Origin of the sequence: Actinomyces sp. HMSC065F11, from assembly GCF_001813085.1 — a bacterium.
Taxonomy (GTDB): domain Bacteria; phylum Actinomycetota; class Actinomycetes; order Actinomycetales; family Actinomycetaceae; genus Gleimia; species Gleimia europaea.
Window position 1 is genome coordinate 115,343 of sequence record NZ_KV811465.1, and the last position, 57,671, is coordinate 173,013.

Genomic DNA, 57,671 nt, shown 5'->3' on the forward strand with positions numbered 1-57,671 from the left:
ACTGCGGGAGGGCGCAACATGGTGAAAACCACGGTTTACCGGTTGCGAAAGAAGCTGGAAGCGGCGGGATTACCCGAAAGCACTATCCAATCAGTACGCGGACGCGGCTACACACTGTCTATGTAACAAAGCTGTTACCAAGTGTGACCGTCGCACGCGAAGGTGTTACTCCCCCGCAGTCAAACTGGGAACGTAGGCCAAATGGCTAAGTCCAATTCTCGACTGCACATTGGAGTGCCAAATGAACAACTCTTCGATTCCAAAGTGGCTGCGCGCCCCCGCACCGGCAAAGCGCCTACCCCAGGACGTCGTTGACCACATGTACCCCCGCCTTCGACTCCAAGTATTTCTTGGCATTTTCATCGGCTACGCGGGCTTCTACCTAATTCGCAACAACATTTCTGCGGTCGCTCCGCTCCTCATGAAAGATACGGGCATCGACACCGTAGGCATCGGTATCATCGCTAACGCTGTGCTGTTCTCCTACGGCCTGTCCAAGTTCTTCTCGGCGATGCTGTCCGACCGTTCGAACGCGCGCTACTTCCTTCCCCTTGGCCTTGCACTTTCGGCTGTAATGAACCTCCTCGTTGCATTTGCACCGTGGACTACCGCCTCTGTTGGCATCTTCGCAACCGTTATGTTCATCAACGGCTGGTTCCAAGGAATGGGCTGGCCCCCGTGCGGGCGTGTACTCGTTCACTGGTTCTCCACCTCAGAACGTGGCTGGAAAACTTCCCTTTGGAACACCGCCCACAACGTTGGTGGCGCAGCTCTTCCCGCCCTGATCGGTGTTGGTCTTGCCTGGACTTCCAACAGCTGGCAGGCAGCCTTCTGGGTACCGGCCGTCGTTGCCCTTATCGTTGCGGTAATCGCATTCTTCTTGATCCGCGACACCCCTGAATCAATCGGCCTGCCCCCAATCGAGGAATACCGCGACGACCCGGCTAAGGTCAGCGTAGACGATGGCGTGCGTATGTCCGCGAAGGAACTCATCTTCAAGCACGTTCTCACCAATCACACCATCGTCATGCTTGCGGTTGCGAACGTATTCGTATATTCACTACGCTACGGCGTGCTCTCCTGGATCACTGTGTTCCTCGCCGACAAGCATCACGCCGAGATTGGTTCTGGCCTGGTTGGCTACGCCGTGTTCGAACTCGCTGGCATCCTTGGCACCATCCTTTGTGGCTGGCTATCCGACTCCGTATTTAAGGGCTACCGCTCCGGCACCGGCATTCTGTTCACCATTGCAACTGCAGTCGCCATTGCTGCCTACTGGCTCATGCCGGTTGGTACCCCGATGTGGGTCCTTATCACCCTCGTTGGCCTTATCGGCGGCCTCATCTACGGCCCGGTCATGCTGATCGGCCTCCAGGCAATCGACTTGTCGCCCCGCAACGTTGCAGGCACCGCAGCGGGCTTCACGGGTCTGTTCGGCTATCTGCTGGGCGCTACCCTCGCTTCTACGGGCGTTGGCATCATCGTCCATAAGTTTGGCTGGGACGCCACCTTCATTTGCTTCATTGTTTTCGCCATCATCACTGTAATCTTGTTCGCGATCGTTGGTCGCGACGAGAAGAGACTAATGGCGCAGCGAACTGCAGGCCATCAGGCCCAGTAGACATCCACCTGGATGAATGGGAATCAAAGTGGGGCGCGGTTTTACCGCGCCCCACTTGGCTACACTTACACCATGCGTATCCGACTCCGCTTGGTGATGGGCGCCCTCATGTGTGCCCTCCTCACTGCGGCGTGCGCGCCGACAAGCGAGCTCATATTCCTGTGTTCTAACGACGAATCTGTATGCGAACAGTGGCGTGCAGATTTTGAACACGACTCGGGTATCTCCACCCGATTTTTGCGCCTACCCACTTCCGAAGCCCTCGCACGTCTAACTTCCACGCGCGGCGAACCTGAGTTCGACATCTGGGTGGGCGGACCCTCAGACGGCTACGTCCTCGCTAAAGAACGAAACCTCCTACAGCAATACAGGCCAACGGGTTTTGATACCATCCCTGAGCGGTTTAAAGACGCAGACGCAGCTTGGTTTGGCGTTTACGGATCCGTACTGGCTATTTGCACAAACCCAGAAGTCATCGAAGCAAACGATCTCCCCCGCCCAACGAGTTGGAAAGACCTGGAAGATCCGCGCCTCAAAACATGGATTTCGGCGTCCTCTCCCCTCACTTCAGGTACCGCGTTCACCGCGCTATGGACGCAGGCGAAAATTTTTGGATCCGAGGCGGATGACCACCTCGAAAAGGTTTACGCAAATGTCGCGCGGTTTACCCACTCGGGGACTGCGCCCGCGAGCGTGATTGCGGCGGGGGACGCAGCAGTCGCAATTTCCTTCGCACCCTACTGTGAGCAGCGGTTTGGGTCCGGGGCGCGGCTTGATGTGACGTATCCGAGCGAGGGCACGTTTTACGAAGTTGGTGGCGCTGGACTTCTTGCGGGCACACGCTCCCAAGCTGAGGGTGAGGCAATGTTGGACTGGCTATCGAGCAGGTCTGGCCAGGAAGCCATGGCGAAGGCCGGTATTTCCCAAAGTCCGATTAGTAGGCAGTTGCCGGACAATCTGGAGAGTCTCTTGGCAACGTCGAATGTGAACATCATGGATGCGACTTCAGATGAGGTGGCGCAAGATCGGGCGCGGTGGATGGAATGGGCAGCGAATCATCTGGAGTTTTCGAAATGAGTTGGAGGCGCCTACAAGCTCGCATGCCCGCGATCTTCGACACGATCGCTACCATTATTCTGGTTTCTAGCATGTTGGTTGGTTTTGGCTATCCGGCATTCGTTTTGATTCTTAGTGCTGTGGTAAGCAAGACAAATGTGGCGGGCAACGAAGTGCTGGAACCCGTGTTTTGGTCAGTGCTTGACAGCTCTATAGTTGCTTGTATTGCCACTGTTCTCGCAACTATTTTGACCGCCCTTAACCGATCTTTACCCCGCTCCCTCTCCCGCATTTTTGACGTGATCATTCTTATTCCCGCAACATTTTCCCCATTTGTAATCGGGGCCGCTGTCTGGCGCGGGGTGGGGCGCGGAGGCATTTTGGCTCCGGGGTTCTTCCCTCCCTTCTTCGGCCGTCTCGCCGTAATATTTACATTCACTTTGGCTTTGTCGCCCTATGCTTATGCGCTACTGCGCCTATCGACTTTAAAGGTTCCGCTAGCGCTAATTGATATTTGTCGCGTGAACGGAGCTGGCGAATGGAAGATTTTTAGGCACACCGTGTGGCCCAGAATGCGGCGCGGATTACCCCTTGCCTGGCTGGTGGTCTTCATTCTGTCCGTCTCTGATCCGGTGGTTCCCTCCCTTCTGTCATATCCGCATCCAAACGCCTCGCGGGCGGTGTGGACACTGACAACAGCGCTCGGTGACACCGGCGGGGCGGCGCGCATATCCTTGGTTCTGCTGATGACGACTCTCGGGCTTGGAGCTATAGCTTTTCGCGCTTTGGAATCGCGCGACCTGCTGGGCGCGTTTCGCGGTTTCGAACCAGATAGTAACCGCACTTCGTTCTCTCAGCCGGTGGGCTTGGCGCTCTGGCCACGGGTGGCTACGGTAAGTGCCTTGGCCATAGTAACCACTGCTCCAGTGATATTCATGGTTGCTCGGGCGGGAACGAACCAGACTTCCTCATCCCCCATGGTGATCACCACTGCGCTTGTCATCTCACTATTCACGGTTGTCGGTTCTATTGTGATTGCCGGTAGTGGACTTTGGTTGAAAGCTCGCCGGCCCGGCCGCCACGTGGTTGATATGCTCTTCGGCCTGGCCCTGATGGTTCCCGGTGCCACCACAGGAAGCGCGCTCGGCCTCGCTTACGGGCCCTCCTCGCATCTTGCGGTAAACCTCTCCTCAACAGCGCAACCGGTCATGGCGTCACTACTAACCGTCGCAGCCTACCTGACTTTGAGTGCGCCTCTTACCTACGTGAGCGTACGTGCCTATGGCAGTGTGCTCCCCCGACAGGATTTTGAAACCGCACTCATGCTTGGTGCAAGCGTTGTACGGGCTACCCAGGTCAGCGCACAAACGTGGTTGCGCCAATCTGTGGCTATGTCCGTCACCATCGTGCTCGCTGTTAGCGCAGTGAGCGTCGCGCCCATCATGTGGGTGACGTCCCCTTCCACGCCGCTACTCGTGCCCTACCTATACCGGCTTATCGATCACGCGGAATTTGGCCCTGCTGCTATCCTCGCCCTCGCAATCTCCGCCATCATTTTGTTACTACTGCCTATTACGTCCCTGCTACTCAGGATTCGCACCAGCCGCCAGGGAGGCCGATCATGAAACCCAACTTGAGCCTTCAAAACCTCAATCTCACGCGCCATGGCCGTCTTGTGTTACATAACATTGATCTTGAAGTCTATCCTGGCGAACTTGTTGTTCTTCTCGGTCCTTCCGGCGCTGGCAAATCCACACTTTTGCGAGTTATTAGCGGCCTCACACGCCCCAGCTCCGGCACGCTGCGCATGGCCGACAAGGATGTTAGCTCCCTTCCGCCCCAACAGCGTCCCAGCGCCATGGTCATGGATTCTCCCGCACTCTTTGGCCACATGACCGTGCAACAAAACATTGCCTTCGCCGTAAACCGTAACTTGTTTGATTCGACTCCTGACGAGCAAGTTGTTGTTGCAATGACCGTGTTGAACATTCGGGACTTGGCAAATCGTTACCCTGCAGAACTCTCCACCGGACAACGTCAAAAAGTGTCGCTGGCTAGAACCCTGGTGCGCCGGCCGCAAGTGCTTCTCTTCGACGAACCACTGGCACACGTTGACGCATTCTCCGCCAAAACCCTGCGCAGCGAAATCCTGCGCGTGCACCAGCGAATGAACTGCGCGTCCATTTACATCACACACGATGTGAAAGAAGCCTTCTCCATAGCAGACCGCATTATCTACCTCGAAGACGGACACATCGTGCAGGATGACCTTCCACAAGAAATTCACGACGGGCCCGCAACAGTTTCAATTGCCAAACACCTTGGCGCAACCACGATCATTTCCACCCCTGCGAATACGAAGAGACTATTGTCCGGTGAGGTAATGGCTCGTGCATATGTTCTTGGCAACGACCTCACGATCGCCGCATCGCCTAGCATCGACGAGGGTAAGGATTTGCCGATCGTTATTATCGGATACCCCGACTCGGTAAGCATTCAGCCCGTAAAATCTGCCTCACGCTTTCCCATCCGCGGCAACATCGGGCAGATAGTTCAAAGCACTTACACAGGCGAAACCTACCAGCTCCGCATAGAAACTGAACGCGGCGCGATTAGTACGGAAGTTCCGGCCAGCGAGTTTGCTGGTAGCGAAGGAGATCACGTCACAATAACGCTACGCGACGACTTGCTCTGGGCACTACCTTCCCAAAACTAGCCGCCAATGCTACGCCTCATTAAACACGATTTACGCGACAAAATTAACAAAGCTTCGCCATCGCATGGTTTAGCGCCCTAGAGTATGACACGCTAGAAGCATGCAAATTTGGCCTGGAGAACCCTACCCGCTCGGCGCAACATTCGACGGAACGGGAACGAACTTCGCAGTATTTTCTTCTGTGGCGGACTCGGTAGAGCTCTGCTTGCTAGACGAAGACCGCAACGAACAACGCATCGCGCTTACCGAAGTAGACGCACACGTGTGGCACGCCTACCTGCCCGGCATACTGCCCGGACAGCGCTACGGCTACCGCGTATACGGACCCTACGAGCCCGAGAACGGGCACCGGTGCGACCCCACCAAACTTTTACTTGACCCATATGCCAAAGCAATCGACGGGCAGGTAACCACCTCGGAATCCCTGTACTCATACAAGTTTGAGGATCCGAATGAGCGAAACGAAACAGACTCGATTGCAGACACCATGGTCTCAATCGTTATTAACCCGTTTTTTGATTGGGGCCACGACCGTCCGCCAAACCACGAGTACCACAACACGGTCATCTACGAAGCTCATGTAAAAGGCATGACGGCAAGGCACCCTGAGATTCCAAACGAAATTAAAGGCACGTACGCGGGCATGGCTCATCCCGCAGTCATCGAACACCTCACGCAACTTGGCATTACCGCGGTGGAGCTCATGCCGGTCCACCAGTTTGTAAACGACCCTCATCTACAAGAAAAAGGGCTATCGAACTACTGGGGATACAACACGATCGGCTTCTTCGCACCCCACAGCTCCTACGCCACTCAAGGGGGTGGCCAGCAGGTGCAAGAGTTCAAACAAATGGTCAAGGCCTACCACGAGGCCGGTATCGAAGTGATCCTCGACGTCGTGTATAACCACACCGCTGAGGGCAACCACATGGGCCCCACCCTGTCGTTCCGCGGCCTGGACAATGCCGCTTACTACCGCCTCGTTGATGAGGACAAGCGTCACTACTTCGACACGACGGGCACGGGTAACTCACTGCTAATGAACTCTCCCCACGTGCTACAGCTAATCATGGATTCGCTACGGTACTGGGTTACCGAAATGCACGTGGACGGCTTCCGCTTTGACCTCGCTTCGACTCTCGCAAGGCAATTCCACGAGGTAGACCGACTCTCTGCATTCTTCGACCTCATTCACCAAGATCCCATCGTCTCGCAGGTAAAACTCATCGCAGAACCGTGGGACGTGGGCGTTGGTGGCTACCAAGTAGGTGGATTCCCTCCCCTGTGGTCCGAATGGAATGGTCAGTACCGCGACACTGTTCGCGACTTCTGGCGCGGTGAGTTTTCTTCCCTTCCCGCATTCGCCTCCCGCCTCTCCGGTTCGGCGGACCTCTACGAACATTCTGGCCGCCTGCCCATGGCATCAATCAACTTCGTAACCGCCCACGATGGCTTCACCATGCGTGACCTCGTCACATACAACGACAAGCACAACGAAGCCAATGGTGAGGACGGGCACGACGGCGAATCAAACAACCGCTCCTGGAACCACGGAGTCGAAGGCCCTACCGACGATCCCGAGATAATCAGCCTGCGGCTTCGTCAGCAGCGCAACTTCCTGACCACTCTCGCAGTCTCCCAGGGCGTGCCCATGATCTCGCATGGCGACGAGATGGGGCGCACCCAAGGTGGCAACAACAACACGTATTGTCAAGACAACGAGATCTCGTGGGTGGACTGGGAACTCGACGCCGAGCAAAAAGAGCTACTAGCTTTTGCGAACCGCGTGATTGCACTGCGCCACGACCATCCCGTGTTCAGGCGCAGGCGCTTCTACAAAGGGCTAGCCAAGCGCGGCGGCGAATCTGACCTCGGCGAAATCGAGTGGTTCAACTCTGGCGGTGAGCACATGACCGAAGAGGAATGGGACCAGGCGTGGGCGCGCTCCACAATGATCTTCCTCAACGGCCTCGCAATCAATGAACCCGACGAGCGCGGTAGGGAAATCATCGACGATGATTTCATTCTCTGTTTTAACGCCTCCCCCGACGACATTGACTTCACCCTCCCTAAGCAAACCTACGGGAAAACTTGGAGCACAGTCATTAACACGGCTGATGACTTGGACGAGTCTATACACGATGCCAACGCTAAGGTGAATGTGACGGCCAGGTCGATACTCATACTTAGGAGCCCGCGAGGTAACGAAGATGAATAATCCACACCCCCACCTTCCAGCGGAAGGAAAACGCACCCCCATATCCACTTACCGCCTTCAGGTGAACGAAAAGTTTCCCTTTAGCGCAGCTGAGGAGGTGCTTCCCTACCTGGTTGATCTAGGGGTAACGGACGTCTACCTTTCGCCCATCCTTCAGGCGGCGCCCGGCAGCCTGCACGGTTATGACGTGGTGGACCACGCCCACATTTCAGTGCAGCTCGGCGGATTGGAAGCTTTTAAAGCGTTTTCTGATCGCGCTCACGAACTGGGGCTACACGTCATCGTTGACATTGTTCCAAACCACATGGCTGTGCCCACACCCGTATGGCACAACAAAGCCATGTGGTCCGTGCTTAAACACGGCGCCGAGTCAGGCTACGCGAACTGGTTCGACGTTGACCTCGACTCCCCCATACTGATGCCTGTCCTTGGTAAACGCATTGGCCAGGTACTGGCAGACCAAGAGATCCAACTCGAAAAAATGGTGGTCCCCACGGAGCCTCAATACGGCGAGCAGTGGGTTCTCACATACTACGAGCACGTGTTCCCCGTAGCCAAAGGCACCGAATCACTTCCCCTCTCAGTGCTCATCGAACGCCAGCACTACCGCCTGGCGCATTGGAAGGTAGCCGACGAAGAGCTGAACTACCGCAGATTCTTTGACGTGGGCACACTAGCTGGCCTGCGCATTGAGCAAGAGGAAGTATTCCAAGCCACCCACGCGCTAATCCTCGACCTGGTCCAAACCGGGTACATCGATGGCCTGCGGGTAGATCACCCAGATGGCCTCGCAAACCCAACCGAATATTTCAAACGGCTGTACGAGGCCACGGACGGCCAGTGGATTGTTGCCGAAAAGATTCTTGAAGGCGACGAAGATCTGCCCTCCAACTGGCCCGTGGCTGGCACCACCGGCTATGACACGGCGTGGCGACTACACGCGCTTCTCACCGAGCCGGCGGGCGCAATGCCGCTTGGAGCGATCATGCAGAACATTGCCGGCGACTCCCCTTCATCACTTCCATCGATCATTCGCGCGGCTAAAGCGCAGATCATTGACACCTCGCTAGCGACAGAAGTTCGCCGGGTTGGCACTCTAGTCTGGCAAATTTGTCAGGAAGACATTCGCCTGCGCGACTACACGTTCCGCTCCCTCATAGATTGTCTGCGTGAACTCGTAATCGAGTTTGACCGCTACCGCGCTTACGTGGCCGCGCTCGAACCCGTTTCCGATGCGACGCGCGCGGTTGTTGAAGACGCTGCTGCGCGTGCCCGCACCCGGCTCGATGATGATGTTGATGACGCAATGGATGTTATCGTTGCCCTCGTTCTTGGTGACGAGGTTGGCTCCGCTGGCCTAGACGTAAGCGATGAGCGTCGCCGCGAAGTGATGGTACGTTTCCAACAAATTTGCGGAGCCGTACAAGCTAAGGGCGTTGAAGACACGGCCTTCTACCGCTGGACCCACATGACTTCCCTTAATGAGGTGGGGTCTACGCCCGAGGTATTTAGCCTTGACATTGACCGTTTCCACGCTTTTGAGTCCAAACTCCAAAGCAACTGGACGGCAACCATGACGTGCGGCACAACGCACGACACTAAGAGGGGCGAGGATGTGCGCGCACGCATTTCACTGCTTTCGCAGCGCTCCAAAGACTGGGCTAGCCTGCTGAACGAAATGCGCGCCCTTTCACGCGAGTACCGCCCTGCCCATGTTGATGGGCGCGCAGAGAATCTCATGTGGCAAACGATTGTGGGCACGTGGGGAGCAACCGATCGCATCACCACGGATAGGCTGACCGGATACCTCACCAAAGCGATTCGGGAACAAAAAGAGTGGACCTCGTGGACCAGCTCCGATAAGCGCCGCGAACAGGAGTTCTTGGAATATGCCTGCGCAATCATTTCTGATCCGCAGATCATTGAGCTTTTAGACGAGTGGTGTGAGTCCAACACGGACCTACTGCGCTCGGTCATCCTCCCGATGAAAGCGTTACAACTAACTTTGCCAGGTGTTGCCGACGTTTACCAAGGCACTGAAATCACCGCGACTTCCCTTGTAGATCCTGACAATCGTCGACCGGTAGACTTCCCGGGGCTCGCACAAATGCTGGACAAGGTATTCGCCTCTTCCCCGCAGAGCCTAGATGAAGAAAAAATGCTGATCACCGCATCGCTACTGCGACTGCGCCGGGACTTGCCTAGCGTTTTCGTCTCCAAGGACTCGGGATACCAGGCGCTTCCCACATCGTCAGGCCACTGCGTGGCGTTTGCCCGGACGCTCGCTGGCGAGCCGCGCGTAGTCACGGTTGCAACCAGGCGGAAAGCCGCCCTCGATGAGATCGGCGGTTGGGACGAGGTCTCGGTTGTTCTTCCAGATGGATCGTGGCAAGACGTATTCACCGGCGAGGTTTTCCAGGGCGGAGCGACACCGGCTACGGATCTGCTCGACGCTTTCCCGGTATCCGTACTCAAGAAGATTGAGGAAAGCTGAACCGTGAGCATATCGAAGAGTATTGAGGACACTCCTGGCCGCGGCCTTGTTCCGGTATGGTCCTCAACCGCTAAGTCAATAACGTTGGAGTACGAGTACCAGGGCACCCACTCACTGGAAATGGAAAATCACGCGGGATGGTGGACCAGCCCTTCCCCGCTTCCTCTTGGGGCTAAGTATCGCTACAGCGTGGACGGTGGCGCGCCCGTTGCTGATCCCCGCGCTCTGCGTCGCCCGAGTGGCGTGCACGGACCGGCACAAACGTGGGAGCCACCCAAACTTAAACCCTTTGATGCCGGCGATCTGCTCGGAAAAGTGTTCATGGAGATCCATGTCGGCACGTTTACATCCGAGGGAACGCTCCAAGCAGCGACGCAAAAACTACCGCACCTGGCCGACCTAGGTGTGCAGGTAGTGGAGGTTATGCCCGTTGCGCCTTTCCCCGGCACGTTCGGATGGGGATACGACGGGGTGAGTTTGTACGGAGTACATGAGGCGTATGGTGGCCCGGATGGCTTTGTGCACTTTGTTGAGGTAGCGCATGACCTTGGCATCGCGGTGTGTTTAGACCTGGTTTTGAACCACTTTGGGCCGGTTGGAAACTACATTGCTTCGCTCGACAACTACTATTCGAGCAAGCATGAGACACCGTGGGGCGCCGCGCTTGACCTTGACGGCGAGAATGCTGCTCACACCCGCGAGTTCTTGAAAGGTGCAGCTTTGCACTGGCTACGAGACATGGGTGTGGATGCCCTGCGTCTGGATGCCGTGCACGCTCTGGATGACGATTCCGACTACCACTTCCTAGCTGAACTTTCCGATGACGTAGCCAAGTTGGAGCGCCAAACTGGCCGCACGTTCACGCTGATCGCTGAGTCTGATCTGAATGACGCAATCATGGTCACCCCCACCGACATGGGCGGCCGAGGCATGAACGCGCAGTGGGATGACGACGTGCACCACGCCCTCCACGCCGCGTTCACAGGGGAGACGCACGGCTACTACGCCGACTTCGAGCCACGCGAGGCTCTCATAGCGGCATTCGAGGACGTCTTCTTTCACGCTGGCACGTACTCCTCGTTCCGCGGAAAAGTCTGGGGAGCTACCGTCCCTAAAGACATGGACCGGCGCCGGTTTGTCATTTCCTCGCAAAACCACGACCAGGTGGGTAATCGAGCGATAGGTGACCGCCCTTCAGAGACGCTCTCAGATGCGCAACTAGGTTCGGTTGCTGCGCTGGTTTTGCTCTCCTCGTTCACACCAATGCTTTTCCAGGGTGAAGAGTGGGCTTCACGCGGACCGTTCCTGTTCTTCTCAGATCAAGAGGGCGATGAAGACATGGCTCGCGCTATGCGCGAGGGACGCCGCGCCGAGTTCGCATCGCACGGCTTTGACTCGATATACGGCCGCAAAGTTACGGTCCCTGATCCCACTGCCCGCTCCACGTTTGAAACATCGAAACTGGACTGGGAAACCGCGCAATCCGAGTCTGGTGCGCGGATGCTGGCGTGGTACAAGAAGCTCATTAAGATTCGCAAAGAAGAAGCAACCGGTGGCAAACCCATGCGAGTGAGCTTCGAAAAAGACCTGTTGCGGATGAGTAGCGGGAGCCTCGAAGTACTAGTAAACATGGGTACTAGCCCGGCTCGTCCTGCTGTGAGCCAGGAGCAACGCTTCGTCTTGAGCTGGTCCGGCAACGCGGGCGATCTACAACCCGGGGAAGCCGCGATATACAAGCGCTAGATACTTGCTTGAGCTGCACTCGCCGGCTCGCGATAGCTCAAATCTAAAGATGCCCCGCGGACAAGCTACGCGGGGCATCTTTACAGGCAATAACGCCGCCTATTTAGAGCTCGGTTGGCGGGAACATTTCAAACACCTGCGCCAGGTGCAGATCCCTAGCAATTAGGTATGCCGCGCGCTTTAGCGAACGATCCTTCGGATTCTTCAGCGGGTTAAATAGGTGTTCACGCGCCAGTTTCTTCATCCGCTGGGAAAGCTCTGGGTCGTCACACCACTTGGTGGCAACGCGAACTGGGACGAGAGCGTACAGGGCCGCACGCGCACCAACTTTCAACTCGCTGTCTTTGCCATGTACGAGGTCTTCAATCAAGACGCTCATGGGGTTCACTCCCCCGGCAAAAACATAGCCTGAGTTGCGGCCAATTCGCGGGTTTACCTCGAGGAAGTAGGCAACCCCATCGCGCGGATCGATCTTAATGTCAAAGTTTGCGAACCCCTGATAATCAACCTTTTCGAAGAAAGTCTTCACCTGATTGAACAGGGCTTCGTTTGGGCCGGTTACCATCGCCACGGGGTTGCCTACCAGGCTGGGACGGTGGTCTTGCAGGCCCACGTGTGCGTGTACGAGCATAACCAGCTTGCCCTTGGTGTTCACGTACGCGGTGATGGAGCGGATCTGACTGTCACCGCCAGGAATGTACTCTTCGATTACAAAATCGCCGGCATACCCATAGCTCTCCAGCTGGGACAAGAAATCATCCAGCTCGGCAGGCGTGTCGAAATAGTAGACCTTGTGTTTATTCGGCATATCCAGCAGGTCAAACTCAGCGGAAAGAGCAGGCTTAGCTACAACCGGATAGTTCAGATCAACGCCGCGCGCGGACGCTTTAACCGTTGCAAAACGCGCGGTAGATATGCCAGCTGCCTCGCAAATCTTCTTAAACGAGGCCTTGTCGGACACGGCCGCGAGCGTTTGGCTTGAGGGCAGCGCAACCTTGTATCCGTCGGGAAGGCGGTCCCGCACCTCCACGAGGTTTGCGATCTGCGCATCCGAGTTCGTCATGAGGATCAGGGGACGCTGCGAGTACTTATTGGCAACCTGTTCCAAAACATCTAGCACGCCACTATTTGTAGTGGCATCTTCCACGGGCACCCAGTCGATGAAGTTTGAGTAGGTTACGGCCTTAGAGGGGGCGGCAGAAATGCATACGACGTGCGTGTCATAGGCGTCGTTAAACTGGCGGGCAAGCGCGTAGGCTTCGATACCTCCGCCAAGAATCACCGGCAGACCTTCAAATCGGTCCATACCTGCATTGGTCGCGTCCACTGCGCACTCCTTCAAACAGCTGGCTTTAACTCCATCAAGTTTAATGCAACATAAGCTTCGCCTGCGTTTGTACGCCGGTAGGCCCGAGATTGACGCGCGAAGTAACATTTTGCACCTGCCCGCCATGCTCTTTCACCTACCTGGGCGCGCCGTAGCGGAAAAGCCCCGTAGTGCTCGGTAGCCTGAATATGTGTTAGCCGAAGTAAGCGCATCTGGGCGAGTGCCGCCTCCGCAAGAGTTCGTTGAGGCCCTTCTCAGCTTGCGTTCCGTCCCGCCCGAACCCGGCATTGAGTTACAAGAGGTACCCGCTCCTCGTAAAATCGCCCCGTATGCGGCTGCACTTAGAGCCTTCACAGAGGCTGAGGAAGACGAGCTTCCCGTAGCAACAGGCCGTTTTGTGGTGCTGTTTGACCCTGATGGGCAGCCGGGCTGGAACTCCCGGTTTCGCATAATCATGCATGCGCGCTCGCAGGTGGAGCCCGAGATGGGCACAGATCCTCTCCTTGGTGAAGTGGTGTGGAGTTGGGCGCATGACGCCCTCGACGACGCGGGAGCGAACGCACACAACATGAACGGCACGGTTACGCGCGAATTATCTGACACATTTGGTGGCCTGAAACTATCCGGTTCCGAGGTAGAGATAGAAATGCGCGCCTCGTGGTCGCCCGCAACAAACGACCTTGGCCCGCACATGGCGGCCTGGCTAAAACTGATTGCCCGCACGGCCGGAACCTACATAGATGACGATCACGCTTTTGCGATAGAACCGATACCGCATGCCTGACCATCCGCAACCGATCGAGAACATGACCGATTCTGAACCCACCCTGATAGTGCACCCGCGCGAAGGCACGCCCGACCCAACCGATACGCCTAGAGACCTTAACCGCGCGATCAAGAAACTCGCAGGCTCGACTATGCCCGTGGCAATTGACGTGGAGAGAGCCTCCGGTTTCCGCTACTCAGACCGCGCCTACTTAATCCAGATTCGACGTGAGGATGCGGGCACCTTCCTCATCGATGCAGATGCCCTCCCCCACTTGCACTCTTTGGGCGAGGCGCTGCAAAACGCGGTCTGGATCCTACACGCGGCAGACCAGGATTTGCCAAGCCTACGCGGCGCAAACCTGCACGCTCCAGAGCTTTTTGATACCGAGGTGGCAGCGCAACTATTGGGGTTTGAGCGCATTGGGCTCGCGGCTGTGCTGGAACAAACCCTGGGCGTAACACTCGATAAGGAGCATCAAGCTTCTGATTGGTCTAACCGTCCACTGCCCCGAAGCTGGCTGCGTTACGCCGCGCTGGATGTGGAATTTTTAACCCAGCTATACAGGGCGCTTAGCCGCGAACTGTATGATGCCGGCCGCTGGGACTGGGCAGAGCAGGAATTCGCGCACATTTTGAGTAGGGAGCCTAAACCGGCGGACCCGAACAAGTGGCGTTCGATTCCTGGCGCAGGCAAAATCCGCACGCGCCGCCAGTTGGCGATTTTGGAGCAGCTTTGGAGAGCACGCGAAGCTATTGCGAAAGAGCAAGATATTGCCCCAACTCGCTTGATCAACAACCGCACGCTCGTGTCTTTAGCATTCAAACCTCCGCGAAATAAGCGGGCTCTGCTAAGCATTCAAGAAATGCGCCGCCCGCGCACCCGCAACCACACCGATGAGTGGATCCGCGCAATCAGACACGCAAAATGCATGTCGGAAACCGATTTGCCACCATTACGTAAGCCCGTTGCGCCGGGAACGCTACCGAAAGTGTCTGGATGGCGATCTGCACACCCCGATGAGCTTGCACGCCTTAAAACGATCCGTCGGGCCATTGAGCCGCTCGCTAAAGAGCTAGGCATAGATCCCGCTGTTTTGTTAGAACCTCGGGTGCAAAAGCGTTTAGCCTGGGACGGCCCGGTCCTTCGCTCGGACGAAATGCGAGAGTACCTACGCCGCCGCGGCGCACGCGAGTGGCAGATTGAACGCGTTGCAGGTGCGCTGGTGAAAGCTACCAACTAGGTTCTGTACCACGGACTCGTATACAAGGTGTCTAAGAAGACGGCGAATGCAGTTAAGCCGAGTAGCAACTAATCGGTATCTGCTCCCGCTATGAAAGCTTGTTCAGCTCCTGCAGGATCTCGCTTGCCGAATGCTTCGGATCCAGGTGAATATCCTCGATTATCTGATCTCGTTTGGCATGGTCCAGGAACTGTTTTGGTACGCCACGGGCCATGACTGGCGTGTACCTGCCCGCCCGTGCGAGCGCTTCGCGCACCGCGGAGCCAAAACCGCCTTCCTGCAGACCATCCTCGAACGTAACAACCAGTTGCGCATTCTCGATCTGTTCCACCAGGTCAGCGCTGACTGGTAGTAGCCAGCGTGGGTCAATGACGGTTGTTGCTACGCCCGCGTCATCAAGCATTCGCGCAACTTCTAACCCATTCTTCACGAGCGCACCCGTAGCGAGGATCACGACCTGAGCCTGATCGCCTTCACGCAGAACATCACCCCACGGATGGCGCGAAATAGCTGGAATCGGGTCGGGCAGAGCACCCTTTGCGTAGCGAACTACCGTGGGCGCATCATCTACCTCAACGGCTTCGCGAAGAGCGAGGCGCAAAGTCTCCTCATCGCGCGGCGCATTCAGACGCAGGCCGGGAACAATAGAGAGCATTGCGATGTCCCACATGCCGTTGTGAGAAGCGCCGTCATCACCTGTGATTCCTGCACGATCAAGCACAAAAGTGACGCCTGCCTTATGCAGAGCTACGTCCATAAGCACCTGGTCAAACGCACGGTTCAAGAACGTGGCATAAACCGCGAATACAGGGTGCGCGCCAGCAAAAGCCATACCGGCAGCGGAAGTAACCGCGTGCTGTTCCGCAATGCCTACGTCAATGACGCGATCGGGGAACTCCTCATGCATTGGCAGCAGACCAACCGGGGCCATCATCGCCGCAGTGATCGCTACGACCTTCGGATTTTCCCGCGCGATCTTCACGATCTCATCCGCAAACACTGCCGTCCATCCAAATCGCGAGGGAGCTACCGGCAACCCCGTCTCAGGGTGGATCTTCCCTACCGCATGGAACCGGTCAGCAACGTCCTCCTCTGCGGGAACATAGCCGCGGCCCTTATTGGTGATTACGTGCACCAAAATGGGTTGTTTTGCCGCTTTGGCGCGAGTGAGGGCAAACTCGAGCGCCACCTCGTCGTGCCCGTCGAACGGGCCGATGTATTTAATGCCGAGGTCCGCGAACATTATGCCCGCGCTAATCGCGTCACGCATGCCCTCCTTCATGCCGTGAAGAGCATCGAACGCCATCTCCCCGGGACGTCCGTGCGACAGGAGCTTCTTCTTGCCCCACGCCAATGCCTTCTCATATCCCTCTGACACGCGTAGCGCATCCAGGTGGTGTGCGAGGCCTCCAATGGTGGGCGCGTAGGAACGCCCGTTGTCGTTCACAATAATTACGAGGTTGCCATCCGCATGGTCACCGATATTGTTAATCGCTTCCCACGCCAGGCCGCCCGTCAAAGCGCCGTCACCAATAACTGCAACCACGTGGTCTTCACGGCCGGTGCGCTGGTATTCGCGTAGCACACCTTCCGCCCACGACAGCGCGGTTGAAGCGTGCGAGTTTTCTACCACGTCGTGAGGCGACTCCGTCCTCGACGGATATCCAGATAGGCCCCCTTCTTGGCGCAACTTTGAAAAATCCGTGCGCCCCGTCAAGAGCTTATGAACGTACGCCTGGTGGCCCGTGTCAAAAATAATCGTGTCGCGTGGTGAATCAAACACGCGGTGAATCGCCAGCGTCAGTTCGACCACACCTAGGTTTGGGCCCAGGTGGCCACCCGTGCGGGAAACGGACTGCACCAAATACTCGCGAATTTCGCCAGCCAGCACTTCTAAATCGGCAGAAGTGAGGTCCTTCAAATCCGAAGGCTGCTTAATGGAAGCTAAAAGTCTTCCGGGTTTAGGGGCTGGCTTTTCACTCATGAGCACCATCTTAATGGGCAAAGTTCATTCACGATAACTAAAGGCGAAATCAGCTTGCCTGCCCACACAAAAATTAAACGCGCTAAATTAGTAGTTAGGCCTAGAGTGAAGATTGGAACTGAAAATGACGCAAAAACGCCCCTACGGCACTTGGGATTCCCCAATCGGTGTTGACGACCTAACCGCACGAACGGTCACGCTTTCCCAACTTCGCGTGGATCGTGACGCAACCATGTGGGTTGAAGGCAGGGCTAACCAGGGAGGTCGTAACGTTCTGCTTCGCAAAGGCCGCGTAGGCATTACCGAAGAGGTTTTGCCCATGATTGAGGGCACTATCTTGCCTGACGTTCGCACTCGCGTGCACGAGTACGGCGGCCGCGCTTACGCCGTTCACGAGGGCGTTATCGTGTTCTCGCACGCCGGTGATGACCGCGTTTACAAGTTTGATCTTAACGATCAGACTCCCGGTATTATTCCTCTGACCGAGCTATCTAAGCGCCGCTACGGCGACTTCCACATTGCTGATGTGCGCGACGTGGTTTACGCGGTCTGTGAAGACCACACGGGCGAGGGCGAGCCAAAGAACTACCTGGTTTCTATCCCACTCGATGGGTCGGGAGCGCGCGAACCAGAGCGGGTGAAGACGCTTTACGACAAGACTGATTTCGTTGCTGCCCCCACGCTCTCACCCGATGGCACCAAGCTTGCGTGGCTTACCTGGAATCATCCGCACATGCCGTGGACCAGCGCTAAACTCCACGTCGCATCAATTTCTTTCGAGGGCGACATTGACCAAATGGTTACGGTTGTCGGGCAGAAGGACGTAGCCGTTTATGAGCCAAGGTGGACCGCCGCTGGCGACCTCATCCACGTTGATGATTCAAGCGGCTGGGCAAACCTGTACCGCACCGAGGGGTTTGAGTGGCACGAAGGCGAGGACTTGAACGCGTGGACCACGCGCCTACGCACCCGCCGCCTACACCCCTCCCAAAAAGCTTTCTCTCATCCGCACTGGCAACTGGGTCTGCACTCGTTTGACAACCTGGATGAAGATCATCTGATTTGTTCGTGGGCTGAAGGTCCGTACTGGCACCTGGGAACAGTGCGCCTAGATAACGGACAGCTGGAGACCTGGCACACGGATTGGCGTCCCGTTGGCAACGTCGCGGCCTACAACGGCCGGGTTGTCATGCTTGCAGACTCCGATACGCGCACGCCCGCAATCGTTCAGATCAAGAACGGTGAGGTGACCGAGTTGCGCTCGTCTACCTGGACGGATCTGCCCGAACGTGTGATTTCTAAGCCCGAGCCCATCGAGTGGCCCACCGAGGACGGCGAAATCTCCCACGGGTACTACTACCCGCCTGCCTCACCTTCATTCACGGCGCCCGAGGGCGAACTGCCCCCGCTTATCGTCATGATTCATGGCGGCCCCACCTCGGCGGCCCGCCCAGGCCTCACCTTGTCACAACAGTTCTGGACCTCACGTGGTTTTGCGATTCTGGATGTTAATCACCGCGGTTCCACAGGTTGGGGCAGGCCTTATCGCGAGCGCCTGAACGGTAACTGGGGCGAGATGGTTGTAAGCGATGCCGAAACCGGTGTCCAATACCTGGTTGATAAAGGCCTGGCTGACCCAAAGCGCGTTGCGATTCGCGGCGGCTCCGCAGGCGGTTTCGCCACCCTGCTAGCCCTCGCAACGTCCAAAACATTCACCGCAGGCACATCGCTGTACGGTATCGCAGACCTTGCCGCGCTAGTTAAGGAGACGCACAAGTTTGAGTCGCGCTACATTGGCCGTCTCGTAGGTTCAAGCGATCTTTCCGACCCGGTTTGGGCCGAAAAGTCTCCGATCAACCATATTGAGAACGTTGAAGCGCCCCTCCTCTTGCTACAAGGTAGTGAAGACCGCGTGGTCCCACCTTCTCAGGCGCAGATGATGAAGGATGCCCTCGAAAAACTGGGGCGCACTGTCCAACTAAAAATTTACGAGGGAGAGGGCCACGGATTTGTCCGTTCCGACACGATCCAAGATGCTCTACTAACTGAACTGGACTTCTACAAGCACGCTTGGGGAATCGCCAGTGCCAAGTGAGGCGGGCGGCTTACCTCACCCGCGTGAGCTTACTGGAAGGATCCGCCATCTCCTCGTATATAGGCGCACCGGTCAAGCTACGGTTGCGGTGACGGCCGGTGCCCTTACCGGTCTGATGGTCGTATTCATGCATTACCTGATCATCGGGTGGGAATACCTCATGACCGGCTATACGGACTACGCTCCAACGGGCGGCGCTACGCATGGCTGGCTTGGGATCGGCTCGTGGTTTGTGATTTTCACGCCCGTAATCTCCGCGCTGATCTACGGCCCGCTGATGCAAAAGTGGGCGCCTACTACGCGCGGTCTGGGCATTCCAGAAGTAATGCTGGCAGTTCGTCGAAATGGCGGTGACATGCCACGCAACGTTTGGTTTATCAAGGTCATTGCTGCCGCACTAACCATTGGGGGCGGCGGCTCGGTGGGTAAGGTGGGCCCTGTTGTGCAGACGGGCGCTGCGATCTCCTCAATGATCGCACGCCGCCTGCGTATGCCGGTAAAACGCGTGATGGTACTCGTCGCTTGCGGCGCTGCCGCAGGTGTATCCGCCACCTTCAACGCGCCCCTGGCTGCAGCCGTGTTCGCGATGGAAGTAATCCTCGTGCAGTTTTCCGCAGAGATCTTCGGCCTAGCCGTACTGTCATCCGTATCCTCCGTATTAGTTTCGCGAGCGATCCTCGGCGACAAATTCATCATTAGCCTCCCGGGCACCTATAACCTGGAATCACAACTGGATCTGTGGGCCGTTCCCCTAGTGGGGCTACTGTGCGGACTCACCGGCCTATTGCTGTCAAAAACGCTCTATTTGCTAGCAGATTTTCTAGACCGAATCGACCGTGGCCCAGAATGGCGCCGGCCCGTGGTTGGCAGCATTTTTCTTGGACTCGGTCTGTGGATGTTCCCCGAACTCTTCGGCACTTCGACAACCATCCAAACAGAAGCTCTCTTGGGCGCCTACACCGCTTCAGCTCTGTTGCTACACGCAGGCTTGAAAATACTGTTCTCCACCTACACCGTTGCAATCGGAGGCGCAGGTGGCCTGTTTGCCCCCTCGATGTACATTGGCGCGATTGTGGGGACCGCCATCGGCATGTACCTGGAGCCACTAACCTCCACCAGTCCCGCCGTCTTTGGCGTTATCGGTATGGGGGCGTGCTTTGCCGGAGCTATTCGCGCGCCTATGGCCGCCGTCCTGTTAATCATCGAGATGACCGGTCAGTACGGCCTCGTTCTTCCCCTTATGCTTGCCATTGTCATTGCTACCGGAACCTCGCGATTCCTTAGCCGCAAAACGATCTACACCGAAAAGCTTATTCGCCGCGGCGACATCCTCGATGATCCCGTCGATGCCACCTTGATGGGCAATAACGCTGCGAAGACCCTAATGGGCCCCGTTCCGGGCCTGATCATTACAACCAATACGATCCCGGAAGCCTCTCAAATCATGCGCTCCTCGGAATCTTCACTTCTTCCCGTCGTAGATGAGGAGGGGAAGTTTGTGGGCACCGTATCTTCAATGGAGCTTGCCAGCGCGCGCCTGTCTGACGATACTCCCCCGACGGTAGCTGACCTGCATCTGAGCACAGCATCCGTTCCAGCAAGCGCCACGCCCTCGGTGTTCATGCAACGAATGCTTGCCGCGCACGTAGCCGGTATGCCGGTGGTTGAAAGCGGGGAGGTTATTGGCTGGATTTCTTCTGAGGAACTGGTTCGTCGTATGTATCGCGAGCAGCGCCGCGCCTTGGAACGACGCGAAGCCGAGTCCTCCTGGGGCTCTCGCTGGCAGCAACGTCACGCCAATCGTGACATCGACGAGGCTACTTCTTAACTCTCCCGGGAAGTCCTCCCATCACTCCGATGCCCTCATTTTCACGAGGAGTTAGCTCGCGTAGCCGGAAGCGGATTCCTTGCCTCCCCGCCTCTCGCCCCCATACACACAAAAGCGGGCGAGGCCAGTTCCCTTCGGCCCCGCCCGCTGAGTGTGCGTTTACTTCACGAGTTCGCGAAGAACGTACTGCAAGATGCCACCGTTGCGGTAGTAGTCCGCTTCACCCGGTGTGTCGATGCGTACAACCGCGTCGAACTCAATCGTGTCACCGTTTTCCTTGGTAGCGCATACCTTAACAGTCTTCGGTGTTACGCCCTCATTCAGCGCCTCAATGCCTGCAATGTCAAAGACTTCGGTGCCGTCAAGACCAAGCGAATCAGCGTTTTCACCGGCCGGGAACTGCAGCGGCATGACGCCCATACCGATCAGGTTAGAGCGGTGAATCCGCTCGAAGGATTCGGTAATTACTGCCTTCACGCCCAGCAGGCTGGTGCCCTTAGCAGCCCAGTCACGAGAGGATCCGGAGCCGTATTCCTTACCACCGAGCACCACAAGCGGAACACCGGCTTCGCGGTAATTCTGCGCAGCCTCGTACACGGTTGCCTGCGGCCCACCGGGAGCCGTGAAGTCGCGGGTGTAGCCACCCTCAACATCGTCAAGTAGCTGATTCTTGATGCGGATGTTTGCAAAAGTACCGCGAATCATGACTTCGTGGTTACCACGGCGAGAACCGTAGGAGTTGAAGTCGCGACGCTCCACACCGTTGTCAACCAGGTACTTACCGGCGGGCGTGTCTGCGCGGAATGAGCCGGCTGGCGAAATATGGTCGGTGGTTACCGAGTCGCCGAGCTTCAACAGTACGCGCGCGCCCTTCACGTCCTTGACCGGATCCGGTTCCATCGTCATGCCCTCGAAGAACGGGGCCTTGCGAATGTAGGTGGAGTCTTCCGCCCAGTCAAACGTTGCGCCGTCCGGCGTTTCAAGGGCGCGCCACTTCTCGTCACCCTTGAACACATCAGCATAGTCGTGCAGGAACATTTCGCGGTCAATCGTCGCGTCGATCGTTTCCTGTACCAGCTTCGGATCGGGCCAGATGTCACGCAGGAACACGTCGTTGCCGGCCTGATCTTGGCCAAGCGGCTCTGTTTCAAAGTCGAAATCCATGGTTCCGGCCAGCGCGTAGGCGATCACGAGTGGCGGCGAAGCCAGGTAGTTCATCTTGACGTCAGGGTTAATGCGACCTTCAAAGTTGCGGTTACCGGAGAGTACCGAAACAACCGTTAGGTCCTCTTCGTTCACAACTGCAGAGACTTCGTCCGGTAGCGGTCCGGAGTTACCGATACACGTGGTGCAGCCGTAACCAACCAGGTTGAAGCCCAGTTCGTTCAAGTACGGCCACATTCCGGCCTTCTCGTAGTAGTTGGTAACAACCTGTGAGCCAGGCGCCATTGAAGTCTTAACCCACGGCTTGCTCTTTAGGCCCTTTTCTACCGCATTCTTAGCGAGCAATGCGGCTGCCATCATGACCGACGGGTTTGACGTGTTGGTGCAGGACGTAATCGAGGCGATTACAACATCACCGTGGTCAAGCACTGTCTCGTTGCCGTCAGCAAGCGTGATGCCCACCCGGTGATGAGGACGCTCATCAGCAAGCTTTGGCTCGCTCGGCGGAACGGCATCTTCTTGGCTGCCGAACTTGACCGGGTCAGAAGTACCCATGGAATCTGCAAGCGACTTGTCGAGGCCCGTTGGCTCCAGGCCCTTGCCTGAAATGTAGTCCGGGAGAGTGCCCGCGAAGGATTCCTTGGCTTCAGATAGTTCGATGCGGTCCTGCGGGCGCTTTGGGCCGGCAATGGATGGAACAACTGTGGAAAGATCTAGCTCGAGGTATTCGGAGTACTGCGCTTCGCGCGCCGGATCATGCCATAGGCCCTGTTCCTTCGCGTATACCTCAACGAGGCTAATAAGGGACTCATCGCGGCCGGTAAGGCGCAGGTAGTCGAGGGTGACGTCGTCGATCGGGAAGATCGCGGCAGTGGAGCCGAACTCTGGCGACATGTTGCCGATCGTTGCACGGTTGGCCAGTGGCACTGCTGCAACGCCTTCGCCGTAAAACTCAACAAACTTGCCTACTACACCGTGTTCGCGCAACATTTGCGTGATGGTGAGGACAACGTCAGTTGCGGTTGCGCCGGAGGGGATCTCGCCGGACAGCTTGAAGCCCACAACCTTCGGGATCAGCATCGAAACGGGCTGGCCGAGCATGGCTGCCTCAGCTTCAATACCGCCAACGCCCCAGCCGAGGACGCCCAGGCCGTTCACCATCGTGGTGTGCGAGTCGGTTCCCACGCAGGTGTCCGGGTAGGCAACGGTCTTACCGTCTTCTTCCTTGGTGAACACGGTCCGCGCTAGGTATTCGATATTCACCTGGTGGACGATACCCGTGCCCGGCGGAACAACGCGGAAGTTCTCAAACGCGTCCTGGCCCCAACGCAAGAACTGGTAGCGCTCGCCGTTGCGCCGGTATTCCAGCTCGACGTTACGAGCAAATGCACTTTGCGTACCGAACGAGTCGATTTGTACCGAGTGATCAATCACGAGCTCAGCCGGATTAAGCGGATTGATCTTGTTCGGGTCACCGCCCAGGTCAGCTACGGCTTCACGCATGGTTGCAAGGTCTACCACGCAGGGCACGCCCGTGAAGTCTTGAAGTACTACACGTGCGGGGGTGAACTGGATTTCCGTGTCCGGCTCCGCCGAAGGATCCCAGTTAACCAGGGCCTCAATGTGTTCTTTGGTGGTGTTCGCACCATCTTCGGTACGAAGAAGGTTTTCTGCCAAAACCTTCAGAGCGTATGGTAGTTTCGATGCTCCCGGCACAGCGTCGAGCCGGTAAATTTCGTAAGACTTACCATCTACATCAAGATCCGCGCGGGACTTGAAACTGTCTAGGCTGGTCACGTCATCTCCTCGTGAAATATGAGACTGCTCTCCAACATCAATATCTCGATGTCAAGATACTTAATGCTAACACTTTCACTCAACATTTTCGTTGGTTGGCACGCTTTTCGCTGTGTTTCAGATAACAGGCCCGAGAACATGCGGTTTTTACGCATAAAGAACCGCCCTTGGGCGCATACTTTTCGCTACGAGAGTTTTAGTTAAATAGCGCGGCAAGGACGGTTCACTACTGATTAGTATTTGAGGTCGTAGTTGATCTGGTTGATGAGAGGCTCGCCGCGGCGATAACGGCGAAGGTTTTGGGCGAATATCGCGAACGCGCGCTTGAAGTAGTGCTGGCTCGGACCGGAGTTGTGAGGAGTCATCAATAGGTTATCCAGGTCCCACAGCGGCGAATCTTTCGGAACCGGCTCCGTGGCGAACACATCTAGGTAAGCGCCCTTTAGCGTTTGCGCCCTCAGCGCGGCAACGAGGTCTTCTTCAACGGTAAGATCACCGCGCCCAACATTTATGAAAACAGCCTCGCCGTTCATTAGCGCAAATTTGGAGGCATCGAAGAGTCCTCGGGTGGCGTCTGTGGAAGGAAGTACGCATACAACGTAGTTTGCCTGAGGCAGGAGGGATTCCAGCGAATCCATGGTAAACATGGCGTCGAAGTACTGAGGGAGCTCATCGGTAAGGCGATTTCGGATACCGGTAACGTGCATGTCGAAGGCTTTTGCCTTGCGAGCAATTTCGCGCCCGATCGCCCCAGCTCCGACGATCAAGAGTTTCTGATCGGCTAGTTCACTAACCGCAATGGTCTGATCCCAGACCCTATCCGCTTGGTTTTGGAACGCGGTTATCAGGTTGCGTGAGAACATGATCATTGCGCCGAAAACCTGTTCTGCGATGGGCTTTGCCTGCACGCCAGAGGTGTTGGTCAAAACCACGCCCATCTTAGAAAGTTCGCGCAGCGGATAGCGATCTATACCCGCAGAGTAGGAAAACACCCAACGCAGGTTCTGGAACTGATCTAGCTTTGCCGCGTTCAAGGGCGCGTTATTCAAGATGATTTCGATGTTCTCCTTATCGGGAAGCATCGAATCAAAATCGGAGTAAACCTTCCACTCTTCCGCATTCCCAAACTCCTGACGCATAGCCTGGTCAATTTGGTCAGCATCGATCTTCACAAAGCCGCCGCTATCAGTTATTGCAATCATCGCGGTTCCTCCTACTGGTAGAAGCTTTATTCCACACTACAGCCATGCCAATACACGCGGCTCGGCTAGTTTGGCACGAGGTTACTTTCGAGTCAGAACGGAAACTATCTCCACGTGGTGGGTTTGCGGGAACAGGTCGAGGGCAGTGAACGCCTCCAGCTCATATCCGGCATCAAAAAGGCCGGCGAGGTCACGTGCACCCGCGGCCGGATCACAGGACACCAGCACAACCCGGCTGGCCCCCACCGCCGCGAGCGCACCTATGACATCTTTACCGGCACCACTGCGAGGAGGATCCAAAACGATAGTTCGCGGCCTCTCCCCCAGGTCAGACCATGCGCGCATGATGGACTTTGAGTTCACCCGTCCGGCACGCAGATCACGATCAACCTCAACTCCACGCAGGTTCTCCCTAGCGTAGCCAACTGCCTCTTTTGATCCCTCAATCGACACGATAGCGCCGCGCGGGCCGAGCTCGCGGCCCAAGAACTTTGTGAACAGTCCCGCCCCGGCGTAGAGCTCAATCACGACGTCGCCCTCTTCTACGCGCGCACCGTCAAGCACGAGCTCTACCAGGTCAGCAGGAGCGCTAACGTGAGCCTGCCAAAAGCCCGAGGCAGCCACCGAGAACTTCTCAACCGTTCCGCGAGCGCGCACCTGCCAATCGGCCCGGTCACTTACGCGCCGGTTTGCGCCGTTGAATACCTGGTTGCCAATTACAACTCGGCGTCCGCCATCGCCCGGGGCAACTATGCGAACTTTCTTGCCGGGACGCAGGTACTGCTTCCAGGGAGTATCGCCTAACATGCCAAGTTCGAGGATCGGTTCCACAGCGAGGGGCATGGTTTCAATTTCGACCAGCTCGTTTGAGTTTTCTTTCTTCATTGCGAGGCGCCTTGCCGGTGATACCTCAAAATCAACTCGAGTGCGCCAGTTTAAGCCGCGGGGGTCACTTGCCGAGTGAACCTGCAGGGCGCTTTCTCCCACGGCGCCTACGACTCGTTCGAGGGTGTTTGCTCCCCCGACTCGCGCCAACTGGTCTTTAATAACTTCCGTTTTCCATTCGCGCTGGTATTCGAGGGCAACGTGTCCGAGGTCCGCACCGCCTACACCACTCGCTGCGGCCTCGGGCCAAATATGCGCCACGCGGCGATCGGAAGGCTCCAAAATGTTTATGGCACTTCCGTAGGAAACTTTGGAGCGGCGGCTATCTACGCGCACGTCTACGAGCTCTTCCGGGATTGCTCCGGAGATGAACAGGGGCCGGCCATCCACGAGTGAGAAGCATGTTCCCCCATGGGCTGGACGTAGCGCCCTGACCTGTTTGATGATGTCCGGGCTTTCACCGTTGGTGTGCATAATCTTTCCTTAATCTGCCCAGGGCACGAGTGTTACCAACACGCCGGGTTCGTCTAGGAGTGTCTTTTCAAGGTGTTTCATTTCCGTGTTGTGCAAGCGCCCAAGTAAGGCGGTTTTGAACACTACATGAGGGAGCACCACGTTTACGAGTCGGTTCGGGTGTGCTGCCCGGGTTCGACGCACGTGCTCGATGATTGCTTCGGTTGGCCTAGAAGGGCCGGCATCGAGGATGGTGAGGTTCGCTCCGAGGTTTTCCTCGCGCCATTTCTTGAGCGCTTCTTCACTATCACTGCCGCCGGTATCTACATGGATCAGTTCGATCGAGTACGGCCTGGTCGATTTGATCCATTTGGTTGCGCGCGTGAGCGCTGGCCCCATACTTTGCGCGATGATCATGTAGTGCACGCGCCCGGGCGTGATTGGATCTTCAGTGGTGGTTTCACCGGCGCCAACTCCGTAGTTTAGGTAGTGGCGGCGTACGGTGTACAGCACGAAGTAGAGTAGCAGAATGAGCCCGGCCACTACCCAAGCGCCCTCGAAGATGCCAGAGGCTACGACTAACACGAGCACTACCACACTGATCACGAGGCCACCTAGTGCCATCAGACGCGCACGTCTCATTTTGTTCCTCTCTGGGAAGTGCCCTTCATTTTTCAGTTTCGCGTTCCAGAATTTCACGGTTGACCAGCGGGTTAGGGTGAGCGATAAGAACCCTGACACTGCAAGCATTGGAACGAGGATACGGAACTGGGCCGATCCCACCAGTATCAGACCAATCGCTCCAAGGGTGAAGATGAAAGGGGTGAACGCCATCCGTGTTGGATCGTTCATGAGGTGGACGGGAAGCAGATGGAAGTTGGCTAGTTCACCGCTAAGCTTGTCCGCGCTGTGCAGTACCGTCCTCGCTGATGCTATCGCTGCAATAATCAAAACGATCGTCGTTACCAGCAAGAACCATTCTTCCACGCCTACCGTTCGCAGGGCCGCGTAGAAGGTGTTGCGCCGTCCAATGAACCGCGCAGAATCAACGTCGCGGATGTTGAGCATGGCGAGCATGGCCGTCATCGAGGCAGTTAGGCTCATTGAAATCTTTGCAATACCAGCGTGCTTAACATGCGGGTAAGAAAAGTAAGAAAGGTCTGCGGTTAGGTGTCTAAGGAGCAGCGCGGGGGCGAGGACAACGCCAAGCCCAAGGCCAAGGGCAGGCACGATTCCGCGCGCAAACGGCGAGCGGCTTCCAACCTCGGTTGTGACTATCGCAAGGTCTGCCGAGGAGGTTTGCGAGAAGTACGGCGATGACCCGATCATGCCGGCGGTCAAAAACAGCAGCAGGAGGAAGCTAAGCACAACTATGGTTGCACCGACCCTGGTTGAGCGCGGCGCCACTTGGAATGTCTGTAGCATTGCAATGGCAACAACGGCGCATATTGCAATCGGCGTGCGCGCGGGAATAAGCACGGGCCACATGGATCCGAGCAAGAAACTAATCGAGGCCCCTGCGATAGCGAACGTCACGATGTATTCAGAAAGTTGCGCCGCCGCCGTGAGAGTGGACATTCGGGTGCCAAGCGAATCATCGACGCCCGCGAAGTCCCCTACGTACCGGCGTCTGGCTAGTAGAACCGGAATGTCAGAAATCGTGATCAGTGCAATAAGCGGAACCGCAAACACTGTGAGCCACGCCGCGATTGAGGCATCTAAGTAGCCCAGTGGTGACAGCACGTGCAGTAGCGCATCCGGCTGCCAAATTGGGATCAAAACCAGTAGCGAAGCCGAAGCGAGGAACGCGGATGTTCGCGCCAGCGGATATGCTCCGCCCTTCGCTTGCCTAATACCCGCGCTCGTTGATGTCATGTCCCCAACTCTACAGGCACACGAAGCGAGCGCGTTCTTGATAGTTTTATTAAATGCACTTTGTTGTCATGGGAGCCGGGCGCGTTGGAACAACGCTTGCCACGCTTTTAGATCAAAGAGGCCACTCGGTGGCTGTAATCGACCAAAATCCCGAGGCCTTTCGGCGTCTGCCCGCAAACTTTACTGGCCGACGCGTGACTGGCGTTGGATTTGACCGCGACACGCTACGGCAAGCCGGCATTGAAGATGCCTACGCTTTTGCGGCAGTGTCTAACGGAGATAACTCGAACATCATTTCTGCAAGAGTGGTGCGTGAAACCTTCAAAGTTGAACGCGTTGTGGCCAGGATCTATGACCCAACTCGTGCGGAAGTATACGAAAAGCTTGGTATCCCCACCATTGCCACGGTGCGGCGAACAACCGAAGCGGTGCTGTCTTGGATGATGCCACCGGACGTGAGCCGCGTGTGGACGCACCCCACCGGAGATGTTGCCCTGGTTTGCGCCCGGCCTGCATCTAGCTGGTACGGATTGTCCTTCGCTATGGTTCGCCAGCTAACCGAATACCCCGTTGTGTTCGTGTCCCGCCAAGGCCACATGGACGTGGCTAACGATGACCTAATCGTTCAAGAAAATGACGAACTTTACTTCGCGATCTCACTGGCTGAGGAAACCAGGATCCGCGAAATCCTTGCCAACGATCCAGCAGTGGGAGCATAAATGCTTATCGTAATCGCCGGAGCAGGTTCGGTTGGGCGCTCTATCGCACGCGAACTTCTACTAAAGAAACACGAAGTTACCCTCATTGATCGTCTGCCCGACCAGATGCGTGTTGCCACTGTGGCTGAAGCTGATTGGATCCTGGCAGACGCATGCTCGCCCGAAACTCTTGACGCCGCAAACGTGGGCAACTGTGACGTCATGGTTGCCGCAACCGGAGACGATAAAGCAAACCTCGTCATCTCTTTGCTAGCCAAAACAGAGTTTGGCGTGCCGCGCGTTGTTGCCCGCGTGAACAACCCAAAAAACGAGTGGATGTTCAACTCAACTTGGGGCGTTGACGTGCCCGTGTCCACTCCGCGCGTCATGACCGCCCTCGTTGAAGAAGCCGTGAGTGTTGGCGCTTTAGTTCGCCTCTTCCAGTTCCACGAGGCCGGCACCGCAATCTATGCCATAACGCTTCCCGCAGATTCACGCGCAAGCGGAAAGAAGATCGCCCAGTTGGGTCTGCCTTCCGACGCGCGCGTGCTCACCGTACTGCGCGACGACGCGCCCGTTGATAACGAGGACGAGTTCGAACTTGCCGCCGGAGACGAAGTGGTTCTAATGCTGTCTTCATTTGAAAAGTCTCTTGGCCAAGACGTCGAGCAGGTGTTCGGCTCCAAATAGGCCGGGCGCGTACGGCTTCGCCCCGACGCAAATTTAGAAACCGCGCACCGATCTAGTCGGTAGCTGTCGCGTTGCCCTTGGACTCCGTCTGCACGACTTCCCGGTACGGCCGTAGCTGCACCCATGTAACCCAAGCGACGAGGAGGAATGGGGGTAGTCCCAGAAGTAATTTGGCCGTTCCGAGCATCGCAACCTGGCCGCCCAGCCACAGAGGGATCTGCACCAAGAACCGCAAGGCGAACAGGGCGAACCACAACCATGACAGATTTCGCGATACCCTTGCCAAACGATCAAACGAGCCCGGGTTTTTCCACCACTTCCACCGCAATTGCCAAACCGGTGTCAGCGCCATCGACACCACCGGGTAGCGGACCAAATTAGCCACCATAATTGCCAGCCCATACGCGGCTGAAGTAATGATGCCAAAAGCGAAAAAGTTCTCGCCCCTACCCGACCACAGGGCCCAAATAACTCCGATGGCTACACCCACGAAGCCGGAAACTGAATATGTGACTGGCTGCCGACTTACCAGCCGAACCAAAATCAGCACTACCGAAATGCCGCCTGCCAAAATGAGCGGCCATTTCAGGCCCATCGTGATCACGTAAGCAACCACAAACACCAAGACAGGAAGCACAGATTCGATCGCGCCGCGCACTCCCCCAACCGCCTGCCACGCGGAAAACTGATCGGCGTTAAGTTGACTGGCTAAAGATTTGCTCTTACCACCTAGATTGCCTGCCGCCTCGTCGATCGAATCACTCATCAATGTCCCCCAGGATTTGAAAATGAGGATTCCACAGAAGCTGCTCAGAAAACTGTTGCATCACGTTGCCTTGGACAACCATGTGGGCGCCAACATGAACGCCCGGAATCTCACGCCTGCCCGGCCAGGCAACAATTACGGTACCCGTATCATCCTTCAAGTGTGCCCGCAGCGTCATCGACGCGCCTTCAATCGGGTACGTTATAGCAACCACCCGCCCCGAAACCACCGCGCGCATCCGCGGTTTCAATGCCGCGATAGCGGTGCGCGGCTGGTCTACTAATCGCGTTGGAAGAGTCAACCTACTACTTATCGTCCTGCGGCTCAGAAGCCGCCGTAAGCTCTGATGGAAGCGTGAACGGGATTACCGAAAGCGGTGCTCGCGGAGCGTCACCACGTTCGATAACGAGGCCAGAAATGACCGCCGCAACGGGCTCCCAAGCTTTCTCATCGGACAGAGCAGCACCCGCAAGGTCAATACGCAACGCCCAACGGTTACCCTCAATAGTGAAGATCCTGCTCGGAGCTATTGCATCGCGCCCGTCTTGGGTCTTCACCACCGTGTGCGCAACCAATTCTTCGCCCCATGGACCTTCGCGTACCTCAACCTTGGCACCCTGCTGTTCCAGCGCTTCTTTCGTGGCGCGTAGCACCTCCTGGGCTGCACCACCGGACTTCGGATTCGCAATCACCATCATCTGCATGACGGAATTACCAATCACCACGTTCATTCGCAAAATGGTTTTGTCCGGCGAGAACACGGGCTGGATTTGAATTCCTGCAATAGCGGGAAGTTTTAGTGGCCCAAGGTCAATGTATCCCTTAGAAACGTCACGCTGGCTGATGTCGAAAGGCCCGTGCTCCGGGGCTTGCGCTCCGCCGGCTTCAGCAGACGCGTCATCTGCCAGCGGTTCTTCGTCGCGGGCCTGCGCCACGTCCTCGGTCTTCTTCTTGCGCTTGAATAACGCCACTAAATTTCACCTACTACAATCAAAACCTACCGAACGGCCAGTCTACTCCGCACACTCGGTGCATACAGGCAGCCCATCCTGCTCGTAGGCAAGCTGCGAAATGTGGTGTACCAAGAAGCACTCCGAACAGGTGAACTCGTCATCTTGACGCGGAACAACCCGAACTGTGAGCTCCTCATTAGATAGATCTGCGCCCGGTAGTTCGAAATCTTCTGCAATCTCGTTCTCATCCTCATCGACCACATTCGAGCCCTGGTCATTGCGACGGCTCTTCAGTTCTTCGAGAGAGTCTTCCGAAACATCATCATCGTTCTTACGAGGCGCATCGTAATCTGTAGCCATGGTTACCTCTTCATACTCATCTGGGTGGACACAACAGCTGTTACTGCATATTAATGCCGCGCGGGGATATTAGCATTGATTTCAGCAATGAACGCAACCGACAAGCGACACGCGCATAATGTAGCACGATGAGAGCCACTTAGGTGCCATGCTTCATACTAGGGACGGAGGATTAATGATCGAGCTTGAACTTTTAGGCCCGCACGGGGATGGTTCGCAGTTGGTTTTTACCGATAAAGACGGCGAACGCTACATGATTGTTGTGGATGATGCTCTCAAGGCAGCGATCAGGCGAGGTGAGCTGAAGCTCGAGTCATTTCCTAAATCCGGGTCCGTCCTGCGTCCTCGCGAAATCCAGCAACTTCTGCGTGCGGGCATGCCAGCCGCCGAAATCGCGGCGAACTATGACATCGACATTGACCGCATTAATCGCTTTCTTGCGCCGGTTGTCACCGAACGCAACTACATCGTGTCCGCCGCATTGGCCGAGCCCGTCGGTGGCGAGGCGGGAGCACCCCAGCTGGGCGACCTGGTAATCGATAGACTCGCAACCCGAGGCGTCGATGCCCACTCCCTTTCCTGGACCGCGCTACGCGAGGGCGACCGCCCGTGGGAGCTGCACCTAACATTTGTTCAGGCAGCCACCGAGCGCCGCGCCTCCTGGCAGGTATCCAACCGCGGTGTACTTATTTGCGCACTGGATGAAGAAGCGCGCTGGCTTACCGAAACCACCACTCCTGCCGCCACCAATGTGACTAGCCTGCCTGAAGGCGAAGCTCCTACCAACACGCCGGGAGAAGCGGCCTCACCTGACGACGTTGAGAAGATCCTTGGCGATTTGGCTTCGAAACGAGGCCGACGCAGGGAATCGAAATCGCAAAGTAAAACTGAGACCGTTGAGAAGCCATCGCTGTTGCGCTTCCCTAAACCAGCCCAGCCTGAGCCGAAGGTGGAGGCCGAGGAGCCCATCGCCGAACCCGAACCGGCCCAGCCGCAACCGGTTGTAAGCGAAGACAGTGATGCGTTGCCCGGCTTTGAAAAACTCGAAGTTCAAGAGCCTGAACCAAAGACGAACAATCGTAGTGGTAAGCGCCGCTCGGTCCCCTCGTGGGACGAGATCGTTTTTGGCACGCGCAGTAACTAATCGAACCTGAGGATCGGAATGGCAAGCTCAGCAGAGCTGAACGAGCCGTGCACACCCACTAGGTCTATCGACTTTTTAGGCTGAGTGCGTGAATCCACCACCACCCAGTCATCGTGCATGAATGCCACGGCATCACCCGTAAGTGTTGCTCCGCTTTCACCGCCCAGTATTTCTACTACTTCGCGACCCTGCACGATGGTGGCGCGCTCCCCCAGTTCGTCTCTCCAACGGCCGATCACTTCGTTGGGGTTGGTGGCCGCGTGGATATGCACGGCTCTACCCTCGCCCGCGATCAGTTCTAAGTCCTGCTGCAACTGCGGGTTTTGCGCCACGTCGATGCGTCTTTCCGGCCGCGTGTTAACCATTCCGTGATCACCCGTCACAAGCGCGCACACGCCTTTTGGCAGTTCCCTATTTATGCGCGCCAGCGCCGCATCCACGAGCTCAAGTTCGGCAACCCACTTGTCGCAGTCTGTACCAAAACCGTGCCCCACGTGGTCAAGGTCAGACCAATACAGGTAGACCACGGCCGTGCCCTCCCTTAGCTGTTGCATTGCCGCGTCTATTCGCTCGTCAAGGGTCTGCGCACCAACTGGGCGTGCTCCACGCAGGGCCGCCATAGTTAACCCCGATCCGGCAAACCGTTGCGGCATGATCGCCGCAGAATTTACACCCGCTCGGCTCGCCACCTCAAACATGGTGGGATTCGACTGCCATTCTTCAGGGGGTACACTCGCGTTTTCAAAGGTAAGAAGCGTAGTTACTTGGCTACCGTCCTTAACGGACCAGCCCACCATGTTTGTTTTTCCGGGCATAAGGCCGGTTGCAAAAGACGAAATAGCCGCGGCGGTGGTTGAGGGCAGAATGGTACACGCCCTCAACATGTCGGCTTTTCTCGAGCGCAAAAACGGCGTGTAAGGAAAATGGTTTGCTACAAGCTCAAAACCAAAACCGTCAATCAAAACCACGAGGGTTTGCTGGCTCTCTTTCAACTGTAGATAGTTTGCAAGGCGATCGCGCTGCTCCTCAGCCCGAGGTGCCGGTCCGCTCACTCCCCACGCCCTAAAAATCACGGGCAAAATATCGCAGATAGACGGGTGAGCGGCGCGCATAACCTGCGCTTTATGTAAACTCATAGCCCCTTCCAACAGACATGCCCTCGCTTAAATTTCAGTTGCGCAAACTTTTTGACACAATGAGAGTTATGCCAAAAACGGTTGATACCAGCGTAGACGAACACATTGTCGAGATCGATGTTTCCAGCGAAATGCGAGGATCCTTCCTCGAATACGCCTACTCTGTAATCTACGCTCGCGCACTTCCGGATGCACGTGATGGCGCGAAGCCCGTGCAACGCCGTATCCTCTATCAAATGTCCGAAATGGGGCTTCGCCCCGAACGTGGCCACGTGAAGTCGCAAAGCGTTGTCGGCGAGGTGATGGGTAAACTCCATCCGCACGGTGACGCGGCAATCTACGACGCTCTTGTGCGTCTGGCACAAGATTTCAACCTACGCGTTCCCCTGGTTGATGGACATGGCAACTTCGGCTCGCTAGATGACGGCCCGGCAGCCGCGAGGTACACGGAGGCTCGCCTTGCCCCGGCCGCCCTCGACATGGTGAAAGACCTGCATGAAGACACCGTTGACTTCGTACCGAACTACGACAACCGTCTGACCCAACCAGATGTTTTGCCAGCGGGGTTTCCAAACCTTTTGGTCAATGGCGCATCCGGCATTGCGGTGGGCATGGCTACAAACATTGCTCCGCACAACCTTGGTGAAGTCATCGCCGCAACCACGCATCTGATTGATAACCCAGATGCCACCGTTCTTGACCTCATGCGATTTGTACCCGGCCCGGACTTCCCCGAGGGCGGCATCATTATCGGACAGGAAGGCATCGAAGACGCCTACACCACCGGTCGCGGGTCATTCAAAGTTCGTGCCAAGATGAACGTGGAGCGAGTGACTCCCCGCAAGCGCGGTCTGGTTGTCACCGAACTGCCCTATATGGTTGGCCCAGAGCGCGTTATCGAACGCATCAAAGATCAGGTCAACGCCAAACGCCTCCAGGGCATCTCAAACGTCACAAACCTAACGGATCGTCACCACGGCGTGCGCCTAGTAATTGAAATCAAGAATGGTTTCAATCCCGAGGCTGTGATGGAGCAACTGTACCGGCTCACACCGCTTGAAGATTCGTTCTCTGTAAACGCCGTAGCCCTCGTTGATGGACGCCCGCAAACTCTTGGTCTAAAAGAGATGCTTGAGGTTTACCTCGACCACCGTTACCAAGTAGTGCGGCGCAGGTCGCAGTTCCGCCGCCAAAAGGCGATGGACCGCCTCCACCTGGTGGAAGGCCTCCTGGTTGCGATTCTCGACATCGACGACGTGATTGCGATCATTCGCTCCTCCGACGATGTAGATGAAGCGCGTTCGCGCCTCATGCTTGCCTTCGAACTGGATGAGATCCAGGCCGACCACATTCTGTCGCTACGTCTGCGCCGGCTCACCAAGTTCTCCCGGATCGAACTGGAAACCGAAAAGGCCGAGTTGGAAGCCGAGATCCGCGCACTCGATGAGATCTTGGGCTCCGAACAAGTACTGCGCAATGTCGTTAAGGACGAGCTTTTAGAAGTGTCCAAGCGTCTGTCCACTCCGCGGCGGACCATGCTGCTATCGGCCGACACTGCGAAAATCACCACTACTGCCAAGAGCGCCGTGCCTCTGGAAATTCCTGACGGACCCGCAACGGTAGTGCTTACTCCAGATGGCGGTCTCATTCGCGTTGAGGGCAATGAGCCCCTTGAGAAAACCGATGCTCGAGCCGTAGCCGACACCTATCGGGTAGCGATCCCCACTACCACGCGCGGCGAGATTGCTGTAGTGGATAGCGAGGGACTAGCCCACCGCCTCCACGTGGTTGATCTACCCGCTGTGCCCCGGACAGCCTCAAACGCTTCGTTTGCTGCCGCGGTGTCTGCCAGCCACCTGCTTGGCCGCGACATTGAGCCGCGTGGCCTCATTGATCTTGAAGGCGACGCCATTACCGGCATTGTCACAAAGGCGGGCGTCATCAAACGTATGCGACCCGAGTTCGCTAAATCCGACGAGTTTGAGGTCATGCACCTCGCTGATGGCGACGAAGTGCTATTTGTAGCGCCCTGCCCCGACGAAGTAGACGTTGTGTTTATCGCTTCTAATGCGCAGCTCCTGCGCACGCCAGCAGGCAAGATCCGCCCGCAAGGACGCGTAGCAGGAGGTGTGGCCGGCATGAAACTTCTTGACGGGGCCAGCGTTATAGAGGCGGCGTTCACGGCATTGGACGCAGCCGAGGTCGTAACCGTTGCGGCCGCCGACGACGGCATGCTCTACCCCACCCAAACCTCTTTGAAGGTCACGAAGGGCGAAGTATTCCCCGAGAAGGGGCGCGCGACGCAGGGCGTACGCTGTCACCGTTTCTTGAAAGGTGAGGATGCGCTTGCACTCGCTCGAGTATGCCCCGGCATTGCACTTGCAACTTCTTCTACCGGGTCTCCCATCGAGCTACCCGAGGCGGACGAACGCCGTGACGGCTCTGGAACGCCGATCACGAAGACGATTGCCTCGCTGGCATAGCGCTACTTACAACTGGGGCGTAGTACACGAAAGCGCGGAAGCTGTATTCAGCTTCCGCGCTTTAATAGGTCCTATGAGGTTACCGGATGCGGCATTATTGCCCGCGGCACGCCTATTGTTCAGTTACTGCCAGGGTGTATACCCGCGACGTCGCCACCGTGGCGAACCCCAGAGAATCGTAAACCGACATCATTGACGGCGAGGAGAGAGACGAGAGTCCCGCGAGGACAGCATCCATCCCCGCCTTCTTCTGCGCACGCATCGATGCAGACACGAGGGCCGGCGCGATGGTTTGATCTTTAAACTCTGGAAGTACGGCAAGCATATCGATGCTTCCCTCGCGCCAACCCAGAACGGACCAGTCCTGAGAGTACTTTGATGCCATGACCAAGCCCGCGATGGCTTCGCGATCCGCAGCACGTGAGAGCGCTACAAAAGACCATTCGGGAATGAAACCCGCGCGATCCTCACCACTCCACTTGTAGGTCTCGCCGCGGCCACCCTCGCCGCGCGTGATGAGATCCAATGCGTGATCGATCTTATGCTGGCCAACGCTGTCCCAAGGAACGATAGTTATGAATGGATCTACTTCTACGAACTCTGGTTCCTTATCCAGCGCAGCTCGCATGTCAAAGTATGAACGATTCCACTCATACCCGTACTCCAGCAGATACTCCTCGAGAACGCGGTGGCCCTCTTCAACGTTAAAGAGGATCTGTTTGGACTCCCCGCCCATGGCTAGTAGCGCGGCCGTTGCGGTTTGTGTATGCCACTCAACCAGCACTCGCCCAAAGCCGATACCGCGGAACTTCGGGTCCACCCCGCCTCGACACGAAGCTACTACAGGCTCGTCATCAAACAGCCGGATGTAGCCGTACACGCGCAATTTGCCATCAATGAACCCGCCGATTGCAAAAAACTCATCAGAATAGCTAAACAGCTCGGCTATCTCTTCTTCAGAAGTACGGTACGGGAGGTCATCAGACTTTTCAATGCGATGCTGCAAGTCTGCAAGCATGCGAGAATCGCGCACATCAAGGAACCGCCACGAACATTCAAGACCGGGCGCAAGCAACTCTGGAGTCGCGGGCAGGGACGTTAGAATGACGAATCCTCTCTATCTCAGACCACGTGACTAAAAATCAAGACTATAAACAAAGTAGTTGCCTACAGCCTTAAATCCAAGCCGTTCGTAAAAACTGTGAGCGCCGTGCGGATTATCCGTATCCACATCCAGTCCCATGCGTTGCATACCCGAATCATACGAGGCCTTCGTCGCCTTCGTAATCAGAGCACGGGCGAGACCGGAGCCACGCGTATTTGGCTCAACGCCAAGAAGTTCAGCGTAGGCCTCGCTCATTCCGGTGTGGAGCCACCGGGCGGGGTGGCGCACCACGAGGATGTAGCCAGAAACCTCACCGGTGGGCGAAATTGCTACAAACGACCACCGCTTCTCGATGGAGGCGATAGCATCCTCCCACCATTTAGCAGCGTCTGCGGTACTTCCCCAGTGGTCTGAAAAAGCGCGCAGGTGCAAGGCTTTTATCTGCGCTTCAAGCTCAGCGATCCACGGAACCACCGTGTAGCCGCCGCGAGGCTCGTCTACCGTGGGTTCCTCGCCTTCCAAATCGCGGTACATGACTTGGAACTGGCGCTGCTTCTCAAAACCAGCACCCTCGAGCACTGCCACGCGCTGGAGCAGATGCCCATCAACGTTTGTAGCGATCTGCGCAGGCAACTCACAATCCGGACCGTACGCTTCTAACAAGAGTTGCGCTCCGCGAGCCTTCTGCCACTCCAAAATGGCCTCGCCAATGCCACGCCCTCGAAAATCTGGGTGGACTTCGCTAGAAATCTCAACTCTTGCCACTTCCCCATCAGCCGGGAGAACTTCGACTACGGCCACGGCCTGGATCTTGCCCTGATCATCGCGACCAACAATCACGTCTTTGCCTTCGCCCGTCACCAGCAGATCAGCAATCCTGTCCGCGCTAGTGGAGAACAAGGTGGAATCAAAAAACTCGCACTTGTGAACCTGACGGGCAGCGTCATAACCGTCACGCGGCTCAATTTCGGACCACTCGAGCCCCAAATTAGCTGGCGGGTAGGTTGCGCCGATCAGCGGTGCCGTTCTTTCTGCCAAAGTTGTAGACATAGCGCCATTCTAAAGGACACGCTCATGCCCACCCAATCAACGCCAAGCTTTTACGTCTACCAAGCAACTACTAGAGGCGCCATATACTTTACGCGTCGATCTTTTCCCTATCGAAGTCGTTTGCCCCCTCAACGATGAAACTACGACGAGGAGCCACTTCTGATCCCATCAAAAGTTCGAAAACCTTCTCGGCCTCAAGGAGCGCGGCCTCATCGGCGAGCGTGATTCGACGAAGAGTGCGGTGAGCCGGATCCATCGTGGTTTCAGCCAACTGGTCTGCGTCCATCTCACCCAGACCCTTGTACCGCTGGATCGGTTCCTTGTATTTACGTCCCTGTCGGTTGAGCTTGGCAAGCGTTTGCGTCAGCTCATCCTCAGAGTAGGTGTACAAAATCTCCTTCGGTTTCTTACCCTGCTTCGGTACCTCAATTCGGTGCAGCGGTGGCACGGCCGCGTAGACGCGCCCCGCTTCCACCAATGGCCTCATATAGCGGAAGAACAAAGTAAGTAGCAGGGTGCGGATGTGCGCACCGTCCACGTCAGCATCCGTCATCAAAACAACCTTGCCATACCTTGCGGCCGAGAGGTCAAACGTTCTGCCCGAGCCAGCTCCAATCACCTGAATGATCGCTGCGCACTCCGCATTTGCAAGCATGTCAGCAGTGGATTTCTTCTGTACGTTTAGAATCTTGCCGCGAATCGGAAACAGCGCCTGATGCTCCGAATTACGTGCAAACTTTGCGGTACCAAGAGCCGAATCGCCCTCAACAATGAACAATTCGGAAGAATCCACATCGTTTGAGCGACAATCGGCAAGTTTTGCGGGCAACGATGACGTTTCAAGAGCGTTCTTGCGACGCGATATCTCTTTGTGTACACGCGCTGAAACGCGGGCCTTCATCTCGCCCACAATCTTCTCTATAAGAGCATCATTGGTTTGCTTCACGTCGCGCTTACTGGACTTGAAACGGGTTTGGAAGTAGTCGCTCACAACCTTGTTGACAACCTGGCGAACCTGCGGAGTGCCAAGTACTTCCTTAGTCTGTCCTTCAAACTGAGGCTCTGGGAAACGCACGGTGACAACCGCCGTCATACCGGCCAGGATGTCATCCTTCTCAATGCGCCCATCCTTCTTTGTCACCTTGTAACGTCGCTGATTCTTATCCACCTGGTCGCGAATCACCTTAAGCAACGCAGCTTCAAATCCCTGGACGTGCGTGCCCCCCTTTGGAGTGGCAATAATATTCACAAACGAACGCTGCGTCGTGTCATAACCAACGCCCCACCGAAGCGCAATATCGACGTTGCAGGTGCGTTCAATATCAACTGGTTGCAGGTGCCCGCCCTCGTTCAAGCGCTGCACAGTCTCGTTGTAAACACCCTCTCCGGTTATGCGCATCGTCTCTGTAACAGGTCCATCAACCGCCAGGAAATCGACGAAGTCAACAACTCCGCCATCAAACTGGAGTGTTTCTTCGATAACCTCGTCACCGCGCTCATCAATACACGTGATAGCCAGGCCTGGAACCAAGAACGTTGTTTGGCGGGCTCTACCAAGTAACTGCTCGAAGTCGAATCCCTCATTCTTTGGGAAAATCTGGAAATCAGCCCAAAAACGCACGCGAGTGCCCGACTTACCTCGAGCGGCCTTGCCCACCACATCCAGCTGGGACGCATCCACAAACGGAGTGAACGGAGAGTTTGGAGTACGATCCTTGGAATCATCAAAACGGCCCGGCTCGCCGCGCAGGAATGACATCTGGTAGGTCTTTCCCGCTCTATCTACCTGCACATCCAAACGGGCAGACAAAGCGTTCACTACGGACGCGCCAACGCCGTGTAGACCGCCCGCAGATCCGTACGAACCGCCACCAAACTTACCTCCGGCATGCAACTTCGTGAATACAACCTCAACGCCGGAAAGGCCCACACCTTTCACTTCATCAACTGGAATACCGCGCCCATTGTCACTGATCGACACCGAATAGTCCGGGTGGAGCGTAACGGTAATGTGGTCGCAATACCCCTCAAGCGCCTCATCTACCGCGTTGTCAATGATCTCCCACAAGCAGTGCATTAGGCCGCGCGAATCCGTTGAACCAATGTACATGCCCGGACGCTTACGAACAGCCTCCAGACCTTCTAGTACGGAAAGGTGCCTTGCCGTGTACTCTGACGCGTTAGATTGGGTTTTGTTCTTACTAGCCACGCAAACATGTTAGGCGAAAATCCGGCTAAACTAACATTCCCACGCGGCCCTCTTCAGCTGATCGCGAAAACGAATGCCAAAACAGGACTTGCCGCTCGCGCACTGCAACAATGGAAGCATGACATACGAATCGAACATTACTGAAAGTACCGGACTTAAAGTCGCTGACCGCTGTGACCTCTGTGGCGCACAGGCATTCGTTGAGGTCGTAATGGAGTCAGGCACGCTAATGTTCTGCGGTCATCACGCACGAAAGCTTCGCGATTCATACTCTAAGACCGCGCTTGAGGTTCGTGACTTCACCGACCAGCTATACACCTCGGTTAACTAGCCTCACGTACTTTACGTACAGTTTCTTCAAAAGGGAGCGGCTCACCTTGAGCCGCTCCCCTCTTGTATGCGAGACGCAAACTCGCCTCACAAAATGATGTATTAAACCTAGTCGAGGTAGTCGCGAAGCACCTGCGATCTGGAGGGGTGGCGGAGCTTCGACATGGTCTTCGACTCGATCTGGCGAATACGCTCGCGGGTAACTCCGTATACCTTGCCGATCTCATCTAAAGTCTTAGGTTGGCCATCGCCAAGACCAAAGCGCATTGACACAACGCCAGCTTCACGCTCTGACAGTGTATCGAGCACGCGGTGGAGCTGTTCTTGTAAGAGCGTGAACGCAACCGCATCGGTTGGCACAATCGCTTCGGAGTCCTCAATCAAGTCGCCAAACTCTGAGTCACCGTCCTCGCCCAGTGGCGTGTGAAGAGAGATCGGTTCGCGGCCATACTTTTGAACTTCCACGACCTTCTCCGGCGTCATATCAAGCTCTTCTGCAAGCTCTTCCGGAGTGGGCTCACGACCCAAATCCTGCAACATTTGACGCTGCACACGCGCAAGCTTGTTAATCACTTCAACCATGTGCACGGGAATACGAATGGTGCGGGCCTGATCTGCCATTGCGCGAGTAATTGCCTGGCGAATCCACCACGTTGCGTACGTGGAGAACTTGTAGCCCTTCGAATAGTCAAACTTTTCTACCGCGCGAATTAGACCCAGGTTGCCTTCCTGAATCAAATCCAAGAACAGCATGCCGCGGCCCGTGTAACGCTTGGCCAAAGAGACCACCAGACGAAGATTAGCTTCCAGCAGGTGATTCTTTGCAAGCTGGCCATCATGCACCAGGATCTGTAGTTCACGGCGGAGCTTGGACGGCATCTCGTCGCCCTCACGCAAAATCTTTTGCTCGGCGTAAAGACCGGCTTCGACGCGGCGGGCCAGATCGACTTCTTCTTCCGCGTTCAAAAGCGCGACCTTGCCGATCTGCTTCAAGTAGTCCTTAACCGGGTCCGCAGTTGCACCTGCAACAGTTACCTTCTGTGCAGGCTCGTCGCGGTCATCCGAGTCAGAAACTACGAAGCCACCAACCTTTTCGGTCTGCTTGTCCTCGCTCTTCTTACGACGCGAGCGGCGCTTACGAGATCCAGCTGAATCTGAGTCATCCTTATCGTCGTCTTTGTCGTCGTCCTCCGCGTCGCTCTCGTCATCGTCTTCGTCATCTTCGTCGTCAGAAAGCTCAGCTGATTCAGCCGAATCGGCCGAATCCAAGTCAAGATCGAGGTCGTCGTCGACATCCTCGTCTTCAAAAGTTTCGGGAGCGTCCTCACCGAGATCTGCGGACTCGTCCTGAAGTTTTTCGTCCTTAACTTCCAGCTCGTCCGCAGGCTTAGCTGCCGCCTTCTTCGCGGTTGCACGCTTCGGAGTCTTCTTCGCCGGCGCGGCCTTCTTAGCGGCCTGTTCGTCGGTCTCTGTCTTAGCCTTGGTTGCTGTCTTCTTAGCAGCCGGCTTTCGCGTAGTCTTGGCAGCGGTCTTACGCGTAGTCTTCGGCTTTTCTTCAACTACTTCAGACTCTTCTGCCTTGGCAACTGTTTTCGCTGCTGTCTTGGTTGCCGCCTTCTTAGTAGCTGGCTTACGTGTGGTCTTAGTAGCAGTCTTACGCGCTGGCTTTGGCTTTTCTTCAGCCGCCGGGACCTCAGTTGCCTTAGGAGAGGCCTTAGCAGCGGCCTTCGTCGCCGCCTTCTTAGCAGGAGCCTTCTTTTCTACCGGCTTCTTTGCAGGAGCCTTCTTAGCAGTCGTTTTCTTTGCGGGGGCCTTTGTAGCCTCCTTGGCGGTTTGCGTGCCGCCATCCGCCTCAGCTTTAGTAGCGGCGCTTTCTGTAGCAGATGCGGCCTTCTTCGTAGTCGCGGTCTTCTTTGCCGTGGCAGTCTTCTTCGCGGCAGGCTTTCTAGTTGCCTTCGACTCGGTAGATTCAGCTACCTCAACGTCGCTAGTGGTGGATCCTGCGGTCTTAGAATTAGTCTTAGAGGCTTTAGAAACTGCCACGAAGTTTTCCTTTCCACGGGAACATTAGGGTCCTCTCACTCTTTAATCGGCGCATGGCTGCACCACTTGACCGGGTTGTGATTAATCGTGAGAGACGAAACTAGAACCAATTATAATCAGGTCTTGTATTTTTCGCCCAACTGAGGTAAACAATCTCCTCACCCCCGTTGATAGGGCGCTGCTCGTTCGATTCGGTATCTTTATAGTATGGAAACGGATCGAAACGCCTCGAACGCCGCGAAGCCCGCGTTTAACCAAGCCCTATTCGCACCGGTGATGAACCACAAAGCCTTGGATTTCTTCAATACCTTTGCAGCAACCCTGGCTCCACACCCGGAGCTTGATCGATTCCTCTCGTTTGCTCGCTCGTACGTGGGATCGGGCAAGGCCCTGCGCGCCCTCGGCGTTTCCATCGGTAACTTTATTGCGGGTGGCGAAGATGTCGGCCATAGCGAAACCGCGATGAATCTAGGCGCTGCGCTCGAACTTTACCAAAGCTCCGCCCTCGTGCACGATGACTTCATCGATAATGCTCCAACCAGGCGCGGCATCCCGTCCGTACACGTGCAGGCTGCGCGCGAGATAGGCGCGGACGCGGCAGGGCCTGTGACAATCTTGGTTGGCGACCTGTTGCTCTCCCTAAACCACCTGGCCACCGAACATAGCCTCAAAGATCTTGACGCGAAAACCGCACACCGCATCTCCAGCTACATGGCGCAAATTACTGCCGAGGTTGCGTGGGGCCAGTACTTGGACGTCCTCACCGAAAAACACCCACTGTCTGATCCCGAGGCACTTCGCCGCTACGTCTACGACGTAATCGCACTAAAATCTGGACACTACTCCGTCATGAGGCCTCTGGTTCTGGGTGCTCTCCTACAAGATCCAAGCCCGCACTTCGTTGAAATGCTCGAGAAAATTGGGCGTGCGTGGGGTGTCGCATTCCAAATGCGAGACGATGAGATTGGAGTTTTTGGCGACGAGTCAGTTACGGGAAAACCCACTGGATCAGACATTCGCGAAGGCAAGCGCACGATCCTCATAACAATGGCGCTATCGCGCACCACCGGAGCGGATCGAGAATTTTTAGAAGACGCACTTGGCAACCAAAACTTGTCTGAGGAGAAGCTCGTGCGCGTGGTAGAACTTATTGAGTCTTCTGGCGCACGCCTCGAACATGAGAAAGCTATTGCGAACCTAGCCGAAGAAGGCCGCAAATACATGCGCGAATTAAAACTGGACGAGGAGCGGGAGGCCGCCCTCACCCAGTTTGGGAAAGTACTGCTAAATCGCGAATTTTAGGTATGTAAAAGCTCTACTGTTTGGAACTCGCGGTTAGAAAGCAAGAGGCAAAATCGCGTTACGCACTTCGCGCACGCGGTTCTTCGCAAGTAGCTCCAGCGGGGTCTCCTCAAGGCCATCGTGGTTGGAGAGGATCCATTCGGTGGCCTCGTCGTGAGAAAACCCGGCATCTAGCAGCATCAACATCGTGCCATGAAGCGATTTAAGAGGACGCGGCACCCCCTCCTCGTGTGCGATACAAAGAGAAGGCACCATTGGCTTGCTATCTTCCATGACTTTCAAAAGCTCGTTTTCCGCCCAGAGCTGTTTGATACGGGCGGGAGTTACACCCAGCATCGCGGCCGCTTCACGCTGTGACAATAATTCGATCATGCTTATGAGTTTAAAGTAAATCCGCCACCTTGTTGGAGGCACACCCCCGCGGTGTTCTACATTTGCAAGGTTTACACGTACAATCGCGGCGTGGGATTGTTTAAAAATTGGCGTGAGCAAGCGGGGCAAGACGAAAACCCCAACACGGTGCCTCCCCCTGCGCCGGGCTCTGAAGACGAAGCGGCGTCGGAGAGTGCGCACCCTACTGACATAGCTGAAAATGCCGAAGAATCCGAGGTTGAAGTTACCTCTGACATAGACATGCAACTGCCTGCCACGGAAGACGCGCCGAGCACGGAAGACTCTGCCAGCACTGAACAATCCGATGATCAGGAACAGGCGGATGAAACCGCCAACTCGGGAGCTAAAGACGAGGCTCCTACATTAACCGATCCCCTCGTTGGCATGGTTCTGGACGAGCGCTACAAGATTGAGCGCCTTCTGGCTCGCGGCGGCATGGCAACCGTATACGTGGCATATGACAAGCGTCTGGAACGCCCGGTAGCCATTAAGGTGATGCATCCCCACCTCGCGCAGTCAGCAGACTACGTAAATAGATTCCGCAAGGAAGCCCGCTCTGCCGCGCGTATCATCCACCCCGCAGTGGTAACAGTTTTTGACCAGGGCATTATTGAGGGGTCCGGATATTTGGTTATGGAGCTGGTGCACGGATCAAATCTGCGTACCCTTTTGAACGAGGAGGGCGCGCTCACCCTTGATCGCGCACTGGCAGTCACCGAGACCGTTCTCCAGGCCCTCTCAGCCGCACACCGAGGCGGCGTCATCCACCGCGATATCAAGCCCGAAAACGTCCTCGTACCAAACGACGGAAACCTGAAGGTGGCAGATTTTGGCCTGGCAGGCGCCGTCTCGGATGTTTCGGCCGCTTCCACCGGATCCGTAATGGGAACAGTAGCGTACCTGGCTCCAGAACTCGCTGCCGGCGAGCACGCGGATGCTCGTTCCGATCTGTTCTCTGTAGGCATCATGCTGTATGAGAGCCTTACCGGCCACACGCCCTTCGAGGATCTTTCCGTCTATCAGATCGTGAAATCGTACGCAGAAAAGGACATTCCTTCCCCTTCCAAGCTCGAATCGTGGATCCCTTCCGAGGTTGACGATTTTGTTTGTTCACTTACCGCGCGTGATCGCAATGATCGACCACAAAGCGCGGCGGAGGCGTTAGAAACCCTGGTACGGATCCGTTCGCAACTCCCCGAATCGTTGCTTGGCCGCAAGGCGGATGTTGCCCCCAAGGTCACCTCGGAAACCACTCACAAAATCCAATTGCGGGGCGAGACCGTGGCACTTCCCGTGCCTGCCTCAAAACCAACCACATCCGTGCGCACCATCCCCGCCGCGCCAAAAAAGAGCAGGCGGGCCCCACTCGTTATTGCCACGATCATTACGCTACTTGTTGCCGCTGGAAGCGGCTTCACGTGGTGGTGGTTCGAGTACGGGCCCGGCTCCTACATTGATGTTCCCGCTATTGCTGGAGCAAATTTAAAGGATGGCACCGCCAAGCTTGATGCACTCGGTATTCAAAGCGTGGTTGAAGAAAAGTTTGACGATGTTGTTCCCGCCGGCATCATTATTGACACGCGTCCATCCAGCGACGAGCGCGTACATAAGGCCGGCGTTGTTACTATCTTGCTCTCTAAGGGCATTGAGATGGTTGAGGTTCCAGACCTTACCAACGCCACAAGTGAAGAGCTTGACGAGCTTCTTAAAGGAGCAAAGCTAACCCGCGGCGACACGAAGGAGGCCTACGACGAAGAGGTCGAAAAGGGGCGGGTCATTTCCCAGTCCGTTGCCCCCGGTGAGAGCGTAAAACACGACACTTCCATAGACGTAGTTATCTCGAAGGGGCGCGAGCCAATCAAGGTACCAAAAGTTGTAGGCCTGACCCTTGCTGAAGCTAGTCAGTTACTCTCTGATGCAGGGCTGCAGGTAAATACCAGCGAAGAGTTCAGCAACGAAGTAGAGAAGGGCATTGTCATCTCGCAAACACCGGTTGCTGATGAGATCTTGCACCGGACAGACCCGGTTTCAATTGTTGTCTCTAAAGGCCCGGAAACCGTCACTATCCCCAACGTGATCCGAATGTCGGAGGCCGAGGCTAAGGCGGCTTTAGAAGAGCTCGGGCTAGTTGTAAACGTAGACCGCGTATTCATGCTCGTAGACATGGTGGCAACCGTTAATCCGGGTGTTGGAACCGAAGTTAAGGTCGGTTCAACCGTAACAATCCGCGTGGTCTAATCCGCTAACTCTTTGGGGGAGCAATCCAATCTGGATTGCTCCCCCAAAAGTTTAAAGCTCGGCTCTACCTACTCATCGAGGTTTTCGCTTCGACGCAGTAACTCCGCTACGCGGAAAGCGATCTCTAGAGATTGCTGGTGATTTAGCCTTGGATCCACTCGCGTCTCGTAGCGCTCATTCAAACGCAGCTCGTCCAGATTCTCCGAACCGCCCAGCACCTCGGTCACATCATCACCGGTCAGCTCAATGTGCAGACCAGCTGGCACCATAGCATTTTCGTACAAGACCTCAAAAAAGCCTTCCACCTCGTTCATGATGGTGTCGAAGTCACGGGTCTTCACGCCCGTCGCAGTTTCGATGGTATTTCCATGCATTGGGTCGGTAATCCATACAACCGGACGCCCATCGCGTGCAACAGCACTCGCAATACTTGGAAGAACATCGCGAATCTTATCGGCGCCCATACGGGTAATAAAAGTAAGACGGCCTTCTTCCCCTTCAGGATTTAGCTTGTCGATAATGCCGATTACCTCCTCCGGTGTGACCGTCGGACCAATCTTTACACCAACCGGGTTGCGAACCTCGCGAAGCAACTCAATGTGAGCACCGTCAAGCTGGCGAGTGCGCTCCCCAATCCACAGGAAGTGACCGGAAGTGTTGTACAGCTCCCCTGAACGCGAATCAATACGGGTTAGCGCCGCCTCGTACTCGAGCAAAAGCGCCTCGTGTGCAGAATACAGATCCACAACCTTTAGACCATCAAAGTCAGCACCTGCCGCCTCAATGAACATGATTGCACGATGAATCTCGCTAGCGAGTGCCTCATAGCGCGCGTACGCTGGATTCTTAGTGAAACCGCGGTTCCAAGTGTGGACGCGACGCATGTCCGCGTAACCACCCTTGGTGAATGCGCGAATTAGATTAAGCGAGGCAGCGGACTGCTGGTAGGTTTCCAGCAAACGCTCCGGATTAGCTACTCTTGCTTCCTCGGTGAACGCAATATCATTCACCGCGTCGCCCCGGTATGAGGGCAAAACCTTGCCATCGCGCGTCTCGGTATCAGAAGACCGTGGCTTCGCATACTGGCCGGCGATTCGCCCCACCTTAACAACTGGTAGGGATGCGCCATATGTCAGCACAACCGACATTTGCAACAGAGTTTGGATTTTTAAACGGATCTGATCGGCAGTAGAACCGTCAAACGTTTCTGCACAGTCCCCGCCCATCAGTACAAAAGCTTCACCGCGAGCAGCGCGTCCCATTTGTTCACGTAAGGAATCGGCCTCGCCGGCAAACACCAGAGGTGGCCGCTTGCGCAGCTTGGCGGTAACCGCCTTCAGATGGTCAAGGTCGGGATACTGTGGCTGCTGCGCAGCCGGGAAGCTACGCCATGAATTCCACGGGAAACTCTGATCCGTAATCATATACCTTAGGGTAAACCTTTCAGGTAAAAGTTCGGCGCGCATCCCGCAAGCTGGAATGCGCGCCGAGCACCCTTAACGTTAGTCGACCGACGGAGCCGGCGATACACGCTCACCGATCTCAGCCATCATCTCCTGGAACCACGGAGTGTTAATGTCGAATTTCTTGCCACCGGCAATGCGCTTGAACGCAATAGCCTTTAGGCGATCGCCGTCTTCCTCGTCGTGGCCGATAACACCGGACGTGCCCTCAAGCGCGCACTGTACCGCGTAATCGGTCATCGACTTAATGAGGCGCAGATCATCCTGGTTGGCCTTCGCCGAACGCGAGAAGTAGCCGGACTTTTGAACCATTACCTTCTCGGCGCCAATCAGCTTAGCGAACTGCTTAGCAAACCACTCGCCCGGGTTAATGGTGTCAAGCTTGACGTGACCAAACGGATCGCGCTGTACTTCTTCACCGTTTTCTTCCATCTCGCGAACGATTTCTGCTACACCAGCACCCTCGGATAGGAAAATGTTTACGTTGCCGTACTTGTCCATGATGGCGCGCAGACGCTCGGCCTCGCGCTCGATCTCAACGTGATCTTCCGGAACAAATACAGCGTGGATGTCCCAGCGTTCCTTCATGAGGCCCAGCTCGGGAGCCCATTCCTGCTGCTTCCACCACTTGCGGTAATCGTATGCAGCAGCGGCCGTTAGATAGCCACAGTTACGACCCATGACCTCATGGATAATCAGCATGCGTGGGTTCGAGCGGTGCTCGCCAATAATGTTGCGGGCAAAAATGGAGGCCTGCTCGGCTGCAGTCCAGGCTCCCAGCGACTGCCTGATTGGAATAACGTCATTATCAATAGTCTTAGGCAGACCAACAACGGTGAGTTCGTAATCGTTGTCATGGAGGTAGTGAGCAAGATCCGCAGCCGTGGTGTTCGTGTCGTCTCCACCAATCGTGTGCAGCACGTCCACGTGATCTGCACGCAGGCGTTCAGCAGCAACCTTCAGCGGATCTTCGCCTTCCTTAACGAGGCCCCGCTTCACCAAGTCCTTAGCGTTCGTCAGCTTTACACGGGAGTTACCAATCGGGGAGCCGCCGAACTCGTGGAGTAAACTTGCCTTCTTACGAGCTTCCGGAGTGACGGTCACGTAGGTTCCAGTCAGAAGACCGTGATAACCGTGTTGGTAGGCAATGATTTCGATCGTTGGGTCTAGTTCGTTGTAGCGCTCAATCAGTCCTCCAACTGCAGAGGACAGGCACGGTGCAAATCCACCGGCAGTTAGCAGAGCAACTCGCTTGACTGACATCTAAGAACCTTTCACCTAGAAAACTGGTTTGCGCAGCAATGCACACACCAAGTCTACATTGAAAATCTTTTGAAGATTTTTAGGGCCGCTTTCCCTATCGCTTAGTCTTTCTCGTCTTCTTTTAGCTTCTTGGAAAGATCAACAACCTCGTCATCCTCCGTGGGTTCAGGAACGCTGACATCAGGAACTTCGCGACCTCCCGGCGCCTTCGCTCCGGCAGGAACGGGTCCGGCAAACTTTCCTTCCTTAGCCAACTGAGCCTTAACATCAGCAGCGTAAAGATCCACGTATTCCTGTCCGGAAAGAGTCATGAGGTTGTACATGATCTCGTCGGTAACAGCGCGAAGCGTGTATCGATCTTTGGCAAGGCCGCGGTAGCGGGAGAAATCCAATGGTTCACCAATAACGATGCCCACTCGGTGGCGACTAGGGATCTTCTGCCCGATGGGCTGGGCAATGTTTGTTCCGATCATCGCAACTGGAATAACGGGGGCACCCGATTCAAGAGCGAGGCGAGCAACCCCCACCTTGCCGCGGTAAAGTTTGCCATCCGGACTACGCGTGCCCTCCGGATAGATACCAAACAGCTCATTTTCCTGCAGACGTGCAAGCCCCGTATGCAACGCGGCCTCCGCTGCTTTACCAGACGATCGATCAACCGGAATCGTGCCAACTGCCCTCATAAACTTCGCAGTTGCTCTGCCTTTCAGCCCTGTGCCGGTAAAGTAATCGGACTTTCCCATAAACACGACCTCGCGATCGATCATAAGGGGCAAGAATACCGAGTCAAACACAGCTAGGTGATTCGAGGCCAGGATAGCTGGGCCAGTGGCGGGAATGTTCTCTTTTCCGCGAATCCAAGGACGATAGAAAGCCTTCAGTAAAGGTCCAAATCCTGTTTTGAGTACCTGGTAAAGCACGCTTTCCTCCCGGTTGGATTCAAATGCAACACTAAATATTCAGTCTAGTACCCATCCTCACAGTTTATGACGCGTTGGCATCTTCCGCCCCATAGTGTCATCTTGCTCCCACCATCCGATACGCTTAGGAGGTTAGATTTCAAAAAGGGGTTCGTGATGGTCAGGCGCGTCGGCGAGAGCAATATTAGCCGCAGCCTATCGCATACCTGCGGTCCAACCTCATTCCCCAATAGTGGAAGCGACACAAACGACTTCGTAGGCTCCGTTTGGCGTCGCGATTACGTGGTGGTTGACCTTGAAACCACCGGGCTTGGAACCGACTCGCAGATCACCGAGATCGGTGCGGTCCGTGTAAAAAATGGTGAGGTCGTAGATACTTTTAATACCCTCGTAAATCCGCAGATGGAGATTCCTCCTAAAATCACCGCACTGACTGGAATCACCAATCTGATGGTGACTGATGCCCCACATCCAGATGAGGCTATTCGCCAATTTCTGGCCTTTGCGCAACTTGAAAGCAGCATTTTGATTGCTCACAATGCCTCATTTGACTGCGGTTTCTTAACGCGAGCAGCGGCCGGCGCAGGCATCGAGTGGCCGCGCCCGAAAGTAGTAGATACCCTCGCGCTTGCCCGTACAGTACTCCCTCGCCCTCTTATTTCGAATCATCGACTGGGTACGCTGGTACGTCATTTCAAGATTTCGAACGACGGCGCTCACCGCGCCCTTTCGGACGCAACTGCTACTGCATACGTGTTTTCCGGCCTGGTGAACGAGCTTGGAAAACTGGGGGCCACCGACTTTGAAGACCTCATGGTCGCCGCACAAAGTGTGCCGTACCGTCACCGACAAAAAGTTTCGATCGCGAAAGATCTGCCTGCAAAACCTGGACTATATCGATTCGTGTCTGCCGATGGCCTGGTGCTCTACATCGGTTCGGCAACCAACCTGCGCTCGCGCGTTCGCTCGTATTTTTCCGCTTCAGAAAAGCGGCGTCGAATCCACTCTATGCTCGAGCGAGTAGAATCTGTGCGCATCGAAGTTTGCGCCAGTGAGCTTGAGGCCAGAGTTCTCGAACTGCGTGCCATCGCAGAAGAACAGCCACCCTTCAACGCTGCTTCGCGCCACCAATTCGAAACAGCGTGGCTAATCATGGAAGACGGGGTGCTGAAAACCGCGCACACGATTTCTTCCGATCAAGCCCCGCAGGCTCTTGGTCCGTATCGACGAGTCACCCACACCCTCAAAGCCCGCGAGGCAATCTTGTTGGCGTTGGGCGGTGAATTCGCGCCATTTTCAGACATTCCCCTGCGAGAAGTGGCTGCCCCAGATGTCAAACTCGCAAGAATGTGTTTGGAAGGACGCGGGCAGATTGTTTCTCAAAACCTGCTGGGGCGAATGGCTGACTTTTCAGACCAGTCCCACTTTGAACTTGCAGCCCGCATCCGCGATTACTTTTCGTATTACATCCAGGGTGTAGAGCGGGCACGAGACACGGCCCTGATTGCTCGAGCTACAAAAATTATCTGGGCTCATCACTTGCCCGGCGGAGGGTGGCAGATTCACGCAGCATCTCGAGGCAGACTCCTAACCTCCGTAGCAACTCCCCCGCTCACGTCGCCAGCGCCGTGGGTTAACAAGCTCGAGCAGCTTGAGCCGCTACCTGAAACCAGCGTGCACTTAGCCTACTCCTCCTGGGAAGAGGTTCGCGTGATCACCCGTAGCCTTCTCGAGCCCGGTGCGCGGCTAATCGAATGGAATTCACCTGATCCGTGGGCCTGGCCAGTCGACTCAGACTTGAAGGAGTTCCCCCGCTTCGAAAACATTCCTCGGCCTCGTCCCGATCGCCTATAACATCTGGACGAAAATTACTTGTGGGCGACTGTTCATCACAGTCGCCCACAAGTAATAACCGTTAGGAAAGTAGCTGCGCTACCGTCTCTTGTAATTCGATCGGATCAATCGGGTAGTACAACATCTTCGTAGTGCCCGAGAACTTCGCGATCCAAGAATCTTGCTGGCGAGCAAGAATCGTAATCGAGGGAGGCAGGTTGTCGAACTCAACCTCCAGACGGCGCAACAGGGCCATCGCGCCTACCTTTTGGGTTTCACCGTCGAGGATGAGAAGGTCGAACTCTCCCTCTTTGTACTTCATTACAGCGCCTTCTTCGGTGGCAGCCTCAACCCACTCCACCTTTGGCATGCCCGCACCGGGGCGTACACCAACCGCTTCGATTACGTTAGCGCGGAACTCGGAATTGTCGCTGTAGAGAAGGATCTTGTTCGCTTCCTTCTCACCCGTTTGAGACATGTCTTTCTCCTATGAAACTAAACTCTGCGCGAGCTAACTAATACTTTATTGTATTGGCCTTGGCAACGGTTACAAACTGGCGCTATTGAACGGGCGAAACGTCCATAGCGCCCGTAATTTCAACTACGAACACCATCGCGTTTTCGGGATTCTGGGTATCTGGATGAATCACAAGAACACGACTTCCAACGCTCATATTTGCAAAACCTAGGGTGTTCCCAATCGCCTGTTGCGAATATTCTGCGAGCCCCATGTCCCAAGTTGATTCGGCATCATCACCTTTGCCCCACTGGGATCCGGTGATGTGGTAGCTAACCGCGTCATTCGCGGCGATCTTCGGCCCACTACCCGCTGCCAGTTCAATGGCCGTAGCCTCAGTGGGAGCCTTCGCGTCATGGTCAAACGCGATAGTTGGCTTCATCCCTAGCGGCCCCTCGATTGAAAGTCCAGCAGGCGGCTTATTGTCCGTCATTTTCGCGTTTTCAAGGGCGGACGTGTCGGTGGGATCAAGCTTTCCTACCAGATCAACCACAAATACCAGGGTGGCGCCTCCCGGAATCTTATCTCCCGCACCGGCTTCGCCATATCCGTAGGCAGCCGGAATGACGAGCTCAACACGATCGCCCACGCGCTGGCCTGCAAGGCCGTGCTTCCATCCCTTAATAACCTGGTTGAGACTAAACACAAGGGGTTCAGACTTCTTCCCCTCGGGGGCGCGGTCAAACGTTGAGTCAAACACCGTGCCATCCCAGAGCATGCCATGGTAGTGCGCAGCCACTATGTCATCGGCTCCAACCTCATCACCAGAGCCCTCAATGAGAGTTTTTGCGACAACTACGTCAGGTTCTGGCCCATTAGCAGCAGTGAAAGTAACGCTCTTACCCCACTCACCACCGATTTCAGGAATTTCTCCATCGTAATTGCGATCAACCGGCACTTCGTCTGAGGCCGTGGTGGATGCAGTGGTTTCACCAGTTTCACTAGGTTGCGTTTTGCCCGCATCATCTGAGCAAGCCGTGAGCATACCCGCGGTAAGAGTAGTAGCCAAAGCTAAAGATAAGAGTTTACGTTTCACAGTTGGTTCCTAAATGGCGATTTAGTGGAAAGACTCACCGCACGCGCAAGTGCCGGTTGCATTCGGGTTCTCGATAGTGAAGCCCTGGCGCTCAATCGTGTCAAAAAAGTCAATGGTTGAACCGTTGAGGTAGGGCACGGACATGCGGTCCACAATCACTTCAACACCATCAAAGTCGCGAATGTGATCCCCATCTAGGATTCGCTCGTCAAAGTACAGCGAGTAGATGAGGCCGGAGCAACCACCCGGCGAAACCGACACGCGCAGACGAAGGTCATCTCGACCTTCCTGTTCAAGCAGGCTCTTTACCTTTGCGGCCGCGTTCTCGGTCAGCTCAATCTCATGAGTTGGAAATTCGTCAGACATATTCTTCCTATCGCTTGTGCGTAACAGTGCTTACTCTAATCCGAACCGGGTGGGACTGGCATCTCGCACCGCTCGGGTTACCTCTTTCTGATCCACGTTCCGGCCAATATGCGGCTAACATCACTGTCCGCGCGGCCCCTATCGATCACGTACGCCTGATGGATCCCCCACTCGGATAACTCGTGATTAGACAGGGAGCTTTCATGTGTGAAAACAATGCAAGGTAGGGCGTATTCAGCGGCTAGAGAACCCAGCATCCGGATTGGCGAGTCCGCGATGGTTTGCGGGTGGAGAGTGTCGATTACTCCGACCACCAGGTCGGCCTGGGCGATTTGTTTACGTAAATCAAACGCTTCTGCCAAGACTTCCGCCAGACTGGTTAGCTGTCCGCGTAGCCCTAGCGCAAGAGCACCAATACCAAGTCCCGCTCCTGAACCAACCGCGCGCGCGAACGAGATTGAGCTAGGCGCTAGCTGTTCAGCTTGACCAATATCACTCAGCTTCTGGTAGAACGACGTCAATCCACGCACGGCCTGTTGCCCGACCGTGTCCAATGCACTGCCGGTAGGCCCCTGCGCCAATGTTGAGTCCAACCCCAGTAATGGGCGCTCGGTAGCACTTGCAACCGTGAGGTTACGATTACCAATACTATTTAGCGCGCGAAAGCGCACCTGAGCCATGAGGTCGTGGTTTTCGAACCAGACGGCGTCCGCCTCGCCTTCAATTTCCGTCCCGATGGCTGCGCTGACCTCTGCCACAGATGCAAATGCTCTCTTGGCAGGAACGCCGGCCAGCTCCATCAGGGTTCCGATTGCACCGATCTCGGCATTCTTCGTCGAGCTTTGTGGCAACGAGGTAACCGGATTCGCGGATGGTTCCTCATGACCCGTCACCACCCAGGTGGTTTTGCCTTCGGCCGCCCAAGCCTGCACGTTACCCAACTGCTCCCTAGCACAGACGTGCATCCCCATCGCGGCCAGATTGGTAGCCGCGTGAGCCGTGTCGAGGTCAATCGCGGTAGCGAACACGCCGCCCTCGAAAATGGTGGCGATTATGTTCGCTATATCCTTACTTTCGAGGGCGGCCTGTTCACCGGCAACCACGACGTGGTTGAACGTGTATGTCACGCCTTCTCCGCAAACTTTTGCAGCATTAGTGCTTCGGCCAAGATAGCGTTCTTCAGATCGTTCAAATCCTGTGATTCGTTTTCAGAGTGCGCGTTGGTAAGCGGATCTTCAACGCCAGTGACTATCACTTGCGCGCCCGGAAACTGTTCTTGGAACGTAGAGATGAACGGGATTGAACCACCCACGCCAATGTTTACCGATGGCACTCCCCACGCCTGCGACAAAGCCTCATGCGCGATTTTCGCCGCACCCGCCTCGAGGTCTGCCTGGTAGCCCGGGCCGATCTCACCGGCCTCAAACTCAACAACGGCCCCAAACGGACGGTTTTCCATGATGTGGCGCTCAAGTGCCGCCATGGCTTCCCTACCGTCTGTGCCTGGCACAGTGCGTACCGAAACCTTGAACTTAGTCTCGGGCCAAATGGTGTTTGACGAGTGTGCAACCGAGGTCGCATCGAGACCAATGATCGACACGGCGGGCTGTGTCCACATACGCGACGCAAGATCTCCAGACCCGGCGATGCGAACTCCCTCTAGCAGGCCGGCCTCAGCCCTAAACTCCGCCTCGTCGTACACCACATCCGCGCTCTTACTACCGCCAAGGCCGGCAATAGCAACCTCGCCAGCGTCATTATGGAATGTGGAAATTAGGTGCGATGCCGCGGTAATGGAATCGAGGACGGGACCTCCCCACATGCCCGAATGCATCGCGTGATCGGTCATACGAACCGTTACGGTTGCATCGATTACACCGCGCAGCGAAGAAGTCAATGCGGGCTTGCCTGGCTTCCAGTTATCGGAATCGGTAACGATGATGTAGTCAGCTTCGAGCTGCTTGTGGTACTTAGTGAGGAAGTTTTCAAACGAGGGAGAACCAACCTCTTCCTCGCCCTCGATGTAAACGGTTACGTTTACGGGGAGTTGATCACTGAGCAAGCTCAGTGAGCCGAGGTGAACAACGATGCCTGCTCCATCATCAGAAGAGCCGCGACCATAGAGACGACCATCCCGAATTTGCGGCTCAAACGGGCTACCGGTCCATTTGTCGGGATCTCCGCCTGGCTGAACGTCGTGATGGGCGTACAGCAAAACTGTTGGCGCTCCCTCGATTCTTGGCGTTTTCGCAACCACGGCAGGAGCTCCATCGGTCCCATCGGGCCGCAGAGCGCGCAGGATTTGCGTCTCTAAGCCGAGGCTTTCGAACCTCGACGCCACGTGTTTTGCGCAGCGCTCAACTTCTGATTGATCAAAGGAGGCCGAGGAAACGGAGGGGATACGGACGATGTCTTCGAGTTCGCGCACGAACTGGTCGAACTGATCTTCAAGTCGCTGTTTAGTATTCACCCTCCTTACGTTAAACACCTTGGAACTATTCGGCAATATTGCTATTGTCGGCCTGTTATTTAGGCCTTCAGATGCCCTGCGGTACAGTTGGAAGCGTGTTTGGAAAAGAAAAGTCTAAGGATCACTCTGGCGATCAGGCTCACGAGGTAGTTGGCAAGGGTCGTCCCACCAGAAGTCGTAAAGAGGCTGAGGCCGCGAACCGTCGCCCCATGATCCCGAAGGATCGTCGCGAAGCTAAGCGCCGCCGTCGCGAACGTGAAAACGCTCTATGGGAGCGCCAGCAGCGCGCAATGGAAACCGGCGACGAACGCTACATGCCGGCCCGTGACAAGGGCAGGATCCGCCGGTTCACACGTGACTACGTGGATGCGCGTTGGACCTTAGCTGAGTTTGTACTTCCAATGATGCTGGTTTTGATCATTGCGATGTTCTCGAT

General features: G+C 56.0%; 45 protein-coding genes (2 of these 45 running past the window's edge). 21 read left to right on the forward strand and 24 right to left on the reverse strand.

Features of this window, described 5'->3' with window-relative positions:
- The 8 genes from HMPREF2891_RS01470 to treZ all read left to right on the forward strand — a co-directional run.
- A protein-coding gene (locus tag HMPREF2891_RS01470; RefSeq protein WP_070620105.1) for a response regulator transcription factor crosses the window boundary here: on the forward strand, positions 1 to 126 show its 3' portion. It extends 549 nt beyond the left edge of the window; only the last 126 of its 675 coding nucleotides appear in the window; its start codon lies off the left edge, out of view; the stop codon is at positions 124 to 126.
- A 115-nt stretch (positions 127 to 241) separates the two neighbouring features.
- Entirely contained in the window at positions 242 to 1,621 is a 1,380-nt protein-coding gene (locus HMPREF2891_RS01475) for an MFS transporter (RefSeq protein WP_070620102.1), read from the forward strand.
- Between the two features lie 72 nt (positions 1,622 to 1,693).
- Positions 1,694 to 2,698 carry an extracellular solute-binding protein gene (locus HMPREF2891_RS01480; RefSeq protein WP_158237784.1) on the forward strand — a complete coding sequence of 335 codons (1,005 nt, stop codon included), beginning with the start codon at positions 1,694 to 1,696 and terminating at the stop codon, positions 2,696 to 2,698.
- Positions 2,695 to 4,302 (forward strand): ABC transporter permease, encoded by a 1,608-nt coding sequence (locus tag HMPREF2891_RS01485; protein WP_148131689.1) that lies wholly within the window; start codon positions 2,695 to 2,697, stop codon positions 4,300 to 4,302. The genes HMPREF2891_RS01480 and HMPREF2891_RS01485 overlap by 4 nt, the downstream gene beginning before the upstream one ends.
- Positions 4,299 to 5,393, forward strand: a complete 1,095-nt coding sequence (locus tag HMPREF2891_RS01490) for an ABC transporter ATP-binding protein (protein WP_070663673.1) — start codon at positions 4,299 to 4,301, stop codon at positions 5,391 to 5,393. The genes HMPREF2891_RS01485 and HMPREF2891_RS01490 overlap by 4 nt, the downstream gene beginning before the upstream one ends.
- A 100-nt stretch (positions 5,394 to 5,493) precedes the next feature.
- Positions 5,494 to 7,611, forward strand: a complete 2,118-nt coding sequence (gene glgX / locus HMPREF2891_RS01495) for a glycogen debranching protein GlgX (RefSeq protein WP_070663674.1) — start codon at positions 5,494 to 5,496, stop codon at positions 7,609 to 7,611.
- Positions 7,604 to 10,105: a malto-oligosyltrehalose synthase gene (gene treY / locus HMPREF2891_RS01500; protein WP_070663675.1), complete on the forward strand. Its 2,502-nt coding sequence runs from the start codon at positions 7,604 to 7,606 to the stop codon at positions 10,103 to 10,105. Before glgX ends, treY begins: the two co-directional genes overlap by 8 nt.
- Before the next feature lie 3 nt (positions 10,106 to 10,108).
- Complete coding sequence (gene treZ / locus HMPREF2891_RS01505) at positions 10,109 to 11,848, forward strand: malto-oligosyltrehalose trehalohydrolase (protein WP_070663676.1); 1,740 nt, start codon at positions 10,109 to 10,111, stop codon at positions 11,846 to 11,848.
- 103 nt (positions 11,849 to 11,951) lie between these two features.
- Here the strand turns inward: treZ and HMPREF2891_RS01510 are convergent, their stop codons facing one another.
- A complete protein-coding gene (locus HMPREF2891_RS01510; protein ID WP_083311186.1) occupies positions 11,952 to 13,175 on the reverse strand; it encodes a carboxylate--amine ligase in 1,224 nt (407 codons plus the stop codon).
- A 190-nt stretch (positions 13,176 to 13,365) separates the two neighbouring features.
- Here HMPREF2891_RS01510 and HMPREF2891_RS01515 point away from each other — a divergent pair, with 190 nt between their 5' ends.
- On the forward strand, positions 13,366 to 13,959 hold the full coding sequence (locus tag HMPREF2891_RS01515) for a DUF3000 domain-containing protein (protein ID WP_070663677.1): 594 nt from the start codon (positions 13,366 to 13,368) through the stop codon (positions 13,957 to 13,959).
- Positions 13,952 to 15,184: a ribonuclease D gene (locus tag HMPREF2891_RS01520; protein ID WP_070663678.1), complete on the forward strand. Its 1,233-nt coding sequence runs from the start codon at positions 13,952 to 13,954 to the stop codon at positions 15,182 to 15,184. Before HMPREF2891_RS01515 ends, HMPREF2891_RS01520 begins: the two co-directional genes overlap by 8 nt.
- 88 nt (positions 15,185 to 15,272) lie before the next feature.
- Here HMPREF2891_RS01520 and dxs read toward each other — a convergent pair whose 3' ends face one another.
- On the reverse strand, positions 15,273 to 17,177 hold the full coding sequence (gene dxs / locus HMPREF2891_RS01525) for a 1-deoxy-D-xylulose-5-phosphate synthase (RefSeq protein WP_070663679.1): 1,905 nt from the start codon (positions 17,175 to 17,177) through the stop codon (positions 15,273 to 15,275).
- Between the two features lie 115 nt (positions 17,178 to 17,292).
- Between dxs and HMPREF2891_RS01530 the strand changes: the two genes are divergently transcribed.
- The gene (locus HMPREF2891_RS01530; RefSeq protein WP_070663680.1) at positions 17,293 to 19,263 is read left to right on the forward strand and encodes a S9 family peptidase; all 1,971 of its coding nucleotides are present in this window, start codon (positions 17,293 to 17,295) and stop codon (positions 19,261 to 19,263) included.
- Positions 19,253 to 21,091: a chloride channel protein gene (locus HMPREF2891_RS01535; RefSeq protein ID WP_070663681.1), complete on the forward strand. Its 1,839-nt coding sequence runs from the start codon at positions 19,253 to 19,255 to the stop codon at positions 21,089 to 21,091. Before HMPREF2891_RS01530 ends, HMPREF2891_RS01535 begins: the two co-directional genes overlap by 11 nt.
- A gap of 159 nt (positions 21,092 to 21,250) precedes the next feature.
- Here HMPREF2891_RS01535 and HMPREF2891_RS01540 read toward each other — a convergent pair whose 3' ends face one another.
- The 4 genes from HMPREF2891_RS01540 to HMPREF2891_RS01555 all read right to left on the reverse strand — a co-directional run bounded on the left by HMPREF2891_RS01540 (position 21,251) and on the right by HMPREF2891_RS01555 (position 28,467).
- Positions 21,251 to 24,052, reverse strand: a complete 2,802-nt coding sequence (locus HMPREF2891_RS01540) for an aconitate hydratase (protein WP_070663682.1) — start codon at positions 24,050 to 24,052, stop codon at positions 21,251 to 21,253.
- 233 nt (positions 24,053 to 24,285) lie between these two features.
- On the reverse strand, positions 24,286 to 25,254 hold the full coding sequence (locus HMPREF2891_RS01545; RefSeq protein WP_070620064.1) for a D-2-hydroxyacid dehydrogenase: 969 nt from the start codon (positions 25,252 to 25,254) through the stop codon (positions 24,286 to 24,288).
- An 81-nt stretch (positions 25,255 to 25,335) separates the two neighbouring features.
- Positions 25,336 to 26,613: a class I SAM-dependent RNA methyltransferase gene (locus HMPREF2891_RS01550; protein ID WP_070663683.1), complete on the reverse strand. Its 1,278-nt coding sequence runs from the start codon at positions 26,611 to 26,613 to the stop codon at positions 25,336 to 25,338.
- A 9-nt stretch (positions 26,614 to 26,622) separates the two neighbouring features.
- Positions 26,623 to 28,467, reverse strand: coding sequence for a hypothetical protein (locus HMPREF2891_RS01555; RefSeq protein ID WP_070663684.1), 1,845 nt, complete (start codon positions 28,465 to 28,467; stop codon positions 26,623 to 26,625).
- A gap of 53 nt (positions 28,468 to 28,520) precedes the next feature.
- Here HMPREF2891_RS01555 and HMPREF2891_RS01560 point away from each other — a divergent pair, with 53 nt between their 5' ends.
- Entirely contained in the window at positions 28,521 to 29,186 is a 666-nt protein-coding gene (locus HMPREF2891_RS01560) for a potassium channel family protein (protein WP_186822273.1), read from the forward strand.
- Complete coding sequence (locus tag HMPREF2891_RS01565; protein ID WP_034507474.1) at positions 29,187 to 29,855, forward strand: potassium channel family protein; 669 nt, start codon at positions 29,187 to 29,189, stop codon at positions 29,853 to 29,855.
- 52 nt (positions 29,856 to 29,907) lie between these two features.
- Here HMPREF2891_RS01565 and HMPREF2891_RS01570 read toward each other — a convergent pair whose 3' ends face one another.
- Genes HMPREF2891_RS01570 through HMPREF2891_RS01585 form a run of 4 tightly spaced genes read right to left on the reverse strand, consistent with a single transcriptional unit; the run spans position 29,908 to position 31,934 of the window.
- A complete protein-coding gene (locus HMPREF2891_RS01570) occupies positions 29,908 to 30,621 on the reverse strand; it encodes a DUF3159 domain-containing protein (protein ID WP_070663686.1) in 714 nt (237 codons plus the stop codon).
- Positions 30,614 to 30,922 (reverse strand): hypothetical protein, encoded by a 309-nt coding sequence (locus tag HMPREF2891_RS01575; protein WP_146002492.1) that lies wholly within the window; start codon positions 30,920 to 30,922, stop codon positions 30,614 to 30,616. The genes HMPREF2891_RS01570 and HMPREF2891_RS01575 overlap by 8 nt, the downstream gene beginning before the upstream one ends.
- A 4-nt stretch (positions 30,923 to 30,926) precedes the next feature.
- Positions 30,927 to 31,592: a DUF3710 domain-containing protein gene (locus HMPREF2891_RS01580; RefSeq protein WP_034507469.1), complete on the reverse strand. Its 666-nt coding sequence runs from the start codon at positions 31,590 to 31,592 to the stop codon at positions 30,927 to 30,929.
- Positions 31,593 to 31,634: 42 nt separating this feature from the next.
- The gene (locus HMPREF2891_RS01585; protein ID WP_034507466.1) at positions 31,635 to 31,934 is read right to left on the reverse strand and encodes a DUF4193 domain-containing protein; all 300 of its coding nucleotides are present in this window, start codon (positions 31,932 to 31,934) and stop codon (positions 31,635 to 31,637) included.
- A 175-nt stretch (positions 31,935 to 32,109) separates the two neighbouring features.
- Between HMPREF2891_RS01585 and sepH the strand changes: the two genes are divergently transcribed.
- Positions 32,110 to 33,078, forward strand: a complete 969-nt coding sequence (gene sepH / locus HMPREF2891_RS01590; RefSeq protein ID WP_070620041.1) for a septation protein SepH — start codon at positions 32,110 to 32,112, stop codon at positions 33,076 to 33,078.
- Here the strand turns inward: sepH and HMPREF2891_RS01595 are convergent.
- Positions 33,075 to 34,214, reverse strand: coding sequence for an alkaline phosphatase family protein (locus HMPREF2891_RS01595; protein WP_070663687.1), 1,140 nt, complete (start codon positions 34,212 to 34,214; stop codon positions 33,075 to 33,077). The genes sepH and HMPREF2891_RS01595 overlap by 4 nt on opposite strands.
- 68 nt (positions 34,215 to 34,282) lie before the next feature.
- On the opposite strand from HMPREF2891_RS01595, the gene HMPREF2891_RS01600 reads away from it, so the two are divergent.
- A complete protein-coding gene (locus HMPREF2891_RS01600; RefSeq protein ID WP_148130905.1) occupies positions 34,283 to 36,697 on the forward strand; it encodes a DNA gyrase/topoisomerase IV subunit A in 2,415 nt (804 codons plus the stop codon).
- Between the two features lie 112 nt (positions 36,698 to 36,809).
- Here HMPREF2891_RS01600 and HMPREF2891_RS01605 read toward each other — a convergent pair whose 3' ends face one another.
- The 3 genes from HMPREF2891_RS01605 to HMPREF2891_RS01615 all read right to left on the reverse strand — a co-directional run bounded on the left by HMPREF2891_RS01605 (position 36,810) and on the right by HMPREF2891_RS01615 (position 41,061).
- On the reverse strand, positions 36,810 to 37,730 hold the full coding sequence (locus HMPREF2891_RS01605; RefSeq protein ID WP_070620037.1) for a hypothetical protein: 921 nt from the start codon (positions 37,728 to 37,730) through the stop codon (positions 36,810 to 36,812).
- Between the two features lie 102 nt (positions 37,731 to 37,832).
- A complete protein-coding gene (locus tag HMPREF2891_RS01610; RefSeq protein WP_070663688.1) occupies positions 37,833 to 38,852 on the reverse strand; it encodes a GNAT family N-acetyltransferase in 1,020 nt (339 codons plus the stop codon).
- Positions 38,853 to 38,940: 88 nt separating this feature from the next.
- The gene (locus tag HMPREF2891_RS01615; protein ID WP_070663689.1) at positions 38,941 to 41,061 is read right to left on the reverse strand and encodes a DNA gyrase/topoisomerase IV subunit B; all 2,121 of its coding nucleotides are present in this window, start codon (positions 41,059 to 41,061) and stop codon (positions 38,941 to 38,943) included.
- Positions 41,062 to 41,179: 118 nt separating this feature from the next.
- On the opposite strand from HMPREF2891_RS01615, the gene HMPREF2891_RS01620 reads away from it, so the two are divergent.
- Positions 41,180 to 41,392: a DUF7455 domain-containing protein gene (locus HMPREF2891_RS01620; protein WP_070620029.1), complete on the forward strand. Its 213-nt coding sequence runs from the start codon at positions 41,180 to 41,182 to the stop codon at positions 41,390 to 41,392.
- A gap of 107 nt (positions 41,393 to 41,499) precedes the next feature.
- On the opposite strand, the gene HMPREF2891_RS01625 is transcribed toward HMPREF2891_RS01620, so the two are convergent.
- The gene (locus HMPREF2891_RS01625) at positions 41,500 to 43,434 is read right to left on the reverse strand and encodes an RNA polymerase sigma factor (RefSeq protein WP_070663690.1); all 1,935 of its coding nucleotides are present in this window, start codon (positions 43,432 to 43,434) and stop codon (positions 41,500 to 41,502) included.
- A gap of 207 nt (positions 43,435 to 43,641) precedes the next feature.
- On the opposite strand from HMPREF2891_RS01625, the gene HMPREF2891_RS01630 reads away from it, so the two are divergent.
- Positions 43,642 to 44,736, forward strand: a complete 1,095-nt coding sequence (locus HMPREF2891_RS01630; protein ID WP_070663691.1) for a polyprenyl synthetase family protein — start codon at positions 43,642 to 43,644, stop codon at positions 44,734 to 44,736.
- Positions 44,737 to 44,769: 33 nt separating this feature from the next.
- Here HMPREF2891_RS01630 and HMPREF2891_RS01635 read toward each other — a convergent pair whose 3' ends face one another.
- Positions 44,770 to 45,108: an Rv2175c family DNA-binding protein gene (locus HMPREF2891_RS01635; RefSeq protein WP_034507452.1), complete on the reverse strand. Its 339-nt coding sequence runs from the start codon at positions 45,106 to 45,108 to the stop codon at positions 44,770 to 44,772.
- A 90-nt stretch (positions 45,109 to 45,198) separates the two neighbouring features.
- Here HMPREF2891_RS01635 and pknB point away from each other — a divergent pair, with 90 nt between their 5' ends.
- The gene (gene pknB / locus HMPREF2891_RS01640) at positions 45,199 to 47,367 is read left to right on the forward strand and encodes a Stk1 family PASTA domain-containing Ser/Thr kinase (RefSeq protein ID WP_233187596.1); all 2,169 of its coding nucleotides are present in this window, start codon (positions 45,199 to 45,201) and stop codon (positions 47,365 to 47,367) included.
- 68 nt (positions 47,368 to 47,435) lie between these two features.
- Here the strand turns inward: pknB and HMPREF2891_RS01645 are convergent, their stop codons facing one another.
- The 3 genes from HMPREF2891_RS01645 to HMPREF2891_RS01655 all read right to left on the reverse strand — a co-directional run bounded on the left by HMPREF2891_RS01645 (position 47,436) and on the right by HMPREF2891_RS01655 (position 51,013).
- The gene (locus HMPREF2891_RS01645) at positions 47,436 to 48,791 is read right to left on the reverse strand and encodes a class II 3-deoxy-7-phosphoheptulonate synthase (RefSeq protein WP_148131690.1); all 1,356 of its coding nucleotides are present in this window, start codon (positions 48,789 to 48,791) and stop codon (positions 47,436 to 47,438) included.
- A 78-nt stretch (positions 48,792 to 48,869) separates the two neighbouring features.
- Positions 48,870 to 50,093, reverse strand: a complete 1,224-nt coding sequence (locus HMPREF2891_RS01650; RefSeq protein WP_034507448.1) for a pyrophosphate--fructose-6-phosphate 1-phosphotransferase — start codon at positions 50,091 to 50,093, stop codon at positions 48,870 to 48,872.
- Positions 50,094 to 50,194: 101 nt separating this feature from the next.
- A complete protein-coding gene (locus HMPREF2891_RS01655; RefSeq protein WP_034507446.1) occupies positions 50,195 to 51,013 on the reverse strand; it encodes a lysophospholipid acyltransferase family protein in 819 nt (272 codons plus the stop codon).
- A gap of 156 nt (positions 51,014 to 51,169) precedes the next feature.
- Between HMPREF2891_RS01655 and HMPREF2891_RS01660 the strand changes: the two genes are divergently transcribed.
- A complete protein-coding gene (locus HMPREF2891_RS01660) occupies positions 51,170 to 52,867 on the forward strand; it encodes an exonuclease domain-containing protein (RefSeq protein ID WP_070663693.1) in 1,698 nt (565 codons plus the stop codon).
- A 61-nt stretch (positions 52,868 to 52,928) separates the two neighbouring features.
- On the opposite strand, the gene HMPREF2891_RS01665 is transcribed toward HMPREF2891_RS01660, so the two are convergent.
- The 5 genes from HMPREF2891_RS01665 to HMPREF2891_RS01685 all read right to left on the reverse strand — a co-directional run bounded on the left by HMPREF2891_RS01665 (position 52,929) and on the right by HMPREF2891_RS01685 (position 57,235).
- Positions 52,929 to 53,324, reverse strand: a complete 396-nt coding sequence (locus HMPREF2891_RS01665; RefSeq protein WP_070663694.1) for a two-component system response regulator — start codon at positions 53,322 to 53,324, stop codon at positions 52,929 to 52,931.
- An 82-nt stretch (positions 53,325 to 53,406) separates the two neighbouring features.
- Entirely contained in the window at positions 53,407 to 54,399 is a 993-nt protein-coding gene (locus HMPREF2891_RS01670; protein WP_070663695.1) for an FKBP-type peptidyl-prolyl cis-trans isomerase, read from the reverse strand.
- A 21-nt stretch (positions 54,400 to 54,420) separates the two neighbouring features.
- A complete protein-coding gene (erpA, locus tag HMPREF2891_RS01675) occupies positions 54,421 to 54,765 on the reverse strand; it encodes an iron-sulfur cluster insertion protein ErpA (protein ID WP_034507442.1) in 345 nt (114 codons plus the stop codon).
- 77 nt (positions 54,766 to 54,842) lie between these two features.
- A complete protein-coding gene (locus tag HMPREF2891_RS01680; protein ID WP_070620006.1) occupies positions 54,843 to 55,892 on the reverse strand; it encodes a glycerate kinase in 1,050 nt (349 codons plus the stop codon).
- Entirely contained in the window at positions 55,889 to 57,235 is a 1,347-nt protein-coding gene (locus tag HMPREF2891_RS01685; RefSeq protein ID WP_070663696.1) for a dipeptidase, read from the reverse strand. The genes HMPREF2891_RS01680 and HMPREF2891_RS01685 overlap by 4 nt, the downstream gene beginning before the upstream one ends.
- A 95-nt stretch (positions 57,236 to 57,330) precedes the next feature.
- Between HMPREF2891_RS01685 and HMPREF2891_RS01690 the strand changes: the two genes are divergently transcribed.
- Positions 57,331 to 57,671, forward strand: partial view of a DUF3043 domain-containing protein gene (locus HMPREF2891_RS01690; protein WP_261666821.1) — the 5' portion only. 262 nt of this gene lie beyond the right edge of the window; the window shows 341 of its 603 coding nt (coding positions 1-341); the start codon lies at positions 57,331 to 57,333; its stop codon lies beyond the right edge, outside the window.

Coding starts and splice junctions, on each gene's coding strand:
- HMPREF2891_RS01475 (WP_070620102.1), top strand. CDS start 242: ATGAACAACTCTTCGATTCCAAAGTGGCTGCGCGCCCCCGCACCGGCA.
- HMPREF2891_RS01480 (WP_158237784.1), top strand. CDS start 1,694: ATGCGTATCCGACTCCGCTTGGTGATGGGCGCCCTCATGTGTGCCCTC.
- HMPREF2891_RS01485 (WP_148131689.1), top strand. CDS start 2,695: ATGAGTTGGAGGCGCCTACAAGCTCGCATGCCCGCGATCTTCGACACG.
- HMPREF2891_RS01490 (WP_070663673.1), top strand. CDS start 4,299: ATGAAACCCAACTTGAGCCTTCAAAACCTCAATCTCACGCGCCATGGC.
- glgX (WP_070663674.1), top strand. CDS start 5,494: ATGCAAATTTGGCCTGGAGAACCCTACCCGCTCGGCGCAACATTCGAC.
- treY (WP_070663675.1), top strand. CDS start 7,604: ATGAATAATCCACACCCCCACCTTCCAGCGGAAGGAAAACGCACCCCC.
- HMPREF2891_RS01520 (WP_070663678.1), top strand. CDS start 13,952: ATGCCTGACCATCCGCAACCGATCGAGAACATGACCGATTCTGAACCC.
- dxs (WP_070663679.1), bottom strand. CDS start 17,177: ATGGTGCTCATGAGTGAAAAGCCAGCCCCTAAACCCGGAAGACTTTTA.
- HMPREF2891_RS01530 (WP_070663680.1), top strand. CDS start 17,293: ATGACGCAAAAACGCCCCTACGGCACTTGGGATTCCCCAATCGGTGTT.
- HMPREF2891_RS01545 (WP_070620064.1), bottom strand. CDS start 25,254: ATGATTGCAATAACTGATAGCGGCGGCTTTGTGAAGATCGATGCTGAC.
- HMPREF2891_RS01550 (WP_070663683.1), bottom strand. CDS start 26,613: ATGCACACCAACGGTGAAAGCCCGGACATCATCAAACAGGTCAGGGCG.
- HMPREF2891_RS01555 (WP_070663684.1), bottom strand. CDS start 28,467: ATGACATCAACGAGCGCGGGTATTAGGCAAGCGAAGGGCGGAGCATAT.
- HMPREF2891_RS01560 (WP_186822273.1), top strand. CDS start 28,521: ATGCACTTTGTTGTCATGGGAGCCGGGCGCGTTGGAACAACGCTTGCC.
- HMPREF2891_RS01565 (WP_034507474.1), top strand. CDS start 29,187: ATGCTTATCGTAATCGCCGGAGCAGGTTCGGTTGGGCGCTCTATCGCA.
- HMPREF2891_RS01570 (WP_070663686.1), bottom strand. CDS start 30,621: ATGAGTGATTCGATCGACGAGGCGGCAGGCAATCTAGGTGGTAAGAGC.
- HMPREF2891_RS01585 (WP_034507466.1), bottom strand. CDS start 31,934: ATGGCTACAGATTACGATGCGCCTCGTAAGAACGATGATGATGTTTCG.
- sepH (WP_070620041.1), top strand. CDS start 32,110: ATGATCGAGCTTGAACTTTTAGGCCCGCACGGGGATGGTTCGCAGTTG.
- HMPREF2891_RS01595 (WP_070663687.1), bottom strand. CDS start 34,214: ATGAGTTTACATAAAGCGCAGGTTATGCGCGCCGCTCACCCGTCTATC.
- HMPREF2891_RS01600 (WP_148130905.1), top strand. CDS start 34,283: ATGCCAAAAACGGTTGATACCAGCGTAGACGAACACATTGTCGAGATC.
- HMPREF2891_RS01610 (WP_070663688.1), bottom strand. CDS start 38,852: ATGTCTACAACTTTGGCAGAAAGAACGGCACCGCTGATCGGCGCAACC.
- HMPREF2891_RS01620 (WP_070620029.1), top strand. CDS start 41,180: ATGACATACGAATCGAACATTACTGAAAGTACCGGACTTAAAGTCGCT.
- HMPREF2891_RS01630 (WP_070663691.1), top strand. CDS start 43,642: ATGGAAACGGATCGAAACGCCTCGAACGCCGCGAAGCCCGCGTTTAAC.
- HMPREF2891_RS01635 (WP_034507452.1), bottom strand. CDS start 45,108: ATGATCGAATTATTGTCACAGCGTGAAGCGGCCGCGATGCTGGGTGTA.
- HMPREF2891_RS01645 (WP_148131690.1), bottom strand. CDS start 48,791: ATGATTACGGATCAGAGTTTCCCGTGGAATTCATGGCGTAGCTTCCCG.
- HMPREF2891_RS01650 (WP_034507448.1), bottom strand. CDS start 50,093: ATGTCAGTCAAGCGAGTTGCTCTGCTAACTGCCGGTGGATTTGCACCG.
- HMPREF2891_RS01660 (WP_070663693.1), top strand. CDS start 51,170: ATGGTCAGGCGCGTCGGCGAGAGCAATATTAGCCGCAGCCTATCGCAT.
- HMPREF2891_RS01665 (WP_070663694.1), bottom strand. CDS start 53,324: ATGTCTCAAACGGGTGAGAAGGAAGCGAACAAGATCCTTCTCTACAGC.
- erpA (WP_034507442.1), bottom strand. CDS start 54,765: ATGTCTGACGAATTTCCAACTCATGAGATTGAGCTGACCGAGAACGCG.